The 57,364-nt window shown below is 57.1% G+C and carries 53 protein-coding genes and 4 tRNA genes (2 of these 57 running past the window's edge); 41 read left to right on the top strand and 16 right to left on the bottom strand.

From position 1 onward, the window contains the following. Together gppA and rhlB are read right to left on the bottom strand one after the other, a co-directional pair. Positions 1-667, bottom strand: the 5' portion of a protein-coding gene (gene gppA, locus G7090_RS22760) for a guanosine-5'-triphosphate,3'-diphosphate diphosphatase (RefSeq protein WP_166184762.1). It extends 818 nt beyond the left edge of the window; the window shows 667 of its 1,485 coding nt (coding positions 1-667); its start codon is at positions 665-667; the stop codon falls past the left edge of the window. 5 nt (positions 668-672) lie between these two features. Further along, a complete protein-coding gene (gene rhlB, locus G7090_RS22755; RefSeq protein ID WP_166184759.1) occupies positions 673-1,938 on the bottom strand; it encodes an ATP-dependent RNA helicase RhlB in 1,266 nt (421 codons plus the stop codon). A 144-nt stretch (positions 1,939-2,082) separates the two neighbouring features. Between rhlB and trxA the strand changes: the two genes are divergently transcribed. The 17 genes from trxA (at position 2,083) to G7090_RS22670 (ending at position 17,303) form a co-directional block, all read left to right on the top strand. Next, positions 2,083-2,412, top strand: a complete 330-nt coding sequence (gene trxA / locus G7090_RS22750; protein WP_006179218.1) for a thioredoxin TrxA — start codon at positions 2,083-2,085, stop codon at positions 2,410-2,412. 338 nt (positions 2,413-2,750) lie between these two features. After that, on the top strand, positions 2,751-4,010 hold the full coding sequence (gene rho, locus G7090_RS22745; RefSeq protein WP_001054528.1) for a transcription termination factor Rho: 1,260 nt from the start codon (positions 2,751-2,753) through the stop codon (positions 4,008-4,010). 240 nt (positions 4,011-4,250) lie between these two features. Next, positions 4,251-5,354 carry a UDP-N-acetylglucosamine--undecaprenyl-phosphate N-acetylglucosaminephosphotransferase gene (wecA, locus tag G7090_RS22740; RefSeq protein ID WP_106995949.1) on the top strand — a complete coding sequence of 368 codons (1,104 nt, stop codon included), beginning with the start codon at positions 4,251-4,253 and terminating at the stop codon, positions 5,352-5,354. A gap of 12 nt (positions 5,355-5,366) precedes the next feature. Beyond that, on the top strand, positions 5,367-6,413 hold the full coding sequence (gene wzzE, locus G7090_RS22735; RefSeq protein ID WP_166184756.1) for an ECA polysaccharide chain length modulation protein: 1,047 nt from the start codon (positions 5,367-5,369) through the stop codon (positions 6,411-6,413). Between the two features lie 57 nt (positions 6,414-6,470). Beyond that, entirely contained in the window at positions 6,471-7,601 is a 1,131-nt protein-coding gene (gene wecB / locus G7090_RS22730; RefSeq protein ID WP_166184753.1) for a non-hydrolyzing UDP-N-acetylglucosamine 2-epimerase, read from the top strand. Next, the gene (gene wecC, locus G7090_RS22725; protein WP_166184750.1) at positions 7,598-8,860 is read left to right on the top strand and encodes a UDP-N-acetyl-D-mannosamine dehydrogenase; all 1,263 of its coding nucleotides are present in this window, start codon (positions 7,598-7,600) and stop codon (positions 8,858-8,860) included. Before wecB ends, wecC begins: the two co-directional genes overlap by 4 nt. Then, the gene (rffC, locus tag G7090_RS22720; RefSeq protein WP_371811754.1) at positions 8,860-9,534 is read left to right on the top strand and encodes a dTDP-4-amino-4,6-dideoxy-D-galactose acyltransferase; all 675 of its coding nucleotides are present in this window, start codon (positions 8,860-8,862) and stop codon (positions 9,532-9,534) included. Before wecC ends, rffC begins: the two co-directional genes overlap by 1 nt. 4 nt (positions 9,535-9,538) lie before the next feature. Next, entirely contained in the window at positions 9,539-10,669 is a 1,131-nt protein-coding gene (gene rffA / locus G7090_RS22715; RefSeq protein WP_166184746.1) for a dTDP-4-amino-4,6-dideoxygalactose transaminase, read from the top strand. Position 10,670: 1 nt separating this feature from the next. Next, complete coding sequence (gene wzxE, locus G7090_RS22710) at positions 10,671-11,921, top strand: lipid III flippase WzxE (protein ID WP_166184743.1); 1,251 nt, start codon at positions 10,671-10,673, stop codon at positions 11,919-11,921. Continuing rightward, entirely contained in the window at positions 11,918-12,997 is a 1,080-nt protein-coding gene (locus tag G7090_RS22705) for a TDP-N-acetylfucosamine:lipid II N-acetylfucosaminyltransferase (RefSeq protein WP_166184740.1), read from the top strand. The genes wzxE and G7090_RS22705 overlap by 4 nt, the downstream gene beginning before the upstream one ends. After that, positions 12,994-14,346, top strand: a complete 1,353-nt coding sequence (gene wzyE / locus G7090_RS22700) for an ECA oligosaccharide polymerase (protein ID WP_166184737.1) — start codon at positions 12,994-12,996, stop codon at positions 14,344-14,346. Before G7090_RS22705 ends, wzyE begins: the two co-directional genes overlap by 4 nt. 12 nt (positions 14,347-14,358) lie before the next feature. Continuing rightward, complete coding sequence (wecG, locus tag G7090_RS22695) at positions 14,359-15,099, top strand: lipopolysaccharide N-acetylmannosaminouronosyltransferase (protein ID WP_166184734.1); 741 nt, start codon at positions 14,359-14,361, stop codon at positions 15,097-15,099. 267 nt (positions 15,100-15,366) lie between these two features. Then, positions 15,367-16,749: an amino acid permease gene (locus tag G7090_RS22690; RefSeq protein ID WP_166184731.1), complete on the top strand. Its 1,383-nt coding sequence runs from the start codon at positions 15,367-15,369 to the stop codon at positions 16,747-16,749. 105 nt (positions 16,750-16,854) lie between these two features. Next, a tRNA-Arg gene (locus G7090_RS22685) sits at positions 16,855-16,931 on the top strand. A gap of 68 nt (positions 16,932-16,999) precedes the next feature. Beyond that, positions 17,000-17,075 (top strand) — tRNA-His (locus G7090_RS22680). A gap of 21 nt (positions 17,076-17,096) precedes the next feature. Then, positions 17,097-17,182 (top strand) — tRNA-Leu (locus tag G7090_RS22675). Between the two features lie 44 nt (positions 17,183-17,226). Further along, positions 17,227-17,303: transfer RNA gene (locus tag G7090_RS22670), tRNA-Pro, on the top strand. Between the two features lie 502 nt (positions 17,304-17,805). Here the strand turns inward: G7090_RS22670 and G7090_RS22665 are convergent. From G7090_RS22665 to hemC, 5 genes are all read right to left on the bottom strand, one after another. Then, positions 17,806-19,011, bottom strand: a complete 1,206-nt coding sequence (locus tag G7090_RS22665; RefSeq protein ID WP_166184728.1) for an MFS transporter — start codon at positions 19,009-19,011, stop codon at positions 17,806-17,808. Between the two features lie 159 nt (positions 19,012-19,170). After that, entirely contained in the window at positions 19,171-20,370 is a 1,200-nt protein-coding gene (gene hemY, locus G7090_RS22660) for a protoheme IX biogenesis protein HemY (protein ID WP_166184726.1), read from the bottom strand. A gap of 2 nt (positions 20,371-20,372) precedes the next feature. Then, positions 20,373-21,545, bottom strand: a complete 1,173-nt coding sequence (gene hemX, locus G7090_RS22655; protein ID WP_166184723.1) for a uroporphyrinogen-III C-methyltransferase — start codon at positions 21,543-21,545, stop codon at positions 20,373-20,375. A 21-nt stretch (positions 21,546-21,566) separates the two neighbouring features. Beyond that, positions 21,567-22,307 (bottom strand): uroporphyrinogen-III synthase, encoded by a 741-nt coding sequence (gene hemD / locus G7090_RS22650; RefSeq protein ID WP_166184720.1) that lies wholly within the window; start codon positions 22,305-22,307, stop codon positions 21,567-21,569. After that, entirely contained in the window at positions 22,304-23,245 is a 942-nt protein-coding gene (gene hemC, locus G7090_RS22645) for a hydroxymethylbilane synthase (protein WP_166184717.1), read from the bottom strand. Before hemC ends, hemD begins: the two co-directional genes overlap by 4 nt. A gap of 344 nt (positions 23,246-23,589) precedes the next feature. Here hemC and cyaA point away from each other — a divergent pair, with 344 nt between their 5' ends. Next, positions 23,590-26,130 (top strand): class I adenylate cyclase, encoded by a 2,541-nt coding sequence (gene cyaA / locus G7090_RS22640; protein ID WP_106995933.1) that lies wholly within the window; start codon positions 23,590-23,592, stop codon positions 26,128-26,130. Positions 26,131-26,219: 89 nt separating this feature from the next. Here the strand turns inward: cyaA and cyaY are convergent, their stop codons facing one another. Further along, the gene (gene cyaY, locus G7090_RS22635; protein WP_106995932.1) at positions 26,220-26,540 is read right to left on the bottom strand and encodes an iron donor protein CyaY; all 321 of its coding nucleotides are present in this window, start codon (positions 26,538-26,540) and stop codon (positions 26,220-26,222) included. 139 nt (positions 26,541-26,679) lie between these two features. Between cyaY and G7090_RS22630 the strand changes: the two genes are divergently transcribed. From G7090_RS22630 to corA, 8 genes are all read left to right on the top strand, one after another. Further along, the gene (locus G7090_RS22630) at positions 26,680-26,883 is read left to right on the top strand and encodes a lipoprotein (RefSeq protein WP_106995931.1); all 204 of its coding nucleotides are present in this window, start codon (positions 26,680-26,682) and stop codon (positions 26,881-26,883) included. Between the two features lie 32 nt (positions 26,884-26,915). Beyond that, positions 26,916-27,740, top strand: coding sequence for a diaminopimelate epimerase (gene dapF, locus G7090_RS22625; protein WP_106995930.1), 825 nt, complete (start codon positions 26,916-26,918; stop codon positions 27,738-27,740). Further along, a complete protein-coding gene (locus G7090_RS22620; protein WP_106995929.1) occupies positions 27,737-28,444 on the top strand; it encodes a DUF484 domain-containing protein in 708 nt (235 codons plus the stop codon). The genes dapF and G7090_RS22620 overlap by 4 nt, the downstream gene beginning before the upstream one ends. After that, positions 28,441-29,343: a tyrosine recombinase XerC gene (gene xerC / locus G7090_RS22615; protein WP_166184714.1), complete on the top strand. Its 903-nt coding sequence runs from the start codon at positions 28,441-28,443 to the stop codon at positions 29,341-29,343. Before G7090_RS22620 ends, xerC begins: the two co-directional genes overlap by 4 nt. Beyond that, complete coding sequence (gene yigB, locus G7090_RS22610) at positions 29,343-30,059, top strand: 5-amino-6-(5-phospho-D-ribitylamino)uracil phosphatase YigB (protein ID WP_166184711.1); 717 nt, start codon at positions 29,343-29,345, stop codon at positions 30,057-30,059. Before xerC ends, yigB begins: the two co-directional genes overlap by 1 nt. A gap of 78 nt (positions 30,060-30,137) precedes the next feature. Next, positions 30,138-32,300: a DNA helicase II gene (gene uvrD / locus G7090_RS22605; RefSeq protein ID WP_106995926.1), complete on the top strand. Its 2,163-nt coding sequence runs from the start codon at positions 30,138-30,140 to the stop codon at positions 32,298-32,300. After that, positions 32,261-32,506 carry a YsgD/CorL family protein gene (gene ysgD / locus G7090_RS23985; RefSeq protein WP_371811752.1) on the top strand — a complete coding sequence of 82 codons (246 nt, stop codon included), beginning with the start codon at positions 32,261-32,263 and terminating at the stop codon, positions 32,504-32,506. The genes uvrD and ysgD overlap by 40 nt, the downstream gene beginning before the upstream one ends. Before the next feature lie 148 nt (positions 32,507-32,654). Then, entirely contained in the window at positions 32,655-33,605 is a 951-nt protein-coding gene (gene corA, locus G7090_RS22600; RefSeq protein WP_106995925.1) for a magnesium/cobalt transporter CorA, read from the top strand. Between the two features lie 84 nt (positions 33,606-33,689). Here the strand turns inward: corA and rarD are convergent, their stop codons facing one another. Both rarD and yigI read right to left on the bottom strand, forming a co-directional pair. Continuing rightward, positions 33,690-34,586, bottom strand: a complete 897-nt coding sequence (rarD, locus tag G7090_RS22595) for an EamA family transporter RarD (RefSeq protein WP_166184709.1) — start codon at positions 34,584-34,586, stop codon at positions 33,690-33,692. A gap of 51 nt (positions 34,587-34,637) precedes the next feature. After that, the gene (gene yigI, locus G7090_RS22590; RefSeq protein WP_106995923.1) at positions 34,638-35,105 is read right to left on the bottom strand and encodes an acyl-CoA thioesterase YigI; all 468 of its coding nucleotides are present in this window, start codon (positions 35,103-35,105) and stop codon (positions 34,638-34,640) included. Positions 35,106-35,263: 158 nt separating this feature from the next. Here yigI and pldA point away from each other — a divergent pair, with 158 nt between their 5' ends. From pldA to rhtC, 3 genes are all read left to right on the top strand, one after another. Beyond that, positions 35,264-36,124 (top strand): phospholipase A, encoded by an 861-nt coding sequence (gene pldA / locus G7090_RS22585; protein WP_106995922.1) that lies wholly within the window; start codon positions 35,264-35,266, stop codon positions 36,122-36,124. A gap of 91 nt (positions 36,125-36,215) precedes the next feature. Beyond that, positions 36,216-38,045 carry an ATP-dependent DNA helicase RecQ gene (gene recQ, locus G7090_RS22580; RefSeq protein WP_106995921.1) on the top strand — a complete coding sequence of 610 codons (1,830 nt, stop codon included), beginning with the start codon at positions 36,216-36,218 and terminating at the stop codon, positions 38,043-38,045. A 61-nt stretch (positions 38,046-38,106) separates the two neighbouring features. Beyond that, a complete protein-coding gene (rhtC, locus tag G7090_RS22575) occupies positions 38,107-38,727 on the top strand; it encodes a threonine export protein RhtC (protein WP_166184705.1) in 621 nt (206 codons plus the stop codon). On the opposite strand, the gene rhtB is transcribed toward rhtC, so the two are convergent. Then, the gene (rhtB, locus tag G7090_RS22570) at positions 38,724-39,344 is read right to left on the bottom strand and encodes a homoserine/homoserine lactone efflux protein (protein ID WP_106995919.1); all 621 of its coding nucleotides are present in this window, start codon (positions 39,342-39,344) and stop codon (positions 38,724-38,726) included. The genes rhtC and rhtB overlap by 4 nt on opposite strands. Before the next feature lie 109 nt (positions 39,345-39,453). Here rhtB and pldB point away from each other — a divergent pair, with 109 nt between their 5' ends. The 3 genes from pldB (at position 39,454) to G7090_RS22555 (ending at position 42,257) form a co-directional block, all read left to right on the top strand. Beyond that, positions 39,454-40,449 carry a lysophospholipase L2 gene (pldB, locus tag G7090_RS22565; protein ID WP_106995918.1) on the top strand — a complete coding sequence of 332 codons (996 nt, stop codon included), beginning with the start codon at positions 39,454-39,456 and terminating at the stop codon, positions 40,447-40,449. A 25-nt stretch (positions 40,450-40,474) separates the two neighbouring features. Continuing rightward, positions 40,475-41,275, top strand: a complete 801-nt coding sequence (yigL, locus tag G7090_RS22560; RefSeq protein ID WP_106995917.1) for a sugar/pyridoxal phosphate phosphatase YigL — start codon at positions 40,475-40,477, stop codon at positions 41,273-41,275. A gap of 82 nt (positions 41,276-41,357) precedes the next feature. Then, a complete protein-coding gene (locus tag G7090_RS22555) occupies positions 41,358-42,257 on the top strand; it encodes a carboxylate/amino acid/amine transporter (protein ID WP_106995916.1) in 900 nt (299 codons plus the stop codon). Here G7090_RS22555 and metR read toward each other — a convergent pair. Next, positions 42,145-43,098 (bottom strand): HTH-type transcriptional regulator MetR, encoded by a 954-nt coding sequence (gene metR, locus G7090_RS22550; RefSeq protein WP_106995915.1) that lies wholly within the window; start codon positions 43,096-43,098, stop codon positions 42,145-42,147. The two genes, G7090_RS22555 and metR, sit on opposite strands and share 113 nt — an antisense overlap. Positions 43,099-43,215: 117 nt before the next feature. Here metR and metE point away from each other — a divergent pair, with 117 nt between their 5' ends. Beyond that, positions 43,216-45,477, top strand: coding sequence for a 5-methyltetrahydropteroyltriglutamate--homocysteine S-methyltransferase (metE, locus tag G7090_RS22545; RefSeq protein ID WP_166184702.1), 2,262 nt, complete (start codon positions 43,216-43,218; stop codon positions 45,475-45,477). A gap of 48 nt (positions 45,478-45,525) precedes the next feature. On the opposite strand, the gene G7090_RS22540 is transcribed toward metE, so the two are convergent. The 4 genes from G7090_RS22540 to G7090_RS22525 all read right to left on the bottom strand — a co-directional run bounded on the left by G7090_RS22540 (position 45,526) and on the right by G7090_RS22525 (position 50,648). Further along, positions 45,526-46,362, bottom strand: coding sequence for a transcription antiterminator (locus tag G7090_RS22540; RefSeq protein WP_166184699.1), 837 nt, complete (start codon positions 46,360-46,362; stop codon positions 45,526-45,528). A gap of 23 nt (positions 46,363-46,385) precedes the next feature. Continuing rightward, complete coding sequence (locus G7090_RS22535) at positions 46,386-47,849, bottom strand: glycoside hydrolase family 1 protein (RefSeq protein ID WP_166184695.1); 1,464 nt, start codon at positions 47,847-47,849, stop codon at positions 46,386-46,388. Beyond that, the gene (locus tag G7090_RS22530; RefSeq protein WP_166184692.1) at positions 47,849-49,660 is read right to left on the bottom strand and encodes a beta-glucoside-specific PTS transporter subunit IIABC; all 1,812 of its coding nucleotides are present in this window, start codon (positions 49,658-49,660) and stop codon (positions 47,849-47,851) included. Before G7090_RS22530 ends, G7090_RS22535 begins: the two co-directional genes overlap by 1 nt. A 181-nt stretch (positions 49,661-49,841) precedes the next feature. Then, positions 49,842-50,648, bottom strand: coding sequence for a dienelactone hydrolase family protein (locus G7090_RS22525; RefSeq protein WP_106995910.1), 807 nt, complete (start codon positions 50,646-50,648; stop codon positions 49,842-49,844). Positions 50,649-50,899: 251 nt separating this feature from the next. On the opposite strand from G7090_RS22525, the gene udp reads away from it, so the two are divergent. The 8 genes from udp to tatC all read left to right on the top strand — a co-directional run. Further along, entirely contained in the window at positions 50,900-51,661 is a 762-nt protein-coding gene (gene udp, locus G7090_RS22520; RefSeq protein ID WP_106995909.1) for a uridine phosphorylase, read from the top strand. 139 nt (positions 51,662-51,800) lie between these two features. Then, positions 51,801-53,249, top strand: coding sequence for a DNA recombination protein RmuC (rmuC, locus tag G7090_RS22515; protein WP_166184688.1), 1,449 nt, complete (start codon positions 51,801-51,803; stop codon positions 53,247-53,249). Between the two features lie 66 nt (positions 53,250-53,315). Continuing rightward, the gene (gene ubiE / locus G7090_RS22510) at positions 53,316-54,071 is read left to right on the top strand and encodes a bifunctional demethylmenaquinone methyltransferase/2-methoxy-6-polyprenyl-1,4-benzoquinol methylase UbiE (protein WP_032615102.1); all 756 of its coding nucleotides are present in this window, start codon (positions 53,316-53,318) and stop codon (positions 54,069-54,071) included. Positions 54,072-54,084: 13 nt separating this feature from the next. Continuing rightward, a complete protein-coding gene (gene ubiJ, locus G7090_RS22505; protein ID WP_106995907.1) occupies positions 54,085-54,690 on the top strand; it encodes a ubiquinone biosynthesis protein UbiJ in 606 nt (201 codons plus the stop codon). Continuing rightward, entirely contained in the window at positions 54,687-56,327 is a 1,641-nt protein-coding gene (ubiB, locus tag G7090_RS22500) for a ubiquinone biosynthesis regulatory protein kinase UbiB (RefSeq protein WP_106995906.1), read from the top strand. The genes ubiJ and ubiB overlap by 4 nt, the downstream gene beginning before the upstream one ends. Positions 56,328-56,403: 76 nt before the next feature. Continuing rightward, a complete protein-coding gene (tatA, locus tag G7090_RS22495; RefSeq protein ID WP_032615095.1) occupies positions 56,404-56,658 on the top strand; it encodes a Sec-independent protein translocase subunit TatA in 255 nt (84 codons plus the stop codon). Positions 56,659-56,661: 3 nt separating this feature from the next. Then, entirely contained in the window at positions 56,662-57,174 is a 513-nt protein-coding gene (gene tatB / locus G7090_RS22490; protein ID WP_166184685.1) for a Sec-independent protein translocase protein TatB, read from the top strand. A 2-nt stretch (positions 57,175-57,176) separates the two neighbouring features. Continuing rightward, positions 57,177-57,364, top strand: partial view of a Sec-independent protein translocase subunit TatC gene (gene tatC, locus G7090_RS22485; RefSeq protein ID WP_166184682.1) — the beginning only. Its footprint extends 574 nt past the window's final position; the window shows 188 of its 762 coding nt (coding positions 1-188); the start codon lies at positions 57,177-57,179; the stop codon falls past the right edge of the window.

The raw sequence follows: 57,364 nt of genomic DNA, 5'->3' as shown, positions 1-57,364 counted from the left end.
TCATAATTTCCTGCAGCGCCTGGACGGTGCCGGATGCGCCAACGCAGACCTTCCAGCCGTGATAACGCAGCTCATCCGCAACCGGGCGCAGCACCTCGCGGGCGGCTTTTTCCGCGTCATCGAAGTTCTCTTGCGCCAGATTGCGATCGGTAAAGTAGCGTTCAAGCCAGGTAACACAGCCCATCGACAGGCTGTTCAGGGAGGTTGCCTGCGCACCGATACCGGTGACCAGCTCGGTGCTTGCGCCGCCGATATCCACCACCAGACGACGCTCATCCCCGCCGGTGGTGTGCGCCACGCCCTGGTAAATCAGGCGGGCTTCTTCTTCACCGCTGATCACCTGGACCGGACAACCGAGGATTTCCTGTGCCTTAGCAATAAACTCCCCGGCATTCACCGCCAGACGCAGGGTTGCGGTGGCGACGACACGGATTTGCTGGGGAGGAATATCCTGCAGACGTTCAGCAAAGAGGCGCAGGCATTGCCAGCCGCGCTCCATAGCTTCAGGAGAGAGATGATTATCCGCACTCAGGCCCGCCGCGAGACGGACCTTGCGTTTAATACGCGTCAGCGTCTGTATACTTCCCGCCACCTCGCGTACAACCAGCATATGAAAACTATTCGAACCTAAATCAATAGCTGCATAGAGCGAGGTGGACCGGAGCATATTTTTTAACCTGAACGACGACGGTTACGCGGGGCGCTGTTACGGCGCGGGCCATTGCCGGAACGGGCGCGGGTCAGGCGCTTCGCTGGTGGCAGTTCGCTTAACAGCGCATCCGGGTTGTATTTACTCTGCGGAATCGAGTGACCGATGTAGGTCTCAATTGCCGGCAGGTTCAGGGCGTACTCTTCACAGGCAAGGCTGATAGAGTGACCGCTGGCGCCCGCACGACCGGTACGGCCGATACGGTGAACGTAATCTTCGCAATCATCCGGCAGGTCGTAGTTGAAGACGTGGGTGACCGCCGGGATGTGCAGACCGCGTGCGGCGACGTCCGTTGCTACCAGAATATCCAGGTCGCCACGGGTGAAATCTTCAAGAATGCGCAGGCGTTTTTTCTGCGCGACGTCGCCGGTCAACAGACCTACACGGTGTCCATCCGCAGCCAGATGGCCCCAGATATCTTCACAACGGTGTTTGGTGTTGGCGAATACAATGGCGCGATCTGGCCACTCTTCTTCGATCAGCGTTTGCAGTAAACGCATTTTCTCTTCGTTCGACGGGTAGAAGAGCTCTTCTTTAATACGGTGGCCGGTTTTCTGTTCCGGTTCCACTTCAACGTATTCAGCGTTATTCATCTGTTCGAACGCCAGTTCACGCACGCGATACGACAGCGTTGCCGAGAACAGCATGTTCAGGCGCTGGTTAGCGACAGGCATGCGGCGGAATAGCCAGCGGATATCTTTAATGAAGCCCAGATCGTACATGCGATCGGCTTCATCCAGTACCACAACCTGGATAGCACCGAGGTTAATGTGGTTCTGTTTGGCGTAATCGATCAGACGGCCGGTGGTGCCGATCAAAATATCGACGCCGCTTTCCAGCACTTTCAGCTGTTTGTCGTAACCGTCACCGCCGTAGGCCAGGCCGAGTTTCAGGCCGGTGGTCTGTGCCAGCGGTTCTGCGTCAGCGTGGATCTGTACCGCCAGTTCTCGCGTCGGGGCCATGATCAGCGCGCGCGGCTGGTTAACTTTGCGGTCAGCAATTGCCGGGTGAGAAAGTAAATAATGAAACGTTGACGTTAAAAACGCCATCGTTTTGCCGGTACCGGTTTGCGCCTGCCCTGCAACATCGCGACCTGCCAGCGTTAGCGGGAGGGCGAGAGCCTGAATAGGCGTGCAGTTATGAAACCCTTTATTTTCAAGGGCTTCGATGACTTTTGGGTGCAGGGCGAAGTCGGAAAACTTCTGTTCTGTTAAATGTGTTTTGCTCATAGTGTGGTAGAATATCAGCTATCTATTGCTTTACGAAAGCGTATCCGGTGAAATAAAGTCAACCTTTAGTTGGTTAATGCTACATCAACAGGTCGTTGATGGAAGCGAGATCAACGCACCAGGCTTATTCCTGTGGAGTTATATATGAGCGATAAAATTATTCACCTGACTGACGACAGTTTTGACACGGACGTACTTAAAGCTGACGGGCTGATCCTCGTCGATTTCTGGGCTGAATGGTGTGGTCCTTGCAAAATGATCGCCCCGATTCTGGATGAGATCGCTGACGAATATCAGGGCAAACTGACCGTAGCGAAACTGAACATCGACCAGAACCCTGGCACCGCGCCTAAGTACGGCATCCGCGGCATCCCAACGCTGCTGCTGTTCAAAAACGGTGAAGTTGCGGCGACCAAAGTGGGCGCACTGTCCAAAGGTCAACTGAAAGAGTTCCTGGACGCCAACCTGGCGTAAGGTTCTCGTCTGTGCGTCCAGGGTTTCTAAATTGTTTGGATCTCTGGACGCCCGGCTTGAGTCGTGCTAAGTTACCTATGACTTCGTTTTAAACATACCTTGTTGTTTGAATCTTGTTTTACCCGATACTTCCCGTTGTTTCCTTTAAACAGTGCGTGAAGTGGATAGATTCCGGGCTTGTCACTCAATCCGTCTTGTCGTTTCAGTTCTGTGCTTTCCCTGTGACCAGACAGCGAACAGACATGAGTTGATGGCCGCTAAACAGGCATGGATGACCCTGCCATACCATTCACAAATTAAGTTCGAGTATCACCCCGAGTTTAAGAACCCACACCATTATGAATCTTACCGAATTAAAGAATACGCCGGTTTCTGAGCTGATCACTCTCGGCGAAAATATGGGACTGGAAAACCAGGCTCGTATGCGCAAGCAGGACATCATTTTTGCCATCCTGAAGCAGCACGCAAAGAGTGGCGAAGATATCTTTGGCGACGGTGTGCTGGAGATATTGCAGGACGGATTTGGTTTCCTCCGCTCTGCAGACAGCTCCTACCTCGCCGGTCCTGATGATATCTACGTTTCCCCCAGCCAAATCCGCCGTTTCAACCTCCGCACTGGTGACACCATTTCAGGTAAGATTCGTCCTCCTAAAGAGGGTGAACGCTACTTTGCGCTGTTGAAAGTTAACGAAGTTAACTACGACAAACCAGAAAACTCGCGCAATAAGATCCTGTTCGAGAACTTAACGCCGCTGCACGCGAACTCTCGCCTGCGCATGGAGCGTGGTAACGGTTCTACCGAAGACTTAACCGCTCGCGTTCTGGATCTGGCGTCTCCGATTGGTCGTGGCCAGCGTGGTCTGATTGTGGCACCGCCAAAAGCGGGTAAAACCATGCTGCTGCAGAATATCGCGCAGAGCATCGCTTACAACCACCCAGACTGCGTGCTGATGGTACTGCTGATTGACGAACGTCCGGAAGAAGTGACCGAGATGCAGCGTCTGGTAAAAGGTGAAGTGGTTGCTTCTACCTTCGACGAACCAGCATCCCGTCACGTTCAGGTTGCGGAAATGGTTATTGAGAAGGCGAAGCGTCTGGTTGAGCATAAAAAAGACGTTATCATCCTGCTCGACTCCATTACCCGTCTGGCGCGTGCCTATAACACCGTGGTTCCGGCTTCCGGTAAAGTATTGACCGGTGGTGTGGATGCCAACGCCCTGCACCGTCCGAAGCGTTTCTTCGGTGCTGCGCGTAACGTGGAAGAGGGCGGTAGCCTGACCATCATCGCCACCGCGCTGATCGATACCGGTTCGAAGATGGATGAAGTTATCTACGAAGAGTTTAAAGGTACAGGCAACATGGAACTGCACCTCTCTCGTAAGATTGCGGAAAAACGCGTCTTCCCGGCTATCGACTACAACCGTTCCGGTACCCGTAAAGAAGAGCTGCTCACCACTCAGGAAGAGCTGCAGAAAATGTGGATCCTGCGCAAAATCATCCATCCAATGGGTGAAATCGACGCAATGGAGTTCCTCATTAACAAACTGGCGATGACCAAAACTAACGACGATTTCTTCGATATGATGAAACGCTCGTAAAGTAAATAAAGCGCCTGAACGCCACGTTTTTACGTGGCGTTTTTCTTTTCTGACTTATACGCTGTTACAGTGCGCTGTAGAATTATTCTGCGGATGGCGAAAATCGGAATGTTCGTCAAAGTAGAAAATTAATTGTTTGAAAAATAAACAAAGGGACTTGGGTGAGGCCTGCTTTTTCCTTCTGGAGCCGAGCCTTCAAGGTTATACTTCCGGGATTAACATTTGTTGAGAGTATCCATAGTGAATCTACTCACCGCGGTGACTGAGCTAATCAGTATTTTTCTTTTCACCACCTGCTTTCTATTTCTTGCCCGTAAGGCGGCGAAGAGAGTCGGTCTGGTGGATAAGCCCAATTATCGTAAACGCCATCAAGGCTTGATTCCGCTGGTTGGCGGAATCTCTGTTTATGCGGGCATCTGTTTTACCTTCAGTATTGCGGATTACTATATCCCGCATGCGGCGCTCTATCTGTCCTGTGCCGGTGTGCTGGTACTGGTGGGGGCGCTGGACGACAGATTCGATATTAGCGTGAAGTTCCGCGCCGCGGTTCAGGCGGCTATCGGCGTCATCATGATGGTAGTCGGGAAGCTCTACCTTAGCAGCCTCGGCTATATCTTCGGTACCTGGGAGATGGTGCTGGGGCCGTTCGGCTACTTCCTGACACTGTTTGCCGTGTGGGCGGCGATTAACGCCTTTAACATGGTGGACGGCATTGACGGCCTGCTGGGTGGTCTCTCCAGCGTTTCGTTCGCCGCAATCGGCATCATCCTGTGGTTCGACGGTCAGTACAGCCTGTCGATGTGGTGCTTTGCAATGATTGCCGCCATTCTGCCTTATATCCTCCTTAACCTGGGTGTGCTGGGCCGTCGCTACAAAGTCTTTATGGGCGATGCCGGGAGTACGCTGATTGGTTTTACCGTTATCTGGATCCTGCTGGAAACCACTCAAGGGAATACCCACCCGATCAGCCCGGTGACGGCGCTGTGGATTATTGCTATTCCGCTGATGGATATGGTGGCGATTATGTATCGCCGTCTGCGTAAAGGGATGAGTCCGTTCTCGCCAGATCGTCAACACATTCACCATCTCATTATGCGCGCCGGCTTCACCTCGCGTCAGGCATTTGTCTTAATTACCCTGGCCGCGGCTCTGCTGGCCGGGATCGGTGTTGCCGCAGAATACGCACATTTCATCCCTGAATGGGTAATGTTGGTATTATTCTTGCTAGCATTTTTCCTGTACGGCTACTGTATTAAACGCGCATGGAAAGTGGCGCGGTTTATTAAACGCGTGAAGCGCCGTATGCGTCGAAATAATGGCAATAACCCAACTTTAACCAAGTAAATCGGGACTGTAATGACTCAACCGTTGGCGGGAGCAAAATCAGTGGTAACTGAGAATGAGCTGGATGTTCGTGGCTTGTTCCGCGTGTTATGGGCGGGCAAGTTTTGGATTGTAGGTATGGCGCTGGGCTTTGCACTTATCGCTCTGGCTTATACCTTTTTCGCCAGACAGGAGTGGAGCGCGACGGCGATTACCGATCGTCCGACGGTGAACATGCTCGGAGGTTTCTACTCCCAGCAACAGTTTTTGCGTAACCTGGATGTAAAAGCGAATCCGACCTCCGCCGACCAACCTTCGGTGATGGATGAGTCTTACAAAGAGTTCATCATGCAGCTCGCCTCCTGGGATACTCGTCGTGATTTCTGGAACCAGACCGACTATTTCAAACAGCGGATGGTGGGCAACAGCAAGGCCGATGCCGCCCTGCTGGATGAGCTGATCAACAATATTCAGTTTATGGCGGGCGACCCGCTGCGCAACATCAATGACAACGTCAAACTGATTGCGGAAACCGCGCCAGATGCGAATAACCTGCTGCGTCAGTACGTCGCGTTTGCCAGCCAGCGAGCGGCCAGCCATCTGAATGATGAGCTGAAAGGGGCCTGGGCGGCGCGTACCGTACAGATGAAAGCGCAGGTCAAACGTCAGGAAGAGGTAGCGAAAGCGATCTTCAATCGCCGGGTACATAATATTGAACAGGCGCTGAAGATTGCTGAGAAGAGCAATATCTCCCGCAGCGAAACCGACGTGCCGGCGGCCGAACTGCCGGACTCTGAAATGTTCCTGCTGGGCCGCCCGATGCTGCAGGCGCGTCTGGAAAACCTGCAGGCCGTGGGGCCGGATGTTGACCTCGACTACGACCAAAATCGCGCCATGCTGACCACCCTCAACGTAGGTCCGACACTGGACCCACGTTTTCAGACCTATCGTTATTTGCGAACTCCTGAAGAACCTGTAAAACGCGATAGTCCACGTCGTGCATTCCTGATGATTATGTGGGGGATTGTGGGTGCCTTAATTGGTGCTGGCGTGGCATTAACCCGTCGTCGTAAAAATTAAGAACGCCATCTACGATGAAGGCTTATGGCCTTCATCGCTTAATCGAAGAGAATCGATGTGAAAGTACTAACCGTCTTTGGTACGAGGCCGGAAGCCATCAAGATGGCGCCCCTGGTTCATGCGCTGGCAAGCGACCCTTATTTTGAGGCGAAAGTTTGCGTTACCGCACAGCATCGGGAGATGCTGGATCAGGTCCTTAACCTCTTTTCTATTGTTCCCGATTACGACCTCAATATTATGAAGCCGGGACAAGGATTAACTGAAATTACCTGCCGTATTCTGGAAGGGTTAAAACCTATTCTTGAGTCGTTTAAGCCTGATGTCGTGCTGGTGCATGGAGATACCACCACCACCATCGCCACCAGCCTGGCGGCGTTCTATCAGCGTATTCCGGTGGGGCATGTCGAAGCCGGATTACGTACCGGCGATCTCTCCTCCCCCTGGCCTGAAGAGGCGAATCGTACCCTGACCGGGCATCTGGCGATGTACCACTTCGCGCCGACGGAGAACTCCCGGCAGAACCTGCTGCGCGAGAACGTTAACGACCAGCATATCTTTGTCACCGGCAACACGGTGATCGATGCCCTGATCCGGGTGCGCGACCGGGTGCAGGCGAGTGACACCCTGCGTGGCGAACTGGCGGAGCGGTATCCTTTCCTGGCTACTGGCAAAAAGATGATCCTGGTCACCGGACACCGTCGGGAAAGCTTTGGTCAGGGCTTCGAGCAAATCTGCCATGCGCTGGCGGAGATCGCAGCACTTAATGAAGATGTGCAGATTGTCTATCCGGTTCACCTGAATCCCAACGTCAGTGAGCCGGTCAACCGCATCCTGGGGCACGTTGAAAACGTCATCCTTATTGAGCCGCAGGACTATCTGCCTTTCGTCTGGCTGATGAATCACGCCTGGCTGATCCTGACTGACTCTGGCGGCATTCAGGAAGAGGCGCCTTCACTGGGAAAACCGGTGCTGGTGATGCGTGAAACCACCGAGCGACCGGAAGCGGTCAAAGCCGGAACGGTGCGGCTGGTGGGTACTGATTCACGAACCATCGTGGAAGAGGTGACGCGCCTGCTACATAACAACGAAGAGTATCAGGCCATGAGCCGGGCCCATAATCCGTATGGTGATGGCCAGGCCTGTGACCGTATTTTGCACGCACTTAAACACAATCAGGTATCGCTATGAGTTTTACTACCATTTCCGTCATTGGTCTTGGCTACATTGGGCTGCCAACGGCGGCGGCATTTGCCTCCCGTCAAAAACAGGTAGTGGGTGTGGATATCAACCAGCATGTGGTTGCGACGATCAACAGGGGTGAAATTCATATTGTTGAGTCGGATCTCGACAACGTGGTGAAAATAGCTGTTGAAGGCGGATACCTGAAAGCCAGTACCACGCCAGTGACCGCCGATGCCTATCTGATTGCCGTGCCAACGCCATTCAAAGGCGATCATGAGCCGGATATGGTGTATGTCGAGGCAGCTGCCAAATCCATCGCCCCAGTGCTGAAAAAAGGCGCCCTGGTGATCCTGGAGTCGACCTCCCCGGTGGGTGCCACCGAGCAGATGGCACAGTGGCTGGCCGAGGCGCGTCCGGATCTGACTTTCCCACAGCAGGCGGGCGAGCAGGCGGATATTAACGTCGCCTACTGCCCGGAGCGCGTGCTGCCGGGGCAGGTGATGGTCGAACTGATTAAAAACGATCGCGTGATAGGCGGCATGACCCCGGTCTGTTCCGCCCGCGCCAGCGAGCTGTATAACATCTTCCTCGAAGGCGAGTGCGTGGTGACCAACTCCCGTACCGCCGAGATGTGCAAGCTGACGGAAAACAGCTTCCGCGACGTCAACATCGCGTTTGCCAATGAACTGTCGCTGATTTGCGCCGATCAGGAAATTAACGTCTGGGAATTGATTCGTCTGGCGAACCGCCATCCGCGCGTCAATATCCTGCAACCTGGTCCGGGCGTAGGCGGCCACTGTATCGCGGTCGACCCGTGGTTTATCGTGGCGCAGAACCCGCAGCAGGCGCGCCTGATCCGTACGGCCCGCGAAGTGAACGACAGCAAACCGCACTGGGTGCTGAACCAGGTGAAAGCCACGGTGGCGGATTACCTGACGCAGAGCGGCAAGCGGGCGAACGAGGTGACCATCGCCTGTTTTGGTCTCGCCTTTAAGCCGAACATTGACGATCTGCGTGAAAGCCCGGCGATGGAAATTGCTGAGATGATTGCCGACTGGCACAGCGGTGAAACCCAGGTGGTTGAACCCAATATCCATGAGCTGCCGAACAAGCTGGCTGGACACTGCACCCTGACGCGTGTGGATGATGCGCTGGCCACCGCCGATGTGCTGGTACTGCTGGTGGATCATAACGAGTTTAAAGCGATTTCGGGCGATGCCGTGCGTCAGGAATTTATCGTTGATACCAAAGGTGTCTGGCGCTGATGCAGTTGCGTGGCGAATTACAGCCGCTGGACTGGGAAAGTCAGTTTTTCTCCCTGCCCACGGCCATTGTGCGCCTGGCTGATAACGCCCCGTTGCTGGCGGCTGATGATTTAGCCGCCTGGCAACGTGTGCAGGCCAAAATTCCGGCCACCCGGGCCGACTGGCTGGATGCCCTCCAGCAGCAGGGCTTCAGGCTGGTGGAAGGTGAAGTCGATCTCGCGATCGCGGTGACGCAGCATGCGTGTCCTGGAGCGGAGATCGCCACGGAGCAGGATATCCCGGCGCTGCGCCAGCTAGCCGCTCAGGCGTTTGCGCAGAGCCGCTTTCGCACGCCCTGGTACGCCCCGGACGACAGCGGTCGCTTCTATGCCCAGTGGATCGAAAATGCGGTAAAAGGCAGTTTCGACCATCTCTGCCTGGTGTTCCGTGCGCCGGATGGCGCCATCCAGGGGTTTGTCTCCCTGCGTAAACTGAATGACACCGAGGCGCGTATTGGCCTGCTGGCCGGGCGTGGCATGGGGGAGCGGTTAATGCAGGCGGCGCTGTGCTGGGCTCAGCAACAGCAGCTTTCTACTTTGCGGGTGGCGACCCAGATGGGCAACACCGCCGCGCTTAAACGTTATATCGCCAGCGGCGGCAACATCGAAACCACCGCTTACTGGCTATACAGGTGACAAGATGATCCCATTTAATGCGCCTCCTGTGGTGGGCACCGAACTTGATTACATGCAGTCTGCGATGGGCAGCGGCAAACTCTGTGGTGATGGCGGCTACACGCGTCGTTGCCAGCAGTGGATGGAGCAGCGTTTTCAGAGCGCGAAAGTCCTGCTGACCCCGTCCTGCACCGCCTCGCTGGAGATGGCAGCCCTGCTGCTGGACATCGGTGCTGGCGATGAAGTGATCATGCCGAGCTACACCTTCGTCTCCACCGCCAACGCCTTCGTGCTGCGCGGGGCGAAAATCGTCTTCGTGGATGTCCGCCCGGATACCATGAACATTGACGAGAAGCTGATTGAAGCGGCAATCACCGACAAGACCCGCGCCATCGTGCCGGTGCACTATGCCGGTGTGGCCTGTGAGATGGACACCATCATGGCGATCGCCAAAAAGCACAACCTGTATGTGGTGGAAGATGCTGCGCAGGGCGTGATGTCCACCTACAAAGGCCGCGCCCTGGGTACCATCGGGCATATCGGCTGCTTTAGCTTCCACGAAACCAAAAACTACACCGCAGGCGGTGAAGGCGGCGCGACCCTGATTAACGATCGCGCCCTGGTGGAGCGCGCGGAGATCATCCGCGAGAAAGGCACTAACCGCAGCCAGTTCTTCCGTGGGCAGGTGGATAAGTACACCTGGCGCGATATCGGCTCCAGTTACCTGATGGCGGATCTGCAGGCCGCGTATCTATGGGCCCAGCTGGAGGCGGCAGACCGCATCAACCAGCAGCGCCTGGCGCTGTGGCAGACCTATTACGATGCGCTGGCCCCGCTGGCGCGCAAAGGCCGTATCGAGCTGCCGACTATCCCTGCGGACTGCGTGCATAACGCGCATATGTTCTACATCAAGCTGCGGGATAACGACGATCGCAGCGAGCTGATCGCGTACCTGAAAGAGGCTGAGATCCTGGCGGTGTTCCACTACATTCCGCTGCACTCCAGCCCGGCCGGTGAAGCCTTTGGCCAGTTCGTGGGTGAAGATCGCTTCACTACCAAAGAAAGTGAGCGGTTACTCCGCTTGCCGCTGTTCTATAACCTCGCTGCGGTCAACCAGCGCACGGTCATTAATACCCTTCTGAGTTATTTCGGCTGATATGTCTCTGGCGAAAGCATCGGTGTGGACCGCCGCGTCCACACTCGTCAAGATCGGCACAGGACTGCTGGTCGTCAAACTGCTGGCGGTCTCATTTGGCCCTTCTGGTGTCGGACAGGCGGGTAACTTCCGTCAGCTGGTTACCGTGCTGGGCGTGCTGGCCGGGGCGGGGATCTTCAACGGCGTCACCAAGTACGTCGCGCAATATCATGATGATAAGGCGCAATTACGCATGGTGGTCGGGACATCCTCAGCGATGGTGCTGGGCTTTTCCACCCTGCTGGCGGTGATCTTTTTACTGGCGGCCGCGCCCATCAGCCAGGGGCTGTTTGGTCATACGGGTTATCAGGGCCTGGTGCGGCTGGTGGCGTTAGTGCAGATGGGCATCGCCTGGGCGAACCTGCTGCTGGCGCTGATGAAGGGCTTCCGCGATGCCGCCGGCAATGCCCTGGCGCTGATTGTTGGTAGCCTGATTGGGGTCGTCGCCTACTACGCCTGCTATCGTCTCGGCGGCTACGAAGGCGCGCTGCTGGGGCTGGCGCTGGTTCCGGCGCTGGTGGTGATCCCGGCGGCGGTGATGCTGATGCGCAGAGGCACGATTCCGCTGCACTATCTCAAGCCGAAATGGGACAAGCTCCTCGCAGGACAGCTGGGTAAATTTACCCTGATGGTGCTTATCACCTCCGTCACTCTGCCGGTGGCCTATGTGATGATGCGAAACCTGCTGGCAGCGCACTACAGCTGGGATGAGGTAGGGATCTGGCAAGGGGTCAGCAGCATCTCGGATGCCTATCTGCAGTTTATTACTGCCTCCTTTAGCGTCTACCTGCTACCAACCCTGTCGCGACTTACCGCCCGGCAGGAGATCACCCGCGAGATACTCCGCTCCCTGCGCTTCGTCTTACCGGCAGTGGCGGCGGCCAGCTTTACCGTCTGGCTGCTGCGTGATGTCGCCATCTGGCTGCTGTTCTCCGACAAGTTTACCGCGATGCGCGATTTGTTCGCCTGGCAGCTGGTGGGCGATGTGCTGAAAGTAGGCGCTTACGTCTTTGGCTATCTGGTGATCGCTAAAGCCTCGTTAAAGCTCTATATCCTGGCGGAAATCAGCCAGTTCACGTTGCTGACGGCGTTCTCTCACTGGCTGATCCCCGCGCACGGCGCGCTGGGTGCGGCTCAGGCCTATATGGCCACCTACATTGTCTATTTTGCTGCCTGTTGCGGCGTCTTTTTACTTTGGCATAAACGCGCATGACTGCACTGATTCACGTCCTGGGATCGGATATCCCACACCATAACCAGACCGTACTGCGGTTCTTTAATGATGAGCTGGCCCCCGGCAGCGTGCATGCGCGCGAATTTATGGTGGCGGGGAAGGATACCGGCCTCAGCGCCGCCTGCCCGGCACTGAATCTCACTTTCTGGCCGGACAAAGCATCGCTTGCCAACGCGGTGATCGCCAAAGCCAAAGCGGATCGCCAGCAGCGTTTCTTTTTCCACGGGCAGTTCAATACCGGCCTGTGGCTGGCGCTGCTGAGCGGGGGCATCAAGCCCGCGCAGTTTAACTGGCATATCTGGGGCGCAGACCTGTATGAAGTCTCCCAGGGCTGGAAGTTCCGTCTCTTCTACCCGCTGCGTCGCATGGCGCAGGGGCGCGTGGGCTGTATCTTTGCCACCCGCGGCGATCTGAACTATTTCGCCCAACGTCATCCGAACGTCCGCGGTGAGCTGCTCTATTTCCCGACCCGCATGGATCCCGCCCTGAACGGCTTAGCCAGTGACGTGAAACGCGAGGGCAAGCTGACGATTCTGGTGGGCAACTCCGGAGACCGCAGCAACGAGCATATTGCGGCACTGAAGGCGGTGCATCAGCAGTTTGGCGATACGGTCAACGTGATCGTGCCCATGGGCTATCCTGCTAATAACGCGGCGTACATCGATGAAGTCCGTCAGAGCGGGCTGGCGCTGTTTAGCCCGGAGAATCTGCAGATCCTCAGCGATAAGCTGGCCTTTGACGACTACCTCGCCTTGCTGCGCCAGTGCGATCTGGGCTACTTCATCTTCGCGCGTCAGCAGGGGATTGGCACGCTGTGTCTGCTGATCCAGGCGGGCGTACCGTGCGTGCTTAACCGCGACAACCCGTTCTGGCAGGATATGGCGGAGCAGCACATTCCGGTGCTGTTCACCACCGACGACCTGAATGAAGGAGTGGTGCGTGAAGCGCAGCGACAGCTGACGCAGGTGGATAAGCACGCCATCGACTTCTTTAGCCCGAACTACCTCACGCCGTGGCATCAGGCGCTGCGGATCGCCTCAGGGGAGAAAACATGAGCCAGTTGCAATTTAGCGGCCTGTTGGTCATCTGGCTTCTGAGCGCGCTGTTTATCGCGACCCTGACCTGGTTCGAGTTCCGGCGGGTGCGTTTTAACTTCAACGTCTTTTTCTCGCTGCTGTTTCTGCTGACCTTTTACTTTGGCTTCCCGCTGACCAGCATGCTGGTATTCCGCTTCGATGTGGCCGTCGTGCCACCGGAGATCCTGATGCAGGCGCTGCTGTCAGCCACCTGCTTCTATGGGGTGTACTACGTTGCCTATAAAACGCGGCTGAAGCCCGCCCGCTCTGGCGCTGAGCGACGGCCTCTGTTTACCATGAACCGGGTCGAGACCCATCTGACATGGATGATGCTGATGGGGATTGCGCTGGTCACCGTCGGTATCTTCTTTATGCATAACGGCTTTTTGCTGTTTAAGCTGCACTCCTACAGTCAGATTTTCTCCAGCGAAGTCTCCGGGGTGGCACTCAAGCGCTTCTTCTACTTCTTTATTCCGGCGATGCTGGTGATCTATTTTCTGCGCCAGAATGCCCGGGCGTGGCTGTTTTTCCTCGTCAGCACCGTGGCGTTTGGTCTGCTGACCTACATGATTGTCGGCGGCACGCGAGCCAACATCATTATCGCCTTCGCCATCTTCCTGTTTATCGGCATCATTCGCGGCTGGATCTCGCTGTGGATGCTGGCCGCTGCAGGTGTAATGGGGATCGTAGGCATGTTCTGGCTGGCGCTGAAACGCTATGGCATGGACGTCAGCGGCGATGAGGCGTTTTACACCTTCCTGTACCTCACCCGCGATACCTTCTCGCCGTGGGAGAATCTGGCCCTGCTGCTGCAAAACTACGACAAAATCGACTTCCAGGGGCTGGCGCCCATCGTGCGTGATTTTTATGTCTTTATCCCCACCTGGCTATGGCCGGACAGGCCGGGCGTGGTCCTGAACACCGCCAACTACTTTACCTGGGAAGTGCTGAACAACCACTCCGGGCTGGCGATTTCCCCGACGCTGATCGGCTCGCTGGTAGTGATGGGCGGCGGCTGGTTTATCCTGCCCGGGGCAATCGCCGTGGGGCTGATTATCAAATGGTTTGACTGGCTTTATACACTGGGCAATCAGGAGACCAATCGCTATAAGGCAGCGATTTTGCATAGTTTCTGTTTCGGTGCCATTTTCAATATGATCGTGCTGGCGCGAGAAGGACTGGATTCGTTCGTCTCCCGCGTGGTCTTTTTCATGGTGGTTTTTGGCGCCTGTCTGCTGATGGCGAAGCTGCTGTACTGGCTGTTCGACAGCGCCGGGTTAGTGCACAAGCGCGAACCGGCAAACGGCAGGGCGCTTTCGCGAGTCTGAGTAAGGATAATAATGACTGACAATACCTCTGCGCCGCAGTATGACCTGCGGGGCCTGAAGCTGATCGGCTGGCGTGATATGCAACATGCGCTGGACTATCTCTGCGCCGGTGACAGGATTAAAACCGGCACGCTGGTGGCCATCAATGCAGAAAAAATGCTTACCATTGAGGACAACGCTCAGGTGCGGGAGCTCATTGAGGCGGCAGAGTTTAAATACGCTGATGGGATAAGCGTAGTGCGCTCGGTGCGTAAGAAATACCCGGATGCCAACATCTCCCGTGTGGCAGGGGCCGACCTCTGGGAAGCGCTGATGGCACGAGCGGGTGCAGACGGCACGCCGGTGTTCCTCATCGGCGGCAAGCCGGAGATTCTGGCGCAAACCGAGCAGAAGCTGCGGACCCAGTGGCAGGTAAATATCGTCGGCAGCCAGGACGGTTACTTCAACGCCGAGCAGCAGCAGGCGCTGTTTGCCCGGATTCGTGACAGTGGGGCGAAGATTGTCACCGTGGCGATGGGCTCCCCGCGTCAGGAGATCCTGATGCGCGACTGCCGTCAGGTCTACCCGGACGCGCTGTACATGGGGGTGGGCGGCACCTACGACGTCTTTACCGGCCATGTGAAGCGGGCACCAAAGGTCTGGCAGAACCTGGGGCTGGAGTGGCTGTATCGCCTGTTATCACAGCCCAGCCGCATCAGCCGCCAGCTGCGTCTGCTGCGTTATCTCGGCTGGCACTACTCCGGTCGGCTTTAATCTCTTATTTGCAGCGCGATCTGCTGGTCGCGCTGCAACCTGCCTGCAAATCTGCTGCTTTTCTGTGCAATACATTCATTTTTTTAACGCATCGTTTGCCATTTCGCCCAATTTAAGAAACCATTCCTCCCCGCACTACCGTATCAGGCTGTTTTTGCATCAACCGTTAATATAAACGGTCCATATCGCACAGCCCGTGATAGCACATCTGTACCTATAACAATAACCGGCTCAGGCCGGGAGAGTCGCAAGCACAACCGAGGATTTATGGCAGAGAAAAAACCGGAGCTTCAGCGTGGGCTGGAAGCTCGTCATATCGAACTTATCGCCCTGGGCGGGACGATTGGCGTGGGCCTGTTTATGGGCTCCGCCAGTACCCTGAAATGGGCGGGGCCGTCGGTCCTGCTGGCGTATATCATCGCCGGGCTGTTCGTCTTCTTTATCATGCGCTCGATGGGCGAAATGCTGTTCCTTGAGCCGGTTGCCGGTTCGTTCGCCGTCTACGCTCATCGCTACATGAGCCCGTTCTTTGGCTATCTCACGGCCTGGTCCTACTGGTTTATGTGGATGGCGGTCGGGATATCGGAGATCACCGCCATCGGAGTCTATGTGCAGTTCTGGTTCCCGGAGATGGCGCAATGGATACCCGCGCTGATCGCCGTGGGGCTGGTGGCACTGGCCAACCTCGCGGCCGTGCGTCTGTACGGTGAGATTGAATTCTGGTTCGCGATGATCAAAGTCACCACCATCATCGTCATGATCGTCATCGGGGTAGGGGTTATCTTCTTTGGTTTTGGCAACGGTGGGCAGGCGATTGGCTTTGGCAATCTGACCGAGCACGGCGGCTTCTTTGCTGGCGGCTGGAAGGGCTTCCTGACGGCGCTGTGCATCGTGGTGGCGTCCTATCAGGGCGTTGAGCTGATCGGCATCACCGCTGGCGAAGCCAAAAACCCGCAGGTGACTCTGCGCAGCGCGGTAGGCAAAGTGCTGTGGCGTATCCTGATCTTCTATGTGGGCGCGATTTTCGTCATCGTCACTATCTTCCCGTGGAACCAGATTGGCACCACCGGCAGCCCGTTTGTGCTGACCTTCGCCAAAATCGGTATTACCGCGGCGGCAGGCATTATCAACTTTGTGGTGCTGACGGCGGCACTGTCCGGCTGTAACAGCGGCATGTACAGCTGCGGGCGTATGCTTTATGCCCTGGCGAAAAATCGCCAGCTTCCGGCGGCGGTAGGCAAAGTCTCCCGTGCGGGAGTACCGGTGGCGGGAGTGGCCATCTCAATTGCCATCCTGCTGGTGGGATCATGCCTGAACTACATCATCCCGAACCCGCAGCGCGTCTTTGTCTACGTGTACAGCGCCAGCGTTCTGCCGGGAATGGTGCCGTGGTTTGTGATCCTGATTAGCCAGCTACGTTTCCGTCAGGCACATAAGAAAGCGATCGCCAGCCATCCGTTCCGCTCCATTCTGTTCCCATGGGCGAACTATCTGACCATGGCTTTCCTGATCTGCGTGCTGATCGGCATGTATTTCAATGAAGACACTCGCATGTCGCTGTATGTCGGGATGATATTTATCGCTGCCGTGAGCCTGGGATATAAGCTTTTTGGCCTGGGACGACACGTCGAAAGTGGCAAAACGCAGTAATATGCGGCAAAGTGCGCAAACTGTAATCAAACGCGCATTTATTTTGAAAAAGCACTAGACAGCAGACCGAGACCTCCGTAATATCCAGCCCCGCAACGGCGCTAAGCGCCCGTAGCTCAGCTGGATAGAGCGCTGCCCTCCGGAGGCAGAGGTCTCAGGTTCGAATCCTGTCGGGCGCACCATTTTACCCGGTGCTAGAGCTGCGGTGGTCTGTGAAGTAGGCAGAACCGCGTGAAAGAATAAAGTTGTGGTGGCTATAGCTCAGTTGGTAGAGCCCTGGATTGTGATTCCAGTTGTCGTGGGTTCGAGTCCCATTAGCCACCCCATTATTTGAAAAGTTGTGAATTGCGAAGGTGGCGGAATTGGTAGACGCGCTAGCTTCAGGTGTTAGTGTCCTTAGGATGTGGGGGTTCGAGTCCCCCCCCTCGCACCACGACTTTTAATGAATTGAACTAAAAATTCAAAAAAGCAGTACAACGGCGAGTAGCGCAGCTTGGTAGCGCAACTGGTTTGGGACCAGTGGGTCGGAGGTTCGAATCCTCTCTCGCCGACCAATTTTGAACCCCGCTTCGGCGGGGTTTTTTGTTTTCTGCTATTCCTCCCCTCTGTTGCTAATTGCCGACAACGATATCCCGGTCTGTCGTGAATAAGTGACACTTAACACCATGAAAAATAGCAATATATCCCTTTCTGTGCCGGGGTGTCGTTTTCAGGAGACACTTTGCCCGCGCTCCCGCCTTATCCAGCCGCCCGTAATCTGCCTGAATGGCATAATTTCCTTTTATCTTAAAAAGTTGGAGATCGGACAACTTCCCTGTGCAACGTTGGCACGTTGCGTGCAATAATATACGTGTAGATGCTCATTCCATCTCTTATGTTCGCCTTAGTGCCTCATAAACCCCGGAATGATGCAGAGCCATTTACGGTGCTTATCGTCCACCGACAGATGTCGCTTCGGCCTCATCAAACACCATGGACATAACGTTGAGTGAAGCACCACAAGTTGTCGAACAGACCTGTTTAACGCCTGCTTTTTAGCAGGCGTTTTTTTATGCCTTATCTGCAGTAGCGCGTCAGGATCCCCACCACCATCAGCAAGGCACAGCCCGACACGCCGTACAGCGCCTGCAGCGGCCCCAGCACATCAGCCACCAGCGCCGTGGTGCAGGTAAAGAGTGACGCGCTGGCAGTCTGCCATCGCCACGCCTTGCCGCTGGCAGAGGAGACCTGGCTGGCCTGAAAGCTGCTCAGCAGGCTAAAGGTACCCACCGCAAAAACGATGTTCGAGGCCAGATGGGCAATAAACACCACCCCCAGCGCTTGCGTCCCCGATAACAGAGGGATCGTCCCGTAAGCGAATAAAAAAATTCCGAGGCAGGTCAACAGGAGACGGTTTTGTCTGGCGTAGCGGGACAGGTTCTCTCTTTTCAGCAGCAGCGGGCCGCACAGCTGCCCCATACTGCGGGCAAAGAGAAGGGGCAGGGCCAGCCCGGCAGCATCATCCGGTTCAATCTGTTGCGCCAGAGCAGGCAGCAGCGCCATGGCGGGCGACCCCACGGCGGCGAGCGCGGGGAGCAATAACAGGCTGCGTTTTTGCAGCGGGGCCAGCGTTTGCCAGTGCACCGTCACCGGTCTTTCGGTTTCCGCTGCCTGCTCAGGTGCCAGAGAAGGCAAGGCGCTGCCGGCGAGGATCAGCATCAGCAAGGAGCCCACAAAAGTGAGCGCGTCGAGCCCCAGCAGTGCCAGAGCGGGCAGATGATGAAACAGTACCATACCCAGCCCGGTTCCCAGCAGCACCTGCGAAGCAAAGATCATCGTCTCCAGGCACGTCGCCGCAGGCAGCTCGTCTTCGGATAATCCCCGTCGGAACAGCAAAGTCAGGGCAGGCCAGCTCATGCCTGCCAGAAAAGCCTCGGTGGATTGTACCGCCAGCAGCGCCACCATACTGTGAAACTGAATGCCCAGCAGGGGAAACAGCAGGGCGAGCAGACCCAGCCACTCGGTCAGGACCAGCAGACGGATAGGCGAAAAGCGCATACAGAGCTTCTCCCCGACGAGGCTGCCAAGAAATCCCGGCAGCGTGGCAAACAGGTAAGCCAGGGTCAGTAAAGAGGCGGGAGCCTGCCAGTCCAGCAGCAGGCCAAAGACCATCACCTGGGTTAAGCCATTCCCCACAGAGGTAAACAGAAAAGCGCAGGCCAGCAGGCGCAGCCAGCGATGGCTGCGGAGCGCGCGAATAAGCGCAGATAAAAGCGTGTTCATGAAACGATCCTTTCAAAAACAAGTAAGTCCACGCCGCAAAGGCGTGTGCAGGAAAAATGTTTAATGAAAGGAGGTCGTTACATTGGCGGAGGCGGTCTCATGAAGATGATGCAAAGAATGTAGCAAATAAAAAAGGAGGCCGTCAGGCCTCCTGTGCAATTACTGCTGTGGGGGATTGTTCTGCAATGTCAGCAGCAGGCCATCGCGACGCATCGCGGCGGCTTCCTCTGGCAGATGCAGCTTGTCCAGGGTATCCGCCAGCCAGGCGTAGTCGAACGCATCCGGGCGCTGTTTTAACGCGGCGCGGAAGGCGAGGCTGGCCTCTTTCCATTCGCCATGTCTGGCCAGGGACTGACCCAGGGTGCTCCACAGTAGTGGACGATCGCCCACGGTTTTGATCTGCTGGCGGAGCATCTTCTCGATCTGTTCCGGGTTATTGGTTTTCAGACGCGGGATCACCATCACCAGCCGATCGTCATACTGGCGCTTCAGACCATCAAGAATGATGCTCTGCGCGGTATCGTGATCGTCACACTCAATCAGGTGCTCCGCCATCGCTACCTGCAGTGGCACCTGCTGACGCGTTTTGCGGCTCTGATTTTTCCACCAGGCCTTCAGGCCATCGCTGCCCTGATCGGCGCGGGCCTGGTCCATCAGACCAATCCAGGCCTGACGTTGCAGGTCGTCGCGCTGCTCATCGTCAACCACGTCTGCTTTTGCCATCGACGGAATGATGTCCAGCAGCGAGCCCCAGGCGCCGGTGCGGATATAGGCCTGCTCAGCCAGACGCAGAACCTCCGGATGACGCGGGGCGATCTCCAGCAGACGATCGACGCCGTGTCGGGCGGCATGGTTTTCGTTACGCGCCAGCTGCAGACGCACCCGGGTGATCTCTACCGGGATCGGATCGTTTTCGGCCAGTTCGGAGGCGCGCTCCAGATGCTGATTGGCGCGTACTTCGTCGCCGCGCTGCTGGGCCGCTTCGGCCGCCAGCAGGTAGTTGACCACCGGTTGCTCTGCATGGTCGGCGTTCTTCGACATCAGCTTCTCAACCTGCTGATAGTCGCCTTCGGCCAGCTTGAGCAGCGCCTGTTCGGTCTGCTTGCGGGCGCGACGGCGTTTGCGGCCGACAAACCAGCTGCGGGTATGGGCTCCGGTACGGAAGATGCGGCGTAGGATCCACTCGATCGCCAGAAACGCCACCATCACCAGGATCAGAATGATCACCAGTCCGGTGACGCTGGTTTCGATATTGTAGTTATCGGTCTGGATCAGCACGTAACCCTGATGACCCGCCAGCATAGGACCAAGCACGATCCCGGCGAGCAACAGTGCGAAGAGTAATAAGACTTTCAACATAATTACTCTCCTTGTGGCGCGCTGTCAGGGGCCGGAGCGGAAGCGGGAGCTTGCTCTGCGGCCACGCCCGGCTGTGCCAGCAGGTTGCGCACGCGCGTCTGCATCAGCTTCTCCAGAATCGGCTGGCTTTCCAGCTTATCCGGTACGTTCATGGTGATGTTCTGTTGGCTCAGCTTGTCCACATCTTCGAGGAAGGCCGTGGTGGTGGCATCGTCAGTATCGTAGTAAGCGCGCACCCAGGTCGAAACGTTATCCAGCGCCTGCTTATAGGTCTCTTCCTGATGGCGAGGTACCGCCTGAGCGGCCACCAGCAGACGCGAGCGCAGGTTTTCGCGCAGATAGACATCCTGATTCGGGGCTAACAGCGGCACGGTGGTCTCATCGCGACGGCGGACGGTGATGAAGCTGTCCATAAAGTTCTGCCAGCTTTTCTGCAGGTTGATACGCCACTCGCTCAGCGAGCTGGAAAGTTCGCTGCTGTCGGAGTCCATAGGGGAATCGTCGTCGTTATTGTCTGCCAGACGCAGGTTATCGATCTGGTTCGACAGCTGATTCACTTTCAGAATAATGCCGTCGTAGTCCACCTGCGAAACGGTCCCCAGGCTGGCGATATCCTGAGTGAGCGCGCGGCGGGCGGTGATCAGGCTTGGGTCGTTCATGTCGCCCAGGCTGGCGTCGGCGCTTTTCAGCAGCGCGGCGGCGGTGGTGACATCCTGATCGCTCCACAGCTTGCGTCCGGCCAGTTTGACCAGGAAATCAGCCTGCGCCAGCAGCCAGGTTTTAGCGTCGGTGCCGGAAATGGTTGCCACTTTCTGCTGCATCTCATCCAGCTGCTTCGTCAGCTCCGCCTGCTGGCGGTTGGCGTCAGCCAGCTGGGCTGCCTGCTGCTTGATCACCGAATCCAGCTCGGCTTTCTGCGTCTGCTGGGCCTGTTGCAGGGCGGTAACCTGGGTCACCAGCGCATCGCGGGCGGCGGTCTGGTCGGTGGCTTGTTTTTTCACCAGACCGTACAGGCCGATGCCTGCGGCCAGCGCAATGGCGATAGCAATCGCGCTTAACGCCAGACTGGTTTTATTGCTGCCATGTTTTTTCTCTGTCGTTTCTGGCTGTGGCGTGGTGTCCACAGTCTCCCTGGTCTCTTCAACCACGGCGGAGGATTTTTCTTGTTCCGTCATTATGGCTTCCCATTATGAGAGTTATTGTAATGCGCGCAGCAGCGCATCGTTGTCGGCGTTATCAGCGATCCGAATATCTTGCCAGCCCAGTTCCCGGGCGAGGTTCGCCAGACGCTCACTGACGACCAGAAGCCGACAGCGGAGTAACCAGTTTTCACGATACCATTGTGGGATCAGCGACCAGAGGTGTTGCAACATTTCGCCGCTGGTCACCACCAGGGTGGTAACGCCGCGAGACTGCCAGCGCATCGCCTCTTCCGCACCGTCATAATGTTTATTACAACGTTGATAACATTCACAAAATGTCACTTCTGCTCCGCGCTCACGCAGCGTGTCGCCCAGCAGTTCTCGCCCTCCGTTGCCGCGCAAAATCAGGGCGCGCTTCCCCACAACGGTTTGTAATTCAGGTAATTGTAGCAACACTTCGCTGATTTCCCGATCCAGCGGATAGCGAATGTCTTTGCCACTTTCGGTATGCAGCGCCAGGGCGGTGGTTCTGCCGATGGCAAAATAGCGTGGCGCATCCGGCCAGCGCTGGCCGTCCTGTTGCAGCCGGGCGTGGGCAAACTCCACCGCATGCTGTGACAGGGCAAACAGCATGTCACCCTCCTGCAGCGCGGCAAGATGCCCGGCGAGCAGGGGAAGCTCCCGGCCCGGAGAGAACTCAATCAGCGGAAAGCTCCACGCCACCTGCCCCAGTGTGCGCAGACGGCTCACTAACTGATCTCCTGCGGGAGAAGGGCGGGTGACGAGAATACTCATGCCGGGGGTTCTCCATTATAGACTTCCGCAAGAATTTCACGGGCGCCGTTGTTCAATAGCTCTTCTGCCAGGGAAATACCCAGCTGTTCTGCATCCTGGGGATGACCACGACGTTCGCCGCGCACCATCTGCGAACCGTCCGGCGCGCCAACCAGCGCACGCAGCCACAGTTCGCCATCAATTAATTCAGCATAGCTGCCAATCGGAACCTGGCATCCCCCTTCAAGGCGGGTGTTCATGGCGCGCTCGGCCTGGACGCGGATCGCGGTCTCATGGTGATTGAGCGGTGCCAGCAGCGCATGGGTGCGGGTATCGTCGAGGCGGCACTCAATGCCCACCGCGCCTTGGCCCACGGCCGGCAGCGACTGCTCCGGAGGCAATGCCACCTTAATGCGTGACTCCAGATCCAGGCGTTTCAGACCGGCAACCGCCAGAATGATGGCGTCGTACTCACCGTTATCCAGCTTGCCAAGACGGGTACCGACGTTACCGCGCAGCGAGCGGATCACCAGATCCGGGCGCGACTCGGCCAGCTGACACTGGCGGCGTAAACTTGACGTGCCAACGATGCTGCCCTGGGGCAGGGCTTCCAGCGAGTCGTAGCGGTTTGACACAAAGGCATCGCGCGGATCGTCGCGCTCGCAAATGGTGACCAGGCCCAGCCCCTCAGGGAAATCAACCGGCACGTCCTTCATGGAGTGGACGGCGATATCGGCGCGATCCTCAAGCAGGGCCAGCTCCAGCTCTTTGACGAACAGGCCTTTACCGCCCACTTTTGCCAGCGGTGTATCAAGAATGACATCGCCGCGCGTCACCATCGGCACCAGCTCAACACGCAGGCCCGCATGGCAGGCTTCGAGGCGCTGCTTCACATAATGTGCCTGCCATAGCGCGAGGGGGCTCTGGCGTGTGGCAATTCTTAAAACATTGTCTAACATGCTTGTTACCGTCTTAATCATCTACTGACCATCCTAACATTGTTGTCCTGGGAGTGTCAGGTTTACGGACGTTGAGGGGTTCAGGACAGGGCAGCGAGAGAGGTTGCCTGCTGCCGTATTCAGGAATTTACACGTACAGAACGGTGCTACACTTGTATGTAGCGCATCTTTCTTTACGGTCAAACGGCAAGGTGTTAAATTGATCACGTTTTAGACCATTTTTTCGTCTCCGAGACCATAAAGATAAGGGCGAAAAAGGGCGACGGTTACTTTCGAAATACTGTGAACGCGTAATCCTCGGTCCTGGTGAGGATTAGTGCTTTCTGAACATCAGGCGATACGTCTTGTACCTCTATATTGAGACTCTGAAACAGAGACTGGATGCCATCAACCAACTGCGTGTCGATCGCGCGCTTGCTGCGATGGGTCCTGCTTTCCAGCAGGTTTACAGTCTTCTGCCGACATTGTTGCACTATCACCACCCACTGATGCCGGGTTACCTCGACGGTAACGTTCCCCAGGGCATCTGCCTTTTCACGCCTGATGAAACCCAAGAACACTACCTGAAAGAGCTGGAGCTCTACCGTGGCATGCCGCCGCAGGAGTCCCCGAAAGGGGAACTGCCGATCACCGGCGTCTATACCATGGGCAGTACCTCTTCGGTAGGGCAAAGCTGTTCCTCGGATCTGGATATCTGGGTCTGCCATCAATCCTGGCTCGATAACGACGAGCGTCAGCTGCTGCAGCGTAAATGCAGCCTGCTGGAGAGCTGGGCGGCCTCGCTCGGTGTGGAAGTGAGCTTCTTCCTGATTGATGAAAACCGTTTCCGCCATAATGAAAGCGGCAGTCTGGGTGGTGAGGACTGCGGCTCGACGCAGCACATCTTGTTGCTGGATGAGTTTTACCGTACCGCGGTGCGCCTGGCCGGGAAGCGTATTCTCTGGAGTATGGTGCCGTGTGACGAAGAAGAGCATTACGACGATTACGTCATGAAGCTCTACGCCCAGGGGGTCCTGACGCCAAACGAGTGGCTGGATCTGGGCGGCCTGAGTTCGCTGTCTGCCGAAGAGTATTTCGGTGCGAGCCTGTGGCAGCTGTATAAAAGTATCGATTCCCCGTACAAAGCGGTGCTGAAAACGCTGCTGCTTGAAGCCTACTCGTGGGAATACCCGACGCCGCGCCTGCTGGCGAAAGACATTAAACAGCGTCTGCATGATGGCGAGATCGTCTCTTTCGGTCTGGATGCCTACTGCATGATGCTCGAGCGCGTCACTGAATACCTGAAAGCCATCGACGATCCGACCCGTCTGGATCTGGTCCGTCGATGTTTCTACCTCAAAGTCTGTGAAAAGCTCAGCCGCGAACGCGCATGCGTCGGCTGGCGTCGTGAAGTGGTCAGTCAGTTAGTCAAAGAGTGGGGATGGGACGAAGAGCGTCTGTCGATGCTCGATAACCGCGCCAACTGGAAGATCGATCAGGTGCGTGAAGCCCACAACGAACTGCTCGATGCCATGATGCAGAGCTACCGTAACCTGATCCGCTTTGCCCGTCGCAACAACCTCAGCGTTTCCGCCAGCCCGCAGGATATCGGTGTTTTGACCCGTAAACTGTATGCCGCGTTTGAAGCGCTGCCCGGTAAAGTGACGCTGGTGAACCCACAGATTTCGCCGGACCTGTCTGAACCAAACCTGACCTTTATCTATGTGCCGCCGGGCCGCGCGAACCGCACCGGGTGGTATCTGTACAACCGTGCGCCAAGCATGGACTCGATCATCAGCCATCAGCCGCTGGAATATAACCGCTATCTGAACAAGCTGGTGGCCTGGGCCTGGTTTAATGGCCTGCTGACGTCACGTACTCGCCTGTTTATTAAGGGCAATGAGATCGTCGATCTCGCCAAACTGCAGGAGATGGTCGCGGACGTGTCGCACCACTTCCCGCTGCGCCTGCCTGCGCCGACGCCGAAAGCGCTCTACAGCCCGTGCGAAATTCGCCATCTGGCGATTATCGTCAACCTGGAATATGACCCGACGGCGGCGTTCCGCAATCAGGTGGTGCATTTCGATTTCCGTAAGCTGGATGTGTTCAGCTTTGGCGAGCAGCAAAACTGCCTGGTGGGCAGCGTCGATCTGCTCTACCGCAACTCGTGGAACGAAGTGCGTACGCTGCACTTCAACGGCGAGCAGGCGATGATCGAAGCGCTGAAAACCATTCTCGGCAAGATGCACCAGGATGCCGCTCCGCCGGACAGCGTTGAGGTGTTCTGTTACAGCCAGCATCTGCGCGGCCTGATCCGTACCCGCGTACAGCAGCTGGTCTCCGAGTGTATCGATCTGCGTCTCTCCAGCACCCGCCAGGAAACCGGGCGCTTTAAAGCGCTGCGCGTCTCCGGCCAGACCTGGGGTCTGTTCTTTGAGCGTCTGAACGTTTCAGTGCAGAAGCTGGAAAACGCCATCGAGTTTTATGGCGCCATTTCCCACAACAAACTGCATGGTCTGTCGGTACAGGTTGAGACCAACCACGTCAAACTGCCGCAGGTGGTGGATGGCTTTGCCAGCGAAGGGATTATTCAGTTCTTCTTTGAAGAGTCGGGCGATGATGCCGGTTTCAATATCTACATTCTTGATGAAACCAACCGCGCCGAAGTGTATCACCACTGTGAAGGTAGCAAAGAGGAGCTGGTGCGCGACGTCAGCCGCTTCTACTCGTCTTCGCATGACCGCTTCACCTACGGCTCAAGCTTTATCAACTTCAACCTGCCGCAGTTCTACCAGATTGTGAAGGTTGATGGTCGTGCGCAGGTGATCCCGTTCCGCACCCAGGTGATTGCCGCCGCACCGGCCAATCAGGATGCGACACCGCTGTTGCAGCAGTATTTCTCCTGAGTCGCTGAGCCGGATGCGCTTTGCTTATCCGGCCTACGGTTCGAGCCCTTGTAGGCCCGGTAAGGCGTAGCCGCCACCGGGCAACAAAACTACCTGAAACTCACTTCCTCACCTGACTGCGCGGTCGCGGCCTGCTCCAGCAGATCCCAGAACGCTTCACCGCTGCGATCGCAAATCCACTCGTCGCCCTTCAGATCGAAATGGTAGCCGCCCTGTTTAGTGGCCAGCCACACCTGGTGAAGCGGTTCCTGACGGTTAATAATGATCTTGCTGCCGTTTTCGAAGCTTAAGGTCAGCACGCCGCCGTTGATTTCACAATCGATGTCGCTGTCGCCATCCCAGTCGTCAAGACGCTCTTCGATGGTTTGCCACAGGTTATCGGCAAGGCGATGGAATTCACTGTCATTCATGGTTCTGTTCCTGTTTTTCGTGATGGCGGCAGTATAACGCTAAATAATTCCGGTTGCAGGTTAGCGGCAAACTCTTGCTTTTGTGTCTTCTCCTGCGATGATAGAAAACAGAAAGCATGAACTTACAGGCAACCTGATAATGAAAAACGTTTTTGGAACGCTTGCCGTTCTCCTCGCACTGTTTAGCCTGAGTGGCTGTGGTCTGAAAGGGCCGCTCTATTTCCCACCGGCAGATAAGACCGCGCCGCCACCGACCAAAAAAGCGCAAAGCCCCGTACAAACCACCATGCCAGATCGTAACGATCGCGGCGATAATGGCGGCCCAAGCCAGGTAAATTACTGACGCGCGTTGCGAACCGCGCAATGGAGTAAATGATGCAGTTCTCTAAAATGCATGGCCTTGGCAATGATTTTATGGTCGTCGACGCGGTAACGCAGAATGTCTTCTTTTCTCCGGAGCTGATCCGCCGTCTGGCCGATCGGCATCTCGGCGTAGGCTTTGATCAGCTGCTGGTGGTTGAGCCGCCCTACGATCCGGATCTCGATTTTCACTACCGCATCTTTAATGCTGACGGTAGCGAAGTCTCCCAGTGTGGCAACGGTGCGCGCTGTTTTGCCCGCTTTGTCCGGCTGAAGGGGCTGACCAACAAGCGCGATATCCGCGTCAGTACCGCCAATGGACGCATGGTGCTGAGCGTTACCGACGACGAGCTGGTGCGCGTGAATATGGGCGAGCCGAACTTCGAGCCGTCGCAGGTGCCGTTCCGCGCCAACAAAGCGGAAAAGACCTATATCATGCGCGTCGCGGAGCAGACAGTCTTATGCGGCGTGGTCTCCATGGGGAACCCGCACTGCGTGATTCAGGTTGATGACGTCGCGACCGCGCCCGTTGAGACGCTCGGTCCGGTGCTGGAAAGCCATGAACGTTTCCCTGAGCGCGCCAATATTGGATTTATGCAGGTCATCACTCGCGAGCACATCCGTCTGCGCGTCTTTGAACGCGGGGCAGGCGAGACGCAGGCGTGCGGCAGCGGTGCCTGCGCGGCCGTCGCGGTGGGGATTGCACAAGGTTTACTGGCGGAAGAGGTACGCGTGGATTTACCAGGCGGCCGTCTTGATATCGCCTGGAAAGGCCCGGGCCAGCCGCTGTATATGACGGGCCCGGCAACACAAGTCTACGACGGGTTTATCCATCTATGAAACAACCAGGAGAAGAACTGCAGGAAACGCTGACGGAGATGGACGACCGGGCGGTTGTTGATTATCTGCTGCGCCATCCTGAGTTTTTCATTCGCAATGCACGCGTCGTTGAAGAGATGCGCGTGCCGCATCCAATTCGTGGGACGGTCTCGCTGGTCGAATGGCATATGGCGCGTTCGCGCAATCATATCAACCATCTTGAAGAGAACATCTCGCTGCTGATGGAGCAGGCTACCAGTAATGAGGGCCTGTTCCAGCGTCTGCTGCACCTGCAGTCGCGACTGGCCTCGGCCAGCAGCCTGGACGAATTTCTGCTTCGTTTGCATCGCTGGGCACGCGAGCTGGGGCTGGCCGGGGCAACCCTGCGCCTGTTCCCGGATCGCTGGCGCATCGGTGCACCTTCCGGGTTTACCCATCTGGCGTTAAACCGTCAGGCGTTTGAGCCGGTGCGCATTCAGCGTATGGGATGTGAGAACCACTATCTTGGGCCGCTGAATGGCCCGGAACTGCTGGTGGTCCTGCCGGAGGCCAAAGCTATTGGTTCAGTGGCGATGTCGCTGATGGGACGCGATGGCGATCTCGGCGTGATGTTGTTCACCAGCCGCGACCCGCAGCACTATCAGCAGGGACAAGGAACACAGCTGATACAGGAGATCGCGCAGATGCTGCCCGAGCTGCTGGAGCGCTGGATTGAACGCGTATGACCGATGCTCTGCTGGCCCCTGCCGTCACGCGTTTTCTGCGCTATCTGGGCGTTGAGCGCCAGCTCAGCCCGATCACCCTGGTCAACTATCAGCGTCAGCTTGATGCCATCATGCAGCTGGCTGACGAGATCGGCCTGAAGAGCTGGCAGCAGTGTGATGCCGCCACGATACGCGCCTTTGCCGTACGCAGCCGCCGGAAAGGGCTTGGTCCTGCCAGCCTCGCGCTGCGTCTGTCGGCCCTGCGCAGCTTCTTCGACTGGCTGGTAAGTCAGGGCGAGCTCAACGCCAACCCGGCCAAAGGGATCGCCGCGCCAAAAGCGCCGCGCCATCTGCCAAAAAATATCGACGTCGATGACGTGAACCGCCTGCTGGATATCGATCTTAACGATCCGCTGGCGGTGCGCGATCGGGCGATGCTGGAGGTGATGTACGGCGCGGGGTTACGTCTTTCCGAGCTGGTGAACCTCGATATCAAACACCTCGATCTGGACACTGGTGAAGTATGGGTGATGGGCAAAGGCAGTAAAGAGCGCCGCCTGCCCATTGGCCGCAACGCCGTGGCGTGGATTGAGCACTGGCTCGATCTGCGCGGGCTGTTTGGCACCGAAGACAATGCGCTGTTTCTCTCGAAGCTCGGGAAGCGCATCTCGGCGCGTAATGTGCAAAAACGCTTTGCCGAGTGGGGGATCAAGCAGGGGCTGAACAGCCATGTTCATCCGCATAAACTGCGCCACTCATTCGCCACCCACATGCTGGAGTCCAGCGGTGATTTGCGTGGGGTGCAGGAGCTGCTGGGCCACGCCAATTTGTCCACCACCCAAATCTATACCCATCTTGATTTTCAACACCTTGCCTCGGTGTACGACGCGGCGCATCCACGCGCCAAACGGGGGAAATAATGCGTTTTTATCGTCCATTAGGCCACATCTCAGCACTGACGTTCGACCTCGATGACACCCTTTACGACAACCGCGAGGTGATCCTGCGAACCGAGCAGGAAGCGCTGACGTTTGTGCAAAATTACCACCCGGCGTTAAAAACGCTGGAAAATAAAGAGTTCCATCGTCTGCGCCAGGCGTTACGGCAAACCGAGCCAGAAATCTATCACGACGTCACCGAATGGCGTCGCCGTGCCGTGGAGCAAGCGATGCTCAACGCCGGCCTGAGCGCCGCCGAAGCCGCCCTGGGCGCGGAAGCCTCGATGGCGCACTTTGCCCAGTGGCGCAGTCGCATCGACGTCCCGCAGGAGACCCACGATACCCTGGCGAAACTGGCAGAGAAGTGGCCGCTGGTGGCTATCACCAACGGCAACGCCCAGCCAGAGCTGTTCGGCCTGGGTGACTACTTCGAGTTTGTGCTGCGCGCAGGCCCGCACGGGCGCTCCAAGCCGTTCAACGATATGTACCATCTGGCGGCGGAGAAGCTCAGCCTGCCGCTGGGCGAAATTCTTCACGTGGGCGATGACCTGACCACCGACGTCGCAGGGGCGATCCGCTGCGGGATGCAGGCCTGCTGGATCAAGCCGGAAAAGGCCGATCTGATGCAGACCGCCGACAGCCGCCTGCTGCCGCACATCGAAATTTCACGGTTGGCATCCCTCACCACGCTGATATAATCACCAGTAGTTCTGTATAAATTAACAGTGTATCCGGCGGCTACTGGCCGCCGGATTACCTCTTTGCGGCGGTGCCCAATGGACGTTTCTTACCTGCTCGACAGCCTTAATGACAAACAGCGTGACGCGGTTGCCGCGACGCGCACCAATATGCTGGTGCTGGCAGGGGCGGGCAGTGGTAAGACACGCGTGCTGGTACACCGCATCGCCTGGCTGCAGAGCGTCGAGAACTGCTCGCCGTACTCGATTATGGCGGTCACCTTCACCAACAAAGCGGCGGCGGAGATGCGCCACCGTATCGCCCAGTTGATGGGCACCAGCCAGGGCGGCATGTGGGTCGGGACCTTCCACGGGCTGGCGCACCGTCTGCTGCGTGCGCACCATCTGGATGCTAACCTGCCGCAGGATTTTCAGATCCTTGACAGCGAAGATCAGCTGCGCCTGCTGAAGCGCCTGATCAAAGCCATGAACCTCGATGAGAAGCAGTGGCCGCCGCGTCAGGCGATGTGGTACATCAACAGCCAGAAAGACGAAGGGCTGCGCCCGCACCATATCCAGAGCTTTGGTAACCCGATTGAGCAGACCTGGCAGAAGGTCTATCAGGCCTATCAGGAGGCCTGCGATCGCGCCGGGCTGGTGGATTTCGCAGAGCTGCTGCTGCGTGCCCATGAGCTGTGGCTCAACAAGCCGCATATCCTGCAGCACTACCGCGAGCGCTTTACCAACATCCTGGTGGACGAATTCCAGGATACCAACAACATTCAGTACGCGTGGATCCGCATGCTGGCGGGCGACTCCAGCAAGGTGATGATCGTTGGCGACGACGACCAGTCGATCTACGGCTGGCGTGGCGCGCAGGTGGAGAACATCCAGCGCTTCCTCAAGGACTTCCCTGGCGCAGAAACCATTCGCCTGGAACAGAATTACCGCTCCACCAACAACATCCTGAGCGCGGCTAACGCCCTGATTGAAAATAACAACGGCCGTCTGGGTAAAAAGCTGTGGACCGAGGGCATCGACGGCGAGCCGATCTCGCTTTACTGCGCCTTTAACGAGCTGGATGAAGCCCGCTTCGTGGTGAACCGGATCAAAACCTGGCAGGACAACGGCGGTGCGCTGGAGAAGTGCGCCATTCTCTATCGCAGCAACGCCCAGTCGCGCGTGCTGGAAGAGGCGCTGCTGCAGGCCAGCATGCCGTACCGCATTTATGGCGGGATGCGCTTCTTCGAACGCCAGGAAATCAAAGACGCGCTGTCGTATCTGCGCCTGATTGCCAACCGTAACGATGACGCGGCCTTTGAGCGCGTGGTCAACACTCCGACCCGCGGCATCGGCGATCGCACTCTCGACGTGGTGCGTCAGACCTCCCGCGATCGCCAGCTGACCCTGTGGCAGGCATGTCGCGAGCTGCTGCAGGAGAAGGCCCTCGCCGGTCGTGCGGCCAGCGCCCTGCAACGCTTCCTTGAGCTGATTGAAGCCCTGGCCCAGGAAACCGCCGATATGCCGCTGCACGTTCAGACCGACCGGGTGATCAAAGACTCTGGCCTGCGCATGATGTACGAGCAGGAGAAGGGCGAGAAGGGGCAGACCCGTATCGAGAACTTAGAGGAACTGGTGACGGCTACGCGCCAGTTCAGCTACAACGACGAGGAAGAAGATCTGATGCCGCTTCAGGCGTTCCTGTCCCATGCCGCGCTGGAAGCGGGCGAAGGGCAGGCCGACACCTGGCAGGACGCGGTCCAACTGATGACCCTGCACTCGGCCAAAGGGCTGGAGTTCCCGCAGGTGTTTATCGTCGGCATGGAGGAGGGGATGTTCCCGAGCCAGATGTCGCTGGATGAGGGCGGTCGTCTGGAAGAGGAGCGTCGCCTGGCCTACGTCGGCGTGACCCGTGCGATGCAAAAACTGACCCTCACCTATGCCGAAACCCGTCGTCTGTACGGCAAAGAGGTGTATCACCGCCCGTCACGTTTTGTCGGCGAACTGCCGGAAGAGTGCGTGGAAGAGGTCCGTCTGCGGGCCAGCATCAGCCGTCCGGTGAGCCATCAGCGCCTGGGGGCACCGATCTCAGAAAACGACAGCGGTTTCAAACTCGGCCAGCGTGTCCGCCACGCCAAATTCGGAGAAGGCACGATTGTAAATCTGGAAGGCAGCGGGGAACACAGCCGTCTGCAGGTGGCATTCCAGGGGCAGGGGATCAAATGGCTGGTGGCCGCTTACGCCCGGCTCGAAGCAGTGTAACTTTCCGAAAAATATCACTATTTTTTCATAAGCTGCCAGGCTTAAACGCTGAAGGGCATTTAAAGTTCTTCAGCGTTTCGTTGCGTGTTGACGCCGCTGTGACTGCTGGCGTAACATGCGCGCACGATTACGCTAAGAGGACATTCGCCTTGGACACACCCAGTAGATGCTGGCTCAATTCCCTGTCATCCAGGAACAACTCCTAAGGCTATCTCCTCACGCTGATGCCCTTAGTGGTTGTCAGCGACAGTTATTCCCGTCGCGCTGAGTCAGGCTGTTTAATGGTCTGAAACCCAATTTGTTTCTGTGTGCCCACCGAACTGTCCGATATTTTTTGCATTGGGAGTCCCGGTCATGCTGAGCGCATTTCAACTGGAAAAGAACCGACTGATTCGGCTTGAAGCTGAAGAGTCACAACCCCTCATTGATGCCGTTTGGGTGGATCTGGTCGAGCCAGACGACGACGAACGCCTGCGCGTACAATCTGAACTCGGACAAAGCCTGGCCACCCGCCCGGAACTGGAAGACATCGAGGCATCGGCCCGTTTCTTCGAAGACGAAGACGGCCTGCACATCCACTCCTTTTTCTTCTTCGAAGATGCGGAAGATCACGCCGGTAACTCCACCGTCGCATTTACCATCCGCGATGGTCGCCTGTTTACCCTGCGTGAGCGTGAACTGCCCGCGTTCCGTCTCTACCGTATGCGCGCCCGTAGCCAGGCGATGGTGGACGGCAACGCCTATGAGCTGCTGCTAGACCTGTTTGAAACCAAAATTGAACAGCTGGCGGATGAGATTGAGAACATCTACAGCGATCTGGAAAAGTTGAGCCGGGTCATCATGGAAGGCCATCAGGGCGATGAGTACGATGAAGCGCTCTCGACCCTGGCGGAGCTGGAAGATATCGGCTGGAAGGTGCGTCTGTGTCTGATGGATACCCAGCGCGCGCTGAACTTCCTGGTGCGCAAGGCGCGTCTTCCGGGCGGTCAGCTGGAGCAGGCGCGTGAGATCCTGCGCGATATCGAATCCCTGCTGCCGCACAATGAATCCCTGTTCCAGAAGGTCAACTTCCTGATGCAGGCGGCGATGGGCTTTATCAACATCGAGCAGAACCGCATCATCAAGATCTTCTCGGTAGTATCGGTGGTGTTCCTGCCGCCAACGTTGGTGGCCTCCAGCTACGGGATGAACTTTGAGTTTATGCCGGAGCTGAAGTGGAGCTTTGGTTACCCGGGAGCGATTATCTTTATGGTGCTCGCCGGTCTCGCGCCGTATCTCTACTTCAAGCGCCGTAACTGGCTGTGATGTTATGCCCGGTGGCGCTACGCTTACCGGGCCTACAGATTCCGTAGGCCGGATAAGGCGTAGCCGCCATCCGGCAAAAAGGCACTACAACCCTTTGCGCGTTCTGCGCTGGGTATAAATCGCATCCGCCACAAATACCGCCAGTGCCACCCAGATAAAGGTAAAGGTCACCATCTTATCCGCGCCCGGCACTTCGCCGTAGAACAGCACCGCCAGCAGGAACATCAGCGTCGGGCCGATGTACTGGAAGAAGCCCAGCGTCGACAGACGCAGACGCGTTGCCGCACCGGTAAAGCACAGCAGTGGGATGGTGGTGACGACACCGGCCGCCATCAGCATCACGTTCAGCGTCCACGGATTACTGCCCATATGGCTGGTACTGCTGTCGGCAATGCCGAACAGGTAAATCGCGGCCACTGGCAGCAGCCACAGGGTTTCAAACAGCATCCCGGTTTGTGCTTCCACGGCGATTTTCTTGCGTACCAGGCCATAGAAAGCAAAGCTGAACGCCAGCCCCAGGGCGATCACCGGTAGCGAGCCAAAGGTCCACAGCTGCACCAGAACGCCACAGAGGGCGAGGATCACCGCCAGCCACTGCATCCGGCGGAAGCGCTCGCCAAGGAACAGCATCCCCAGCACGATATTTACCAGCGGGTTAATGAAGTAGCCGAGGCTCGCCTCCAGCATGTGATGGTTGTTGACCGACCAGATAAACAGCAGCCAGTTGCCGCCAATCAATACCGCAGACAGGGCCAGCAGGAAAATTTTCTTCGGCGTTTTCAGGAGGGTTTTCACCCCTGACCACTGACGGCTTACGCTCATCAGCGCCACCATAAAGAAAAACGACCAGATCACGCGGTGGGTAAGAATTTCGTCAGCGGGAACGTAGTGAATCAGTTTGAAGTAGGCGGGCGCAATGCCCCAAATAAAATAGGCGGCAAGCGCGAGTAAAACGCCCTGCCGCGTCTGTTTAGCATCCATCAGGAAAATCCGTTACAAAAAAGTAACGCAATTTTACCCGATTTTACCCTCTCAACCCACCATATAAGTGGCGGTTGCGCTGGCGATATAAACCTGCTCTTCGTTATGCAGCTCCACGCGTGCGACCGCGACTTTATTGCCCGCCCGCAGCAGGCTGCTGCTTGCGGTAAAGCGGTTCCCGCGACCGGGGCGCAGATAATCGACGCGCAGGTCGATGGTGCCCATCCGCGACAGGCGCTGGCGCAGCTCGTCTTCGTTGATGGTGTCGTGGCGGGTCAGTGTGCTGCCGACGCAAACCAGCCCGGCGGCAACGTCGAGGGCAGAGGCGATCACCCCGCCGTGAAGAATGCTTTGCGCCCAGTTACCGACCATCATCGGCTGGTTGTTAAAGCTCAGTTGGGCAAAATCTTTCTCGTAGCGCTCCAGCTCAAGCCCCAGCGCACGGTTGAACGGCATATGGTAGACGAAGATCTCGCCGACAAGCTTCAGGGCCTGGTCGGCAGTTAGCGTGGCAGACATAGCACGTCACATCCTTAGTGTTAAAAGGCTGTTGATTTTATGCCTCATTAATGTGAATTTCCAGATTCAGAGCGCAGGTGAAGCGGCTATTACTGAAATATGTTAAAAGGGATCAAAATAATTCTTCATTAAAACTCTTTAGCAGGAGAGCATCACCGATGCGCATTTATCAGGCCGGATTCCTGGCGGCGGTTACGCTGCCCTCTGTGGCATTCGCACAGGAAGCGGTAACTCAGGAGGTGCCTGCCGTACGTGGCAGCATCATCGCTAACCTTTTGGAAGAGCACGATAATCCCTTTACGCTCTATCCCTATGACAGCAACTACCTCATCTACACCGCCACCAGCGATCTCAATAAAGAGGCGATCCGCACCTATGACTGGGCCGACGATTCGCAAAAAGATGAGGTGAAGTTTCAGCTGAGCCTCGCCTTCCCGCTGTGGCGCGGCATTCTGGGGCCGAATTCGATTCTGGGTGGCTCCTATACGCAAAAATCCTGGTGGCAGCTGTCGAACAGCGACGAATCATCGCCGTTCCGTGAAACCAACTATGAGCCACAGCTGTTCCTCGGTTTCGCCACCGATTACTCGCTGGCGGGCTGGACGCTGAGGGACGTAGAGTTTGGCTATAACCACATGTCGAATGGCCGCTCCGACCCAACGTCGCGCAGCTGGAACCGCCTCTACACCCGCCTGATGGCGCAAAACAACAACTGGCTGGTGGAGGTCAAACCCTGGTATGTGGTGGGCAATACCGACGATAACCCGGATATCACCAAATACATGGGCTACTATCAGCTGCGGGTGGGCTATCAGCTGGGTGAAGCGGTCCTTAGCGTGAAGGGCCAGTACAACTGGAATACCGGCTACGGCGGCGCGGAGATGGGCGTCAGCTATCCGCTGACCAAACATGTTCGTCTGTATACTCAGGTGTATAGCGGCTATGGCGAATCGCTGATCGACTACAACTTCAACCAGACCCGCGTCGGCGTAGGCGTGATGCTGAACGATCTTTTCTAGCCTCCTCGAATGTTTTTGTCTTAAACGTTGAAGTTTCTCTCGCAGGCGCTGAAAATAGCGCCTGTTTTTATTTCAGGCAAATGGGGTTGATGTGGTGCAGGCGGAAGTCGTAAATCAGGAGTTGCTGGCTAAACAGGTTTTGCACGAAACCTTTGGCTACCAGCAGTTCCGCCCGGGCCAGGAAACCATCATTAACACCGCCCTTGCGGGCCGTGACTGTCTGGTGGTAATGCCGACCGGCGGCGGGAAATCGCTGTGCTATCAGGTTCCCGCGCTGGTGATGAACGGCCTGACGGTGGTGGTATCACCGCTGATCTCGCTGATGAAAGATCAGGTCGACCAGCTGCTGGCGAACGGCGTGGCGGCGGCCTGTATCAACTCCACCCAAACCCGCGAGCAGCAGCAGGAAGTGATGGCCGGGTGCCGTACCGGGCAGGTGCGTCTGCTGTATATTGCCCCGGAACGCCTGATGCTGGATAACTTCCTTGAACATCTGGCGCACTGGAACCCGGTGCTGCTGGCGGTGGACGAAGCGCACTGTATCTCCCAGTGGGGCCATGATTTCCGTCCGGAGTACGCGGCCCTCGGTCATCTGCGCCAGCGTTTCCCAGAGCTGCCGTTTATGGCGCTCACCGCTACCGCCGACGACACCACCCGACAGGACATTGTGCGCCTGCTGGGGCTTAACGATCCGCTGATTCAGGTCAGCAGCTTCGACCGCCCGAATATCCGCTACATGCTGATGGAAAAATTCAAGCCGCTGGATCAGCTGCTGCGCTATGTCCAGGAGCAGCGCGGTAAGTCGGGCATCATCTACTGCAACAGCCGGGCGAAAGTGGAAGACACCGCCGCGCGTCTGCAGAGCCGGGGCTTCAGCGCCGCGGCCTATCATGCCGGGCTTGAGAACCACATTCGCGCCGACGTGCAGGAGAAATTCCAGCGCGATGACCTGCAAATCGTGGTGGCAACCGTCGCCTTTGGGATGGGCATCAACAAGCCGAACGTGCGCTTTGTGGTGCATTTCGACATCCCGCGCAATATCGAATCCTACTATCAGGAGACGGGCCGCGCCGGACGTGACGGCCTGCCTGCGGAAGCGATGCTGTTCTACGATCCGGCCGATATGGCCTGGCTGCGTCGCTGTCTGGAAGAGAAACCGCAGGGGGCGCTGCAGGATATTGAACGCCATAAGCTCAACGCGATGGGGGCCTTTGCCGAAGCGCAAACCTGCCGCCGTCTGGTGCTGCTTAACTATTTTGGCGAAGGACGTCAGGAGCCGTGCGGCAACTGCGATATCTGCCTCGATCCACCGAAGCAGTATGACGGGCTGATGGACGCGCGTAAGGCGCTCTCCACCATTGGCCGCGTCAATCAACGCTTCGGCATGGGCTATGTGGTGGAAGTGCTGCGCGGCGCCAATAACCAGCGTATCCGCGAGATGGGCCATGACAAGCTGCCGGTCTACGGAATTGGTCGCGATCAGAGCCATGAGCACTGGGTCAGCGTCATCCGTCAGCTGATCCACCTCGGCTTTGCCACCCAGAACATCGCCCAGCACTCCGCGCTGCAGCTCACCGAAGCGGCCCGCCCGGTACTGCGCGGCGTCGTCGAGCTGCAGCTGGCCGTGCCGCGCGTGGTGGCGCTCAAGCCGCGGGTAATGCAGAAATCCTACGGCGGCAACTACGATCGCAAACTGTTCGCCAAGCTGCGTAAGCTGCGCAAAGCTATCGCGGACGAAGAGAATATCCCGCCGTATGTGGTATTTAACGATGCGACGCTGATTGAGATGGCCGAGCAGATGCCGCTCAGCGCCAGCGAAATGCTCAGCGTCAACGGCGTTGGCACGCGTAAACTCGAGCGTTTTGGTAAAGAGTTTATGGCGCTGATTCGTTCCCATACGGATGGCGATGATGAGGAGTAGTCAGCCTGGCAAAAAAGTGCCAGGATGATGACTCCCTGAACTATTTCCCCGCGAGTTAATTATGTTAACCCTGTTTCTGACCGTGGCGCTGGTGCACATCGTGGCGCTGATGAGCCCTGGCCCTGACTTTTTCTTTGTCTCCCAAACGGCGGTGAGTCGCTCCCGTAAAGAGGCGATGATGGGCGTGCTGGGCATTACCCTTGGCGTCATGGTCTGGGCAGCGCTGGCGCTACTGGGCCTGAATCTTATCCTCGATAAAATGGCCTGGCTGCACAACATCATCATGGTCGGCGGCGGTCTGTATCTATGCTGGATGGGCTATCAGATGCTGCGCGGGGCGTTTAAGAAAGATGACTCCGGGGCGTCTGAGCCAAAAATGGAGCTGGCGGCCAGCGGCCGTAGCTTTGTGAAAGGGCTGCTGACCAATCTTGCCAATCCAAAAGCGATTATCTATTTCGGCTCGGTATTCTCACTGTTCGTCGGCGAAGAGGTCGGGGCCGGAGCACGCTGGGGCATTTTCCTGCTGATCGTACTGGAAACCTTCGCCTGGTTTACGGTGGTGGCGAGCCTGTTTGCGCTTCCGTCGATGCGTCGCGGTTATCAACGTCTGGCGAAGTGGATTGACGGCGTTGCCGGCGCGTTATTCGCCGGCTTCGGTATTCACCTGATCCTGTCCCGTTAAGCGTGCCTGGCGGATGCCAGCAGCGCCCCCACCAGCATAAACAGCGAACCGAACACTTTATTCAGGGCCTTCATCTGACGAGGCCCTTTAATCCATGTCGCAATCCGCGTGGCCAGCGTCGCATAGCCAATCATCACAATAATATCGACCACAATGGTGGTCACGCCGAGCACTACGTACTGCATGATCTGCGGCTGATGCGGCACGATAAACTGTGGAAACAGGGCCGCCAGAAAGACGATGCTTTTCGGGTTGGTCAGGTTCACAAACACCGCGCGCTTAAACAGGCGACCCCGGCTCTGGGTTTGAGCAAGCGTATTCAGATCCAGTGCACCTGCGGCGCGCCACTGCTGGATGCCCAGCCAGATAAGGTAGGCCGCACCGGCCCATTTCAGTACCTCAAAGGCCAGCACCGAGCGGGAGAAGAGTGTGCCGAGCCCTATACCCACCAGCACGATGTGAATACCCAGCCCGGTCTGCAATCCGGCAATGGATGCGGCCGCGCCGCGATAGCCGTGGTTCATGGCGGTGGTCATGGTATTGATGGCCCCGGAGCCCGGCGAAAGGCTGAGGATAATGGATGTCAGCAGGTAAGCGAACCACCACTCGAAGGTCATTTGAAGCTCCCGAATCGTCTATTTTTATGCCACAATACGCTAATGTTGCGTCATTTTACGACCTGTCACGAAAAAACGATATTCCTTGGCTTACAGGGGCGTAAACCCGATGTTTGAGCAGAATAAGGACTGGGAAACGCGAGAAAAGGCTTTTGCTGCTTTCTCTATGGGGCCGCTAACTGATTTCTGGCGCCAGCGCGAGGAAGGCGGGTTCACAGGCGTCGATGATGTTCCTGTACGCTTTGTTCGTTTTCGGGCCGAGACCCACGATTCGGTGATTGTGATCTGCCCTGGCCGGATTGAAAGTTACGTTAAGTATGCCGAGCTGGCATACGATCTTTTCCGGCTGGGTTATGACGTGCTGATTATCGACCACCGCGGTCAGGGGCGTTCCGGGCGGATGTTGTCCGACACGCACCGCGGCCATGTGGGTCAGTTCAGCGATTACGTCGACGATTTTGCCGCCTTCTGGCAGCAGGAAGTGCAGCCCGGTCCGTGGCGAAAACGGTTTATCCTGGCGCACTCGATGGGCGGCGCAATCGCCACGCTGTTTTTACAGCGCCACCCGCAGCACCAGTGTGATGCTATTGCCCTGAGCGCGCCGATGTTTGGTATCGTCATGCGTTTCCCGGACTGGATGGTACGCCATATTCTCGACTGGGCTGAGGGCCATCAGCGCATTCGTGAAGGCTATGCCATCGGCACCGGCCGCTGGCGCGCGCTGCCCTTTGCCATTAACGTGTTAACCCACAGTCGGCAGCGTTATCGCCGCAACCTGCGCTTTTATGCTGATGAACCGCGTTTACGCGTCGGGGGGCCAACCTACCACTGGGTGCGTGAAGGCATTCTGGCAGGGGAAGAGGCCCTGGCGGGCGCCAGTCAGGACGACACGCCCACGCTTATCCTTCAGGCAGAAGAGGAGCGGGTCGTGGATAACCGCATGCACACCCGCTTTTGTGAACTGCGAGCCGCAGCCGGTCACCCTTGCGAAGGGGGTCAACCGCTGGTCATAAACGGCGCGTACCATGAGATCCTTTTCGAAAAGGACGCCATGCGCTCAGTCGCACTCCACGCCATCGTCGACTTTTTCGGCAGGCATAACTGATATTCACCAGAGGTTAAATTTTCCTATGTACCAGGTTGTCGCGTCTGATTTAGATGGCACGCTGCTCTCTCCCGACCACACTTTATCGCCTTACGCGAAAGAGACCTTAAAACTCCTGACTGCCCGTGGTGTGAATTTTGTCTTCGCCACCGGCCGCCACCACGTTGATGTGGGGCAGATCCGCGATAATCTGGAGATCAAATCCTACATGATCACCTCCAACGGTGCCCGCGTGCACGATCTGGACGGGAATCTGATCTTCACCCACAACCTCGATCGCGACATCGCCACCGATCTGTTCGCGATCATGCATAACAACCCGGATATCATCACCAACGTCTATCGCGATGATGAATGGTTTATGAACCGCCACCGTCCTGACGAGATGCGTTTCTTCAAAGAGGCGGTCTTCAACTACTCGCTGTATGAACCGGGCCTGCTGGAGCCGGAAGGCATCAGCAAAGTGTTCTTCACCACCGACAGCCATGAAGCGCTGCTGCCGCTGGAGCAGGCGATCAATGCGCGCTGGGGCGACCGGGTTAACGTCAGTTTCTCCACCCTGACCTGCCTGGAAGTGATGGCCGGCGGCGTCTCCAAGGGCCATGCTCTCGAAGCAGTGGCCAAACGTCTGGGCTTTAACCTGCAGGACTGCATCGCCTTTGGCGACGGCATGAACGACGCCGAAATGCTCTCCATGGCGGGTAAAGGCTGCATTATGGAAAACGCCCACCAGCGCCTGAAAGACCTGCACCCGGAGCTGGAAGTGATCGGCACCAACGGTGACAACGCGGTGCCAAAATACCTGCGGAAGCTGTTCCTTGAATAATCTTCATTTGGTTATTTAACGTTCAGTTGTCAACTGAAGAGTTCGCTACAATGCCTGTCCATCTTTCAGAGAGACAAGCATTGTGGCGCTACTCACCATCACCACTATCCTGTGGGCCTTCTCCTTTAGCCTGATCGGCGAATACCTTGCCGGGCAGGTCGACAGCTACTTCTCGGTGCTGATGCGCGTCGGGCTGGCAGCGCTGGTGTTCCTGCCGTTCCTGCGTACGCGCGGGCAAACGCTGAAAACCATTCTGCTCTATATGCTGGTGGGGGCGATGCAGCTTGGCATCATGTACCTGTTCAGCTTCCGGGCGTACGTCTACCTGTCGGTATCGGAATTCCTGCTCTTTACCGTCCTGACGCCGCTCTATATCACCCTGATTTACGATCTGCTGAGCAAGCGCCGCTTGCGCTGGGGCTATCTGCTGAGCGCGGCGCTGGCGGTGGCGGGTGCGGCAATTATTCGCTACGACAAAGTGAGCGATCACTTCTGGACCGGTCTGATGTTCGTCCAGCTCGCCAATATCAGCTTTGCGATCGGCATGGTGGGCTATAAACGCCTGATGGAAACCCGCCCGATGCCGCAGCACAACGCCTTTGCCTGGTTCTATATGGGGGCGGCGATCGTGGCGGTAGCAGCGTGGTTCATGCTGGGAAATCCACAGAAGCTGCCGACCACCACGCTGCAGTGGAGCGTGCTGATCTGGCTGGGCGTTGTAGCATCCGGGCTGGGTTACTTCATGTGGAACTACGGCGCCACACAGGTGGACGCCGGGACGCTGGGGATCATGAACAACGTCCACGTCCCTGCGGGCCTGCTGGTGAACCTCGCCATCTGGCAGGAACAACCGCACTGGCCGAGCTTTATTATTGGGGGGACGGTGATCCTGGCTTCACTGTGGGTACATCGCCGTTGGGTCGCTCCGCGCTCCGCACAAACGGCAGATGGTCGCAGGCGTGGTTCCGCGCTGAGCGAATAAAGGCCTCGGTAACCGGTTGACGCTGCTCGCCATCACGCACAGCAGAATACAGCCGGCTCCACAATCCCTCGCCCAGGGTCTTGGTCACCACCAGACCCTGGCGTTCAAAACTCTCCACCACCCAGTGCGGCAGCGCCGCAATGCCCATCCTGGCCGCTACCATCTGAATCAACAGCAGGGTGTTATCCACGCTTTTCAGCTGCGGGCTGATGCCTGCCGGCTGCAGGAAGTGACGCCAGATATCCAGACGACTGCGCTGAACCGGGTAGATCAGCAGCGTTTCCGTCGCCAGATCTTCCGGCGTGATGCGCGTTTTCGCGGCCAGAGGATGATCCGGAGCCAGCACCAGACGCACTTCAAAATCAAACATCGGGGAATAGTGCAGACCGCTGCGAGGTAGAATGTCCGAGGTCATCACCAGATCCAGCTCGCCCTGTATGAGGGACGGCTGTGGGTCGAAAGTCACGCCGGAGTTAAAGTCCATCTCCACCTGCGGCCACTTCTGACGGAAGTTCTCAAGCGCGGGGGTCAGCCACTGAATACAGCTGTGACACTCAATGGCGATGCGCAGTTTACTCTGCTGCGGCTCATGGCAGGCCTGCAGCGCGCTGGCGATCTGCGGCAGCACCTGATTGGCCAGCTGCAGCAGGATCTCCCCCTGCGGCGTAAAGCGTAGCGGCTGACTTTTACGCACAAACAGACGGAAGCCAAGGCGTTGTTCCAGATCGCTGAACTGGTGAGAAAGGGCGGATTGCGTCTGGTGCAGCGTGGCCGCTGCCGCCGCGAGAGAACCGCAGTTCCGCAACGCTTGTAGCGTTTTCAGGTGTTTTATCTCGATCATGAAAGTCCTTCACTTCGCCATGAGCAATTTGCGCTTGAGGAATATACAGTACCTTTACAATATGGAAGTGTAAACATCTGGACGGCTAAATCCTGAAAATTCCATAAGGGGCACATCATGACAATTCGCAACCACACCCTCGGTTTTCCACGCGTCGGCCTTCGTCGCGAACTGAAAAAAGCACAAGAGAGCTACTGGGCGGGCAACGCCACGCGTGACGAACTGCTGGCGGTGGGGCGCGAACTGCGCGCTCGTCACTGGGACCAGCAGAAGCAGGCAGGTGTGGATCTACTCCCGGTGGGCGATTTCGCCTGGTACGACCATGTTCTGACCACCAGCCTGCTGCTTGGCAACGTGCCGGCTCGTCATCAGAACAGCGATGGATCGGTGGATATCGACACCCTGTTCCGCATTGGCCGTGGCCGTGCGCCAACCGGTGAGCCCGCGGCGGCAGCGGAAATGACCAAATGGTTTAACACTAACTATCACTACATGGTGCCGGAGTTCGTCAAAGGCCAGCAGTTCAAACTGACCTGGACCCAGCTGCTGGATGAGGTGGACGAAGCGCAGGCGCTGGGCCACCCGATCAAACCTGTCCTGCTGGGCCCGGTGACGTATCTGTGGCTGGGCAAAGTGAAGGGCGAGCAGTTTGACCGCCTGAGCCTGCTGAATGAGATCCTGCCGGTGTACCAGCAGGTGCTGGGCGAGCTGGCAAAACGCGGCGTTGAGTGGGTGCAGATCGACGAACCAGCGCTGGTGCTGGAGCTGCCCCAGGCGTGGCTGGAGGCTTTCAAACCGGCGTATGACGCCCTCGCGGGCCAGGTGAAGCTGCTGCTGACCACCTATTTTGAAGGCGTCACGCCGAACCTCGACACCATCACCGCGCTGCCGGTGCAGGGCCTGCACGTGGACCTGGTCCACGGCAACGATGAGGTGGCGGAACTGCACAAACGCCTGCCGTCCGACTGGCTGCTCTCTGCCGGGCTGGTGAACGGGCGTAACGTCTGGCGCGCCGATCTCACTGAGAAATATGGACAGATCAAAAACATTGTCGGAAAACGCGAGCTGTGGGTGGCCTCATCCTGCTCCCTGCTGCACAGCCCCATCGACCTGAGCGTCGAAACCCGGTTGGATGCGGAAGTGAAGAGCTGGTTTGCCTTTGCCCTGCAAAAATGTGAAGAGCTGGCCCTACTGCGCGATGCGCTGAATAGTGGCGACACGGCGGCGATTACCGAATGGAGTGCCCCGATCCAGGCCCGTCGTCACTCGGCCCGCGTCCACAACCCGGCGGTGGAAAAACGTCTGGCGGCTATTACCGCCCGGGACAGCCAGCGTCAAAGCGCCTATGAGGTTCGGGCCGAAGCCCAGCGTGCGCGTTTTAACCTGCCTGCCTGGCCGACCACCACGATCGGCTCTTTCCCGCAGACTACCGAGATCCGCGGCCTGCGTCTGGACTTCAAAAAGGGCAACCTGGACGCAAATAACTACCGCACCGGCATCGCCGAACATATCAAACAGGCGATTGTGGAGCAGGAGCGTTTAGGTCTCGACGTGCTGGTCCACGGTGAAGCCGAGCGTAACGACATGGTGGAGTACTTCGGCGAGCACCTGGACGGGTTCGTCTTTACCCAGAACGGCTGGGTGCAGAGCTACGGCTCCCGCTGCGTGAAGCCGCCGGTAGTGATCGGTGACGTCAGCCGTCCGGAACCGATCACCGTGGAGTGGGCGAAGTACGCCCAGTCCCTGACTGACAAGCCGGTTAAAGGCATGCTGACTGGTCCGGTGACCATCCTCTGCTGGTCCTTCCCGCGTGAAGACTTGACCCGTGAAACCATTGCGAAGCAGATTGCCCTGGCGCTGCGGGATGAAGTGGCGGATCTGGAAGCGGCGGGCATTGGCATCATCCAGATCGACGAACCAGCCCTGCGTGAGGGCCTACCCCTGCGTCGCAGCGACTGGGATGCGTATCTTGCCTGGGGCGTGGAAGCTTTCCGTATCAACGCCGCTGTGGCGAAGGACGATACCCAGATCCACACCCATATGTGTTACTGCGAGTTTAACGACATTATGGATTCCATCGCGGCGCTGGATGCCGATGTGATCACCATCGAGACGTCACGTTCCGACATGGAACTGCTGGAGTCGTTTGAAGAGTTCGACTACCCGAACGAAATCGGGCCGGGGGTGTACGACATTCACTCCCCGAACGTCCCGAGCGTGGAGTGGATTGAAGCTCTGCTGCAAAAAGCGGCCCAGCGTATCCCGGCAGAACGCCTGTGGGTGAACCCGGACTGCGGTCTCAAAACCCGCGGCTGGCCGGAGACCCGCGCCGCGTTGGCGAATATGGTGAAGGCGGCGCAGAATTTGCGACAGGGTTGATTGTTACTCGAAACGTAGGCCCGGTAAGCGTTAGCGCCACCGGGCAATTTACGCCTGCCCGTCCATCAATCGACTAATATGAATGCTCAACCACGTCAGCTCATCCTTCGGTAGGGTGAGCTGATATTTATCCTGCACGTAGTCGCGGATCGCCCAGGAGACGGTCATTGCGTCCGGGCGGTGGCGCATCAGCTCCTGATAAAAATCTTCGGTCTCACTGAGGGCGATTTTCCCGGCCAGTACCCGCTCGGCAAAATAACGCAGATGGGTGATAAAGCGCATGTAGTTCACCGACTGCGTATCGATGGTCTTGCCCAGCTTGTAGCGCACGATATCGGCGATGCGGTTGACCAGTTCAACCTGCTGGTGGGCGGTGCTGTCGTCCTCCTGGCTGCTGGCGTTGATCAGATGAAAGGCGATATTTACCGCCTCGTCTTCAGGTAGCTCGACGTCAAACTTCTCATTGACCTGGGCGCGCGCCTGCAACCCCACGCTGTACTCCTGGGGGTAGTAGCGCTTCACTTCCCAGCTCAGCTTATTAAGGATCTTCTGCCCGCTCCGGCTGCGCTCCACTGCAAAGTGCAGATGTTCTGCAAGGGTAAAGAGCAATACGGAATTGAGCTTATCCCCGCACAGACTGCGCGCGAGGATAAGAATTTCATGGCTAATGTCGAAGAACGCCGCAGGAATAGTGTCCGTCAGGGATAAAAAATGGCGGGATTTGAGATCGCTCAGGGGCAAGAAGACCTTCTCCACCTGCGCCAGGTCGATGTGAGTGCCGGGTTTCGCGCCAAAGCCGATTCCCTTGCCGAACAGAATCATCTCCCGCTGGTCGTTGTCGACCAGCAGCATGCTGTTATTAAGCGACTTTTTTATCGTTATCACGGTTATTCCTGCGGCATGGCCGGTTAGCTCATGTCTGCGCCATTGCTGGCAATCACCTTTTTGTACCACCAGAAGGAGTCTTTTTTCAGGCGTTTCAGCGTGCCGTTGCCTTCATCATCCTGATCGACATAGATAAAGCCGTAGCGCTTGGACATTTGCGAGGTGCCCGCACTGATAATGTCGATGCATCCCCAGGTGGTGAATCCCATCACATCCACCCCTTCATTTATAGCTGCCAAAGTTTGCTCGAAGTGGGCGCGGAAATAGTCGATGCGGTAGCTGTCGTGGATCTCGCCGTTTTCCACCACATCCTTCGCGCCGAGGCCGTTCTCCACGATAAACAGTGGCTTCTGGTAGCGGTCGTACAGCTCCAGCAGAGAGATTTTCAGCCCGATGGGGTCAATCTGCCAGCCCCATTCGGAGGCCGGCAGGTACGGGTTTTTCACGCCGAGAACCGTATTTCCCGGGATGCGCTCGACGTCTGGCTGGGTCGATTCGGTCATCGACATGTAGTAGCTAAAGGAGACGAAGTCGACAGTATGATCCTTTAAAATGCGCTGATCGTCGGCCTGCATCGCGATCTGGATGTCCCGACGGGCCAGATCGCGCAGGATCAGCGGTGGATATTCGCCAAATACCTGCACATCGGCGTAGAAGTAGTTCTCCAGATTCTTCTTCAGCGTTGCTTCCACATCTTCCGGACGGCAGCTGTGGGGGTAGGTAGTGAGTTTGGTCAGCATGCACCCGACCTGGCTGCCCGGGATTTTGGCGTGGCAGTCGCGCGTCACCAGCGCCGAGGCGACAAACTGGTGATGCAGCCCCTGGTAGATATCCTGCTGCGCTTTGCCCGGCGCGCTTTTCTCTTCCCGGATGCCCGCCGTGGTAAACGGATGACGATGGATACTGTCGATCTCATTAAACGTCAGCCAGTAGCGGACCAGATCCTTGTAGCGGTCGAAACAGACGTTGCTGAAGCGCACGAAGGCATCCACCACGTTGCGGTGCACCCAGCCGTTATATTTTTCGCTCAGGGCCAGCGGCATTTCGTAGTGGGAGAGGGTCACCAGCGGCTCGATGTTATGGCGACGCAGCTCGCGGAACATCTCTTCATAAAACTGCAGACCCGCCTCGTTTGGCGTGGCGTCTTCACCGGTCGGGAAGATACGTGACCAGGCGATCGATACCCGCAGCACGGTATAGCCCATCTCAGCAAACAGGGCGATATCGTCCTTATAGTGATGATAAAAATCGATGCCGCGACGTTTCGGGTAGAGCGCGTCATTTTTACCTTCAAACGCGTCGCGAATGTTCTCGTCGGACAGCGCCATATGGCCGCTGTAATCCTTCAGGGACAGGTTGGGCTTCCAGGTGATGGCGTCAGCAACGGACGGCCCTTTGCCATCCACATTCCATGCCCCTTCGGCCTGATTGGCGGCTATAGCGCCACCCCATAAAAAACCTTGCGGAAACGGGAGGGATTTCTCCATTACACGGACTCCTTAAGCGTCATGATGATATGCGGGTCTGGATTCTTGTCGTCGGTATTACCTGGTGTCAGCGAAAAGCGTTCGCCGTTAGTGACCACCATCATCACCACTGGATCGAGCCCGGCGGCAGCAATGGTATCGAGTGAAAATTCAATCAGCGTGTCGCCGCTCTTCACGTGCTGGCCCTCTACTACCCGTGGGGAGAAGCCTTCGCCCTGCAGCCTGATGGTGTCGATGCCGATATGGAAAATCAGCTCGACGCCCGCGTCGGTGAGCAGGCTCAGCGCATGGCCGCTGTCAAACACGTTCACAATGGTTCCATCCGCCGGGGCCCGCAGCACGCCCTGGGAAGGAATAATCGCAATCCCGTCGCCCATGATTTTGCGGGAGAAAACGTCATCGTTAACCTTTTCAAGCGGGATGATCTGTCCCTCAACCGGGCGGGTGAAGCTCAGCGCGTCGGTGTTTTCAACCGCTTTATCGCGCCACAGCACGAAGGCACTGATAAAGGCCACGGCAAAGGATAATCCCGCCCCGGCGAAGGCCCAGACGATGTTCATGGCTTTATCCGGGGAGACAAACATTGAGATGCTGGCCAGGCCAGGGCCGACGAGGGCAAAGGCCTGAATCGCCATCCAGCCGATAAAGGCCCCGCCGACAATACTGCCGAGGATCACGCTGTAGAGCGCTTTTTTGTTCAGCAGGGTGACGCCATACAACGCCGGTTCGGTAATGCCGAACAGAGCCGAGATCCCGGCGGAGAAGGCGGTGGATTTCAGCACTTTATCTTTGCTTTTAAGCGCAATCGCCAGACAGGCGCCGGACTCGGCAATATTGTGCGCCAGCGACGCGGGCAGATAGAGCATTTCTCGCCCAAACTGGCTCATGGAGGCCACGGCGTAAGGCAGCATCGGCTTGTGCATCCCGGCGGCGACCATAAAGGGCAGGGCGGCGGCCAGCAGCGCGGTGGCGACAAAACCCAGCTTGCCGTAGAGCCACAAAATCACCGTTGCCAGGCCGGCACCCAGCTCGTAACCCAGCGGCCCCAGGATCAGCAGCGTGACGGGGACCGTCACCAGCAGAGAGAGCATCGGCGAGAGGAAAATGCGTAGCGCGCCAGGGGAATAGCGGTTGAACAGCTTCTCCGTCTGGGCGTAAAAGAGCACGCACAGAATGGCGGGGAAGACCTGCGAGGCGTAGGCCACGTTGCGCAGATCGAATGACATAAACGCCGTCCCGTCGGCCAGCTGTCTGGTCATCGCCGGCAGCACCATCACGGAAACCGCCGAGACGGCAACCAGCACGTTCACCTTGAGCTTCATCGCCGTGGTGATTGCCACCAGGATGGGCAGAAAGTAGAGCGGCGCAGAACCGATATTATCCAGGACTTTGTATGTCGAACTGTCCCGGCTGAGCCAGCCCATGACGTCCAGCAACAGCAGCAACGATTTCAGAACGCCGCCACCGGCAATAGCAGGTACCAGCGGCTGAAAAACGCTGATCACGAAATCAACAATCTGCGCGCCACGGCTGATTCTGGCAGGCGCATGTTGTCCGCCCGCCTGAGGTGAGCCCACCAGGGAGCGCACCGCCTCAAAGACCTGCACCACGTCGTGACCAATAATCACCTGGCACTGCACGTTCACGCGCACGCCCAGTACGCCGTCGACCTTTGCCAGCGCCGCTTCGTTGACCTTACCGTTGTCATAGAGGCTCAGCCGCAAGCGGGTGGAGCAGTGTCCGATATGTTCGATATTCTCAGCACCGCCAACCTGGGCGATGATCTCCAGCGCAGTTTGCAAATGGTTCATGTTCTGGTCCCTGTTTCCAGAGCAAAAAAAAAAGACCTGAACCCCCTCTCCGCTCGAAAACGGAGAGGGGGTTCAGGTCTTGCCTACGGATCGTAGTTACACGCCTGTGGGTTTTATATCGTCCAGATTGTGTTTAAAAGTCAAACAGTCACGTCACTTTGCGTAGCGAAATGTGAGCCGCTTAACCTTTTTTAGCGCCGTACTGCTGGAACCACGTCAGCATCCGCTGCCAGCCATCTTTGGCTGATTCCGCATGATAGCTCGGGCGATAATCGGCGTTGAAGGCGTGCCCGGCTCCCGGGTAAACCACAATCTCTGCCGTTGCGTTTGCCGCGCGTAGGGCATGGCGCATGGTCTCTACCGTATCCAGCGGGATCCCGGTATCCTCGGCGCCATACAGTCCCAGGACCGGCGCGCTCAAATCGGTCGCAATATCGACCGGATGCTTCGGTGAATTCAGCGTCTTTTCACCCACCAGCTTGCCATACCATGCCACGGCGGCTTTCAGCTGCGGGTTGTGCGCGGCATACAGCCAGCTGATACGCCCGCCCCAGCAGAAGCCGGTCGCCAGCAGACGGTGGGGATCGCCGCCATTACGCGCCGCCCAGTTGGCGACGTGGTCGAGATCGGCCAGCACCTGCGCGTCCGGCACTTTACTCACCAGATTGCTGAACAGAGTAGGAATATCGTTGTAATCGTTCGGATCGCCCTGACGGAAGTAGAGCTCAGGTGCCACGGCCAGATAGCCTTCCAGCGCCAGACGGCGGCAGATATCGCGAATGTGCTCATGCACGCCGAAAATTTCCTGAATCACAATGACGATCGGCAATGCCCCTTGCGCATTTTTGGGCCGGGCATGCCAGGCGGGCATGTTATCGCCCTGGGTCGGAATGGAGGTCTCCCCGGCAGTAATGGCTTCGTCGGGGGTAGTGACAACGGTTGAGGCTTGCAGGTCAGCAGCAGGTGCAAATCCAGATTTTCCAGTCATGGCATTCTCCGTACCAATTAGCGCAAAAGTAAATATAGTCCGCAGGTTAACAATCCACAGTGCCCGAAACAGGCTATCTTTTGTGCAACAGATAACGATATAACTCGTTAATGTGATGTTAATCACTATTTCATGGTAATTAACTGCAATCAATTTTATTCATGGTGATGCCCGTCACGAAAACAAGCCGGTTCCTTCGGTAAAGTACCGCTTTGCTTCTGCTGACAAACTGACCCACAGAGGAGTTTTCTATGTCTAAGTCTGATGTTTTTCATCTCGGCCTCACTAAAAACGATTTACAAGGGGCTACGCTCGCTATCGTCCCTGGCGACCCTGAGCGTGTGGAAAAGATCGCCGCGCTGATGGATAAGCCGGTTAAGCTGGCAGCCCATCGCGAATTCACGACCTGGCGGGCAGAGCTGGATGGCAAAGCGGTGATCGTCTGCTCTACCGGTATCGGTGGCCCGTCTACCTCGATTGCCGTTGAAGAGCTGGCGCAGCTGGGCATCCGTACTTTCCTGCGTATCGGGACTACCGGTGCAATCCAGCCGCACATCAACGTTGGCGACGTGCTGGTCACCACCGCGTCCGTTCGTCTGGACGGCGCGAGCCTGCACTTTGCCCCAATGGAGTTCCCGGCAGTAGCCGATTTCGAATGCACCACCGCGCTGGTGGAAGCCGCGAAATCCGTTGGCGCGACGACTCACGTTGGTGTGACCGCCTCCTCTGATACCTTCTACCCGGGCCAGGAGCGCTACGACACCTTCTCTGGTCGCGTAGTGAACCGCTTCAAAGGCTCGATGGAAGAGTGGCAGTCTATGGGCGTGATGAACTATGAAATGGAATCCGCCACGCTGCTGACCATGTGCGCAAGCCAGGGCCTGCGTGCCGGTATGGTTGCGGGTGTGATCGTTAACCGTACCCAGCAAGAGATCCCGAACGCCGAGACCATGAAGCAGACCGAAAGCCACGCGGTGAAAATCGTGGTAGAAGCGGCCCGCCGCCTGCTGTAATTTCCCCTTTTCTATGCCAAAGGCCGACCTGTTCGGCCTTTTTCTTTGCGTAGCGCCTCGCAGAAAACCCTTTTCAAACTGGACGTTTATACAGCACAATTCTATTTTGTGCGGGTCATACCTTGATGCAGGGGGCGTCGTGGATATTTCCATCCTTTTTTATGTCGTTATTGCGCTGGTCAGCGTAGGTGTGGGCTGGTTGTTCGCCAGCTATCAGCATGCGCAGCAGAAGGCCGATCAGCTTGCCGAACGTGAAGAGATGGTGGCCGATCTCAGTGCATTAAGACAGAACATCGTCCAGAGCGGGCACTGGCGCGACGAGTGCGAGCTGCTCAACAACGAGCTGCGCAATCTGCGGGATATCAACACCTCGCTGGAAGCCGACCTGCGCGAAGTGACCACCCGGCTGGAATCCACCCAGCTGCATGCGGAAGACAAAATCCGCCAGATGATGAACAGCGAACAGCGCCTGAGTGAGCAGTTCGAAAACCTCGCCAACCGCATCTTTGAGCAGAGCAACCGCCGCGTCGATGAACAAAACCGCCAGAGCCTGAGCGGCCTGCTGTCGCCCCTGCGCGAACAGCTGGACGGCTTTCGTCGCCAGGTGCAGGACAGCTTTGGTCAGGAGGCGCGGGAGCGCCATACGCTGGCCCATGAAATCCGTAACCTCCAGCAGCTGAATGCCCAGATGGCACAGGAGGCGATCAACCTCACCCGGGCGCTGAAAGGGGACAATAAAACCCAGGGCAACTGGGGAGAGGTGGTTTTGACCCGCGTGCTGGAGGCCTCTGGCCTGCGCGAGGGTCACGAATATCAAACCCAGGTCAGCATTGAAACCGAAAACCGCGCGCGAATGCAGCCTGACGTCATTGTCCGTCTTCCGCAGGAGAAGGACGTGGTTATCGACGCCAAAATGACCCTCGTGGCCTATGAGCGCTACTTCAATGCCGAAGACGACTACACCCGCGAGGCGGCGTTGCAGGAGCATATCGCCTCGGTGCGTAACCATATTCGTCTGCTGGGGCGTAAGGATTACCAGCAGCTGCCGGGCCTGCGTTCGCTTGACTATGTGCTAATGTTTATCCCGGTTGAGCCGGCCTTCTTACTGGCGCTGGATCGCCAGCCGGAGCTGATCTCCGAGGCGCTGAAAAACAACATTATGCTGGTCAGCCCTACCACGCTGCTGGTGGCGCTACGCACCATTGCGAATCTGTGGCGCTACGAGCATCAGAGCCGTAATGCCCAGCAGATTGCCGATCGCGCCAGCCGCCTGTACGACAAAATGCGCCTGTTCGTCGATGATATGACCTCGGTCGGGCAGAGCCTGGATCGCGCCCAGGATAACTACCGCCAGGCGATGAAAAAGCTGGCCTCCGGGCGCGGCAACCTGCTGGCTCAGGCCGAATCGTTCCGCGACCTTGGCGTGGAAGTAAAACGCGAGATTAATCCGGAATTGGTCGAGCAGGCTACCTCGCAAGATGAAGAATATCGGCTGCGCAGTGATGCTCCCGTTCAAAATACAAACAATACCTTAGCAGGCGCCCAGGCGTCGGCAGACCCCCTGGAGCGTTATTCCCGGGGTGGTTGAATCGTAGGGCAAATGCGCCCAATCTGTTACACTTCTCAAACATTTGACTGATAAGCAGGCTCTGAGATGGTTGAAGATTCACAAGACACAACGCACTTTGGCTTTCAGACTGTCGCTAAAGCGCAGAAAGCTGACATGGTGGCCCACGTATTCCATTCCGTGGCGGCGAAGTACGATGTAATGAATGACCTGATGTCATTCGGCATTCATCGCTTGTGGAAGCGCTTCACTATTGATTGTAGCGGCGTACGTCGTGGACAAACCGTGCTGGATCTGGCTGGCGGTACCGGCGACCTGACAGCGAAATTCTCGCGTCTGGTGGGCGAAACGGGCCGCGTTGTGCTGGCTGATATCAACGACTCCATGCTGAAAATGGGGCGTGAAAAACTGCGCAATATTGGCGTGGTCGGCAACGTTGAATATGTCCAGGCGAACGCTGAAGCGCTGCCTTTCCCGGATAACACTTTTGACTGCATCACCATCTCTTTCGGTCTGCGTAACGTCACCGACAAAGAGAAAGCGCTGCGTTCCATGTACCGTGTGCTGAAACCGGGTGGACGTCTGCTGGTGCTGGAGTTCTCCAAACCGATTATTGAGCCGCTGAGCAAAGCTTACGACGCCTATTCATTCCACATTCTGCCACGCATTGGCGAGATGGTTGCCAACGACGCTGACAGCTATCGCTACCTGGCCGAATCGATCCGTATGCACCCGAATCAGGACACCTTAAAAGCGATGATGCAGGATGCAGGCTTTGACAATGTTGACTACTTCAACATGACGGCAGGCGTTGTCGCGCTGCATCGCGGTTATAAGTTCTGAGTGGAGGTGGCGAATGCCGTTTAAACCCTTGATCACAGCCGGTGTGGAAAACGTACTCAATACCTTTCTGTACCGGTCTCCTGCGCTGAAAACGGCGCGTCAGCGTCTGAACGGCAAAGTGCTGCGGGTGGTATTAAAAGAGTTTTCGACCCCGCTGGTGCTGGTATTCAGCGAGCGTCAGCTCGACGTGCTCGGTGAGTGGGAAGGCGAGGCCGACTGCTCCGTCATCACCCATATGAGCACGCTGCCCAAACTGCGCGATCGCCAGCAACTCACTGCCCTGATCCGCAGCGGCGAGCTGGAGGTCGAAGGCGATATCCAGGTGGTACAAAACTTTGTCTCACTGGCCGATCTGGCCGAGTTCGACCCGGCAGAATTGCTGGCTCCCTGGACGGGCGATATTGCCGCTGAAGGGATCAGTAAAGTACTGCGCGGCGGCGCCTCGTTCCTGAAGAAGGGTTTTCAGCGCCAGCAGCGTTACGCCGGGGAAGTGCTTACTGAGGAGTGGCGCATGGCACCAGGTCCACTGGAAGCAGCATGGTTCGCAGAAGAGACCGCCGCGGTTGAGCGTGCGGTTGATGCACTGACAAAACGGCTTGAAAAACTGGAGGGCAAATGACGCCTGGTGAAATTCGGCGCCTCTACTTTATCATCCGCACCTTTTTGAGCTACGGGCTCGATGAGCTAATCCCCCGAATGCGCCTCACTATGCCGCTGCGCCTCTGGCGGCGAACGCTATTCTGGATGCCTAATCGCCATCAGGACAAGCTGCTCGGTGAGCGACTGCGTTTGGCGCTTCAGGAGCTGGGCCCGGTCTGGATCAAGTTCGGCCAGATGCTCTCCACCCGTCGTGACCTGTTCCCGCCCGCGATCGCCGATCAGTTGGCACTGCTGCAGGATAAAGTCGCCCCGTTCGACGGTAAGCTGGCAAAGCAGCAGATTGAAAAAGCGATGGGCGATCTCCCGGTTGAGACCTGGTTCGATGATTTTGACATCCAGCCGCTGGCCTCGGCCTCCATTGCTCAGGTTCACACCGCACGGCTGAAAGAGAACGGCAAAGAGGTGGTCATTAAGGTGATCCGCCCGGATATTCTGCCGATCATCCGCGCCGACATGAAACTCATCTACCGCCTGGCCCGCTGGGTGCCACGTCTGCTGCCGGATGGACGCCGTCTGCGTCCGATGGAAGTGGTGCGCGAGTATGAAAAAACGCTGATTGATGAGCTGAACCTGCTGCGTGAATCGGCGAATGCCATCCAGCTGCGCCGCAACTTTGAAAACAGCCCGATGCTGTATGTGCCGGAAGTCTATTCCGACTATTGCAGCCAGGACATGATGGTGATGGAGCGCATCTACGGGATCCCGGTCTCGGATGTCGCCACCCTGGAAAAGCAGGGCACCAACATGAAGCTGCTGGCCGAGCGTGGCGTGCAGGTCTTCTTCACCCAGGTGTTCCGCGACAGCTTCTTCCACGCCGACATGCACCCGGGCAATATCTTTGTCAGCTACGAGCATCCCGAAGATCCACAGTATATCGGCATCGACTGCGGTATCGTCGGCTCGCTGAACAAAGAAGATAAGCGCTATCTGGCCGAGAACTTTATCGCCTTCTTTAACCGCGATTACCGCAAAGTGGCCGAGCTGCACGTTGATTCCGGCTGGGTTCCGCTGGATACCAACGTTGAAGAGTTTGAGTTCGCCATTCGTACGGTCTGTGAGCCCATCTTCGAGAAGCCGCTGGCGGAGATCTCGTTCGGCCATGTGCTGCTGAACCTGTTCAATACCGCTCGTCGCTTCAATATGGAAGTGCAGCCGCAGTTAGTTTTACTTCAGAAAACATTACTTTACGTTGAAGGGGTGGGGAGACAGCTCTATCCTCAGTTAGACTTATGGAAAACGGCAAAACCTTTCCTTGAGTCGTGGATCAAAGACCAGGTGGGACTTCCCGCGCTGGTGCGCTCCCTGAAAGAGAAAGCCCCGTTCTGGATTGAAAAAATGCCCGAAATTCCGGAACTGGTGTACGACAGTTTGCGTCAGAGCAAAAACTTGCAACACAGCGTGGATAAAATTGCCCGCGAGTTGCAAACCAACCATGTACGTCAGGGGCAGTCCCGGTATCTGTTTGGCATTGGAGCAACACTGTTGTTAAGCGGCACGCTGCTGCTGATCAATCGTCCTGAGTGGGAGCTTATGCCTGCCTGGTTGATGGCGGGTGGCGTGGTTGTCTGGATAGCCGGATGGCGCAGAACGCGCTGAATTGCGTCGCACTAGCAGGGCCGCATAACGTATAATGCGGCCTGTTTAATTAATCATCGCTAACTGGGGAAGATGTATGGGTGGTATCAGTATCTGGCAATTGTTGATCATTGCCGTCATCGTCGTGCTGCTGTTCGGTACCAAAAAACTCGGTTCTATCGGTTCCGATCTCGGTGCGTCCATCAAAGGCTTCAAGAAAGCGATCAAAGATGATGACGAGAAGCAGGACAAATCCAGCCAGGATGCGGATTTCACTGCTAAATCCATCGCTGATAAACAAGACGACGCCAAAAAGGAAAATGCTAAACGCCACGATAACGAGCAGGTGTAATTCGTGTTCGATATCGGTTTTAGTGAACTGCTGCTGGTCTTCGTAATTGGCCTCATTGTCCTGGGGCCACAACGTCTGCCTGTGGCGGTAAAAACGGTTGCAGGCTGGGTGCGTGCGCTACGATCGCTGGCGACAACGGTGCAAAATGAGCTGGCGCAAGAGCTTAAGCTGCAGGAGTTTCAGGACAGCCTGAAAAAAGTTGAAAAGGCGAGCCTGGATAACCTGACGCCGGAACTGAAAGCCTCGATGGACGAACTGCGTGAAGCGGCGGAATCCATGAAGCGCTCCTACAGCGTCAACGATCCGGAAAAAGCGAGCGACGAAGCCAATACCATTCGCAACCCGCTGGTAAAAGATAACGAAGCGCAGCATGAAGGCGTGACGCCTGCCACTGCTGAGCATCAGGCTACCGCGCCCGAACAGGCGCCAGCCGAGCCGGTGATCCCCAAACAAGAAACGACGAAAAAGCCTGCACCTGCGGCTGCCGCGTCCCCCTCGTCGAGTGATAAAGCGTAAACATGGCAGTAGATGAAACTCAACCGCTGATTACGCACCTGATCGAGCTGCGTAAACGCCTGCTGAACTGCATTATTGCGGTTTTGCTCATTTTTTTATGCCTGGTCTATTTTGCCAACGACATCTATCAGGTGGTCTCTGCCCCCCTGATTAAACAGATGCCGCTCGGGGCAACCATGATCGCCACCGA

Origin of the sequence: Leclercia sp. 29361, assembly GCF_011290365.1 — a bacterium.
Lineage (GTDB): Bacteria > Pseudomonadota > Gammaproteobacteria > Enterobacterales > Enterobacteriaceae > Enterobacter > Enterobacter tamurae.
The sequence above is the reverse complement of the archived record's forward strand: the minus strand, read 5'-3'. Positions and strand labels throughout refer to the sequence as shown.

What these genes read in the sequence shown, in the direction of transcription:
- rhlB (WP_166184759.1), bottom strand. Translation starts at nt 1,938, where the DNA reads ATGAGCAAAACACATTTAACAGAACAGAAGTTTTCCGACTTCGCCCTG.
- trxA (WP_006179218.1), top strand. Translation starts at nt 2,083, where the DNA reads ATGAGCGATAAAATTATTCACCTGACTGACGACAGTTTTGACACGGAC.
- rho (WP_001054528.1), top strand. Translation starts at nt 2,751, where the DNA reads ATGAATCTTACCGAATTAAAGAATACGCCGGTTTCTGAGCTGATCACT.
- wzzE (WP_166184756.1), top strand. Translation starts at nt 5,367, where the DNA reads ATGACTCAACCGTTGGCGGGAGCAAAATCAGTGGTAACTGAGAATGAG.
- wecC (WP_166184750.1), top strand. Translation starts at nt 7,598, where the DNA reads ATGAGTTTTACTACCATTTCCGTCATTGGTCTTGGCTACATTGGGCTG.
- rffC (WP_371811754.1), top strand. Translation starts at nt 8,860, where the DNA reads ATGCAGTTGCGTGGCGAATTACAGCCGCTGGACTGGGAAAGTCAGTTT.
- rffA (WP_166184746.1), top strand. Translation starts at nt 9,539, where the DNA reads ATGATCCCATTTAATGCGCCTCCTGTGGTGGGCACCGAACTTGATTAC.
- wzxE (WP_166184743.1), top strand. Translation starts at nt 10,671, where the DNA reads ATGTCTCTGGCGAAAGCATCGGTGTGGACCGCCGCGTCCACACTCGTC.
- G7090_RS22705 (WP_166184740.1), top strand. Translation starts at nt 11,918, where the DNA reads ATGACTGCACTGATTCACGTCCTGGGATCGGATATCCCACACCATAAC.
- wzyE (WP_166184737.1), top strand. Translation starts at nt 12,994, where the DNA reads ATGAGCCAGTTGCAATTTAGCGGCCTGTTGGTCATCTGGCTTCTGAGC.
- wecG (WP_166184734.1), top strand. Translation starts at nt 14,359, where the DNA reads ATGACTGACAATACCTCTGCGCCGCAGTATGACCTGCGGGGCCTGAAG.
- G7090_RS22690 (WP_166184731.1), top strand. Translation starts at nt 15,367, where the DNA reads ATGGCAGAGAAAAAACCGGAGCTTCAGCGTGGGCTGGAAGCTCGTCAT.
- G7090_RS22665 (WP_166184728.1), bottom strand. Translation starts at nt 19,011, where the DNA reads ATGAACACGCTTTTATCTGCGCTTATTCGCGCGCTCCGCAGCCATCGC.
- hemY (WP_166184726.1), bottom strand. Translation starts at nt 20,370, where the DNA reads ATGTTGAAAGTCTTATTACTCTTCGCACTGTTGCTCGCCGGGATCGTG.
- hemX (WP_166184723.1), bottom strand. Translation starts at nt 21,545, where the DNA reads ATGACGGAACAAGAAAAATCCTCCGCCGTGGTTGAAGAGACCAGGGAG.
- hemD (WP_166184720.1), bottom strand. Translation starts at nt 22,307, where the DNA reads ATGAGTATTCTCGTCACCCGCCCTTCTCCCGCAGGAGATCAGTTAGTG.
- hemC (WP_166184717.1), bottom strand. Translation starts at nt 23,245, where the DNA reads ATGTTAGACAATGTTTTAAGAATTGCCACACGCCAGAGCCCCCTCGCG.
- cyaY (WP_106995932.1), bottom strand. Translation starts at nt 26,540, where the DNA reads ATGAATGACAGTGAATTCCATCGCCTTGCCGATAACCTGTGGCAAACC.
- G7090_RS22630 (WP_106995931.1), top strand. Translation starts at nt 26,680, where the DNA reads ATGAAAAACGTTTTTGGAACGCTTGCCGTTCTCCTCGCACTGTTTAGC.
- dapF (WP_106995930.1), top strand. Translation starts at nt 26,916, where the DNA reads ATGCAGTTCTCTAAAATGCATGGCCTTGGCAATGATTTTATGGTCGTC.
- G7090_RS22620 (WP_106995929.1), top strand. Translation starts at nt 27,737, where the DNA reads ATGAAACAACCAGGAGAAGAACTGCAGGAAACGCTGACGGAGATGGAC.
- xerC (WP_166184714.1), top strand. Translation starts at nt 28,441, where the DNA reads ATGACCGATGCTCTGCTGGCCCCTGCCGTCACGCGTTTTCTGCGCTAT.
- yigB (WP_166184711.1), top strand. Translation starts at nt 29,343, where the DNA reads ATGCGTTTTTATCGTCCATTAGGCCACATCTCAGCACTGACGTTCGAC.
- uvrD (WP_106995926.1), top strand. Translation starts at nt 30,138, where the DNA reads ATGGACGTTTCTTACCTGCTCGACAGCCTTAATGACAAACAGCGTGAC.
- ysgD (WP_371811752.1), top strand. Translation starts at nt 32,261, where the DNA reads ATGGCTGGTGGCCGCTTACGCCCGGCTCGAAGCAGTGTAACTTTCCGA.
- corA (WP_106995925.1), top strand. Translation starts at nt 32,655, where the DNA reads ATGCTGAGCGCATTTCAACTGGAAAAGAACCGACTGATTCGGCTTGAA.
- rarD (WP_166184709.1), bottom strand. Translation starts at nt 34,586, where the DNA reads ATGGATGCTAAACAGACGCGGCAGGGCGTTTTACTCGCGCTTGCCGCC.
- yigI (WP_106995923.1), bottom strand. Translation starts at nt 35,105, where the DNA reads ATGTCTGCCACGCTAACTGCCGACCAGGCCCTGAAGCTTGTCGGCGAG.
- pldA (WP_106995922.1), top strand. Translation starts at nt 35,264, where the DNA reads ATGCGCATTTATCAGGCCGGATTCCTGGCGGCGGTTACGCTGCCCTCT.
- rhtC (WP_166184705.1), top strand. Translation starts at nt 38,107, where the DNA reads ATGTTAACCCTGTTTCTGACCGTGGCGCTGGTGCACATCGTGGCGCTG.
- rhtB (WP_106995919.1), bottom strand. Translation starts at nt 39,344, where the DNA reads ATGACCTTCGAGTGGTGGTTCGCTTACCTGCTGACATCCATTATCCTC.
- pldB (WP_106995918.1), top strand. Translation starts at nt 39,454, where the DNA reads ATGTTTGAGCAGAATAAGGACTGGGAAACGCGAGAAAAGGCTTTTGCT.
- yigL (WP_106995917.1), top strand. Translation starts at nt 40,475, where the DNA reads ATGTACCAGGTTGTCGCGTCTGATTTAGATGGCACGCTGCTCTCTCCC.
- metR (WP_106995915.1), bottom strand. Translation starts at nt 43,098, where the DNA reads ATGATCGAGATAAAACACCTGAAAACGCTACAAGCGTTGCGGAACTGC.
- metE (WP_166184702.1), top strand. Translation starts at nt 43,216, where the DNA reads ATGACAATTCGCAACCACACCCTCGGTTTTCCACGCGTCGGCCTTCGT.
- G7090_RS22535 (WP_166184695.1), bottom strand. Translation starts at nt 47,849, where the DNA reads ATGGAGAAATCCCTCCCGTTTCCGCAAGGTTTTTTATGGGGTGGCGCT.
- G7090_RS22530 (WP_166184692.1), bottom strand. Translation starts at nt 49,660, where the DNA reads ATGAACCATTTGCAAACTGCGCTGGAGATCATCGCCCAGGTTGGCGGT.
- G7090_RS22525 (WP_106995910.1), bottom strand. Translation starts at nt 50,648, where the DNA reads ATGACTGGAAAATCTGGATTTGCACCTGCTGCTGACCTGCAAGCCTCA.
- udp (WP_106995909.1), top strand. Translation starts at nt 50,900, where the DNA reads ATGTCTAAGTCTGATGTTTTTCATCTCGGCCTCACTAAAAACGATTTA.
- ubiE (WP_032615102.1), top strand. Translation starts at nt 53,316, where the DNA reads ATGGTTGAAGATTCACAAGACACAACGCACTTTGGCTTTCAGACTGTC.
- ubiJ (WP_106995907.1), top strand. Translation starts at nt 54,085, where the DNA reads ATGCCGTTTAAACCCTTGATCACAGCCGGTGTGGAAAACGTACTCAAT.
- ubiB (WP_106995906.1), top strand. Translation starts at nt 54,687, where the DNA reads ATGACGCCTGGTGAAATTCGGCGCCTCTACTTTATCATCCGCACCTTT.
- tatA (WP_032615095.1), top strand. Translation starts at nt 56,404, where the DNA reads ATGGGTGGTATCAGTATCTGGCAATTGTTGATCATTGCCGTCATCGTC.